Origin of the sequence: Paenibacillus sp. GCM10027626 (assembly GCF_042676285.1) — a bacterium.
In the GTDB taxonomy this organism is placed as follows: domain Bacteria; phylum Bacillota; class Bacilli; order Paenibacillales; family Paenibacillaceae; genus Paenibacillus_Z.
The window spans coordinates 1-57671 of sequence record NZ_JBHTHC010000023.1 but is presented as its reverse complement, the minus strand read 5'-3'; the positions used below and the strand labels follow the sequence as shown (position 1 = coordinate 57671).

56 protein-coding genes and 3 pseudogenes (1 of these 59 running past the window's edge) are annotated in these 57671 nt (G+C 45.6%); 23 read left to right on the top strand and 36 right to left on the bottom strand.

The annotated features are described in order from the left end of the window. From ACFQ0N_RS31015 to ACFQ0N_RS30990, 6 genes are all read right to left on the bottom strand, one after another. Nucleotides 1-728 carry the 5' portion of a GNAT family N-acetyltransferase gene (locus ACFQ0N_RS31015; RefSeq protein WP_379333807.1) on the bottom strand. Its footprint begins 139 nt before the window's first position, so the window shows 728 of its 867 coding nt (coding positions 1-728); it begins with the start codon at nucleotides 726-728; the stop codon falls past the left edge of the window. Nucleotides 729-759: 31 nt separating this feature from the next. After that, nucleotides 760-1617, bottom strand: a complete 858-nt coding sequence (locus ACFQ0N_RS31010; RefSeq protein ID WP_379333805.1) for a stalk domain-containing protein — start codon at nucleotides 1615-1617, stop codon at nucleotides 760-762. Between the two features lie 131 nt (nucleotides 1618-1748). After that, on the bottom strand, nucleotides 1749-2357 hold the full coding sequence (locus tag ACFQ0N_RS31005; RefSeq protein ID WP_379333803.1) for a response regulator: 609 nt from the start codon (nucleotides 2355-2357) through the stop codon (nucleotides 1749-1751). Between the two features lies 1 nt (nucleotide 2358). Next, on the bottom strand, nucleotides 2359-3282 hold the full coding sequence (locus ACFQ0N_RS31000; RefSeq protein WP_379333801.1) for a sensor histidine kinase: 924 nt from the start codon (nucleotides 3280-3282) through the stop codon (nucleotides 2359-2361). A 228-nt stretch (nucleotides 3283-3510) separates the two neighbouring features. Next, on the bottom strand, nucleotides 3511-4659 hold the full coding sequence (locus ACFQ0N_RS30995) for a DUF418 domain-containing protein (protein WP_379333799.1): 1149 nt from the start codon (nucleotides 4657-4659) through the stop codon (nucleotides 3511-3513). A 275-nt stretch (nucleotides 4660-4934) separates the two neighbouring features. After that, entirely contained in the window at nucleotides 4935-5738 is an 804-nt protein-coding gene (locus ACFQ0N_RS30990) for an AraC family transcriptional regulator (protein ID WP_379333797.1), read from the bottom strand. Between the two features lie 134 nt (nucleotides 5739-5872). Between ACFQ0N_RS30990 and ACFQ0N_RS30985 the strand changes: the two genes are divergently transcribed. The 4 genes from ACFQ0N_RS30985 (at nucleotide 5873) to ACFQ0N_RS30970 (ending at nucleotide 10571) form a co-directional block, all read left to right on the top strand. Beyond that, nucleotides 5873-7312 carry an MFS transporter gene (locus ACFQ0N_RS30985; protein ID WP_379333795.1) on the top strand — a complete coding sequence of 480 codons (1440 nt, stop codon included), beginning with the start codon at nucleotides 5873-5875 and terminating at the stop codon, nucleotides 7310-7312. A gap of 372 nt (nucleotides 7313-7684) precedes the next feature. Then, nucleotides 7685-8917, top strand: coding sequence for a sensor histidine kinase (locus tag ACFQ0N_RS30980; RefSeq protein WP_379333793.1), 1233 nt, complete (start codon nucleotides 7685-7687; stop codon nucleotides 8915-8917). Further along, nucleotides 8881-9606: a response regulator transcription factor gene (locus ACFQ0N_RS30975; RefSeq protein WP_379333791.1), complete on the top strand. Its 726-nt coding sequence runs from the start codon at nucleotides 8881-8883 to the stop codon at nucleotides 9604-9606. The genes ACFQ0N_RS30980 and ACFQ0N_RS30975 overlap by 37 nt, the downstream gene beginning before the upstream one ends. Next, nucleotides 9603-10571, top strand: a complete 969-nt coding sequence (locus ACFQ0N_RS30970) for a CPBP family intramembrane glutamic endopeptidase (RefSeq protein WP_379333789.1) — start codon at nucleotides 9603-9605, stop codon at nucleotides 10569-10571. Before ACFQ0N_RS30975 ends, ACFQ0N_RS30970 begins: the two co-directional genes overlap by 4 nt. 278 nt (nucleotides 10572-10849) lie before the next feature. Here the strand turns inward: ACFQ0N_RS30970 and ACFQ0N_RS30965 are convergent, their stop codons facing one another. From ACFQ0N_RS30965 to ACFQ0N_RS30920, 10 genes are all read right to left on the bottom strand, one after another. Beyond that, nucleotides 10850-12052, bottom strand: coding sequence for a pectin acetylesterase-family hydrolase (locus ACFQ0N_RS30965; protein WP_379333787.1), 1203 nt, complete (start codon nucleotides 12050-12052; stop codon nucleotides 10850-10852). 105 nt (nucleotides 12053-12157) lie between these two features. Further along, nucleotides 12158-12760 (bottom strand): class I SAM-dependent methyltransferase, encoded by a 603-nt coding sequence (locus ACFQ0N_RS30960; protein WP_379333785.1) that lies wholly within the window; start codon nucleotides 12758-12760, stop codon nucleotides 12158-12160. 396 nt (nucleotides 12761-13156) lie between these two features. Then, nucleotides 13157-13927: an ABC transporter permease gene (locus ACFQ0N_RS30955; RefSeq protein WP_379333783.1), complete on the bottom strand. Its 771-nt coding sequence runs from the start codon at nucleotides 13925-13927 to the stop codon at nucleotides 13157-13159. Next, a complete protein-coding gene (locus ACFQ0N_RS30950) occupies nucleotides 13928-14686 on the bottom strand; it encodes an ABC transporter ATP-binding protein (RefSeq protein WP_379333781.1) in 759 nt (252 codons plus the stop codon). It abuts the gene before it with no gap. 15 nt (nucleotides 14687-14701) lie between these two features. Beyond that, nucleotides 14702-15052 (bottom strand): DUF1048 domain-containing protein, encoded by a 351-nt coding sequence (locus ACFQ0N_RS30945; RefSeq protein ID WP_379333779.1) that lies wholly within the window; start codon nucleotides 15050-15052, stop codon nucleotides 14702-14704. Between the two features lie 13 nt (nucleotides 15053-15065). Beyond that, a complete protein-coding gene (locus ACFQ0N_RS30940) occupies nucleotides 15066-15413 on the bottom strand; it encodes a DUF1048 domain-containing protein (protein ID WP_379333777.1) in 348 nt (115 codons plus the stop codon). A 2-nt stretch (nucleotides 15414-15415) separates the two neighbouring features. Continuing rightward, on the bottom strand, nucleotides 15416-15718 hold the full coding sequence (locus tag ACFQ0N_RS30935) for a PadR family transcriptional regulator (protein ID WP_379333946.1): 303 nt from the start codon (nucleotides 15716-15718) through the stop codon (nucleotides 15416-15418). A 522-nt stretch (nucleotides 15719-16240) separates the two neighbouring features. Further along, a complete protein-coding gene (locus tag ACFQ0N_RS30930) occupies nucleotides 16241-17275 on the bottom strand; it encodes a hypothetical protein (protein ID WP_379333774.1) in 1035 nt (344 codons plus the stop codon). 92 nt (nucleotides 17276-17367) lie between these two features. Next, the gene (locus ACFQ0N_RS30925; protein WP_379333772.1) at nucleotides 17368-18351 is read right to left on the bottom strand and encodes a hypothetical protein; all 984 of its coding nucleotides are present in this window, start codon (nucleotides 18349-18351) and stop codon (nucleotides 17368-17370) included. 158 nt (nucleotides 18352-18509) lie between these two features. Beyond that, the gene (locus tag ACFQ0N_RS30920; protein WP_379333770.1) at nucleotides 18510-19100 is read right to left on the bottom strand and encodes a TetR/AcrR family transcriptional regulator; all 591 of its coding nucleotides are present in this window, start codon (nucleotides 19098-19100) and stop codon (nucleotides 18510-18512) included. 176 nt (nucleotides 19101-19276) lie between these two features. On the opposite strand from ACFQ0N_RS30920, the pseudogene ACFQ0N_RS30915 reads away from it, so the two are divergent. Continuing rightward, nucleotides 19277-19470, top strand: a pseudogene (locus tag ACFQ0N_RS30915) (nitroreductase family protein); the annotation flags it as partial. Nucleotides 19471-19509: 39 nt separating this feature from the next. Further along, nucleotides 19510-20682: an MFS transporter gene (locus ACFQ0N_RS30910; protein WP_379333768.1), complete on the top strand. Its 1173-nt coding sequence runs from the start codon at nucleotides 19510-19512 to the stop codon at nucleotides 20680-20682. Nucleotides 20683-21289: 607 nt separating this feature from the next. Here the strand turns inward: ACFQ0N_RS30910 and ACFQ0N_RS30905 are convergent. From ACFQ0N_RS30905 to ACFQ0N_RS30890, 4 genes are all read right to left on the bottom strand, one after another. Continuing rightward, complete coding sequence (locus ACFQ0N_RS30905) at nucleotides 21290-22405, bottom strand: aminopeptidase (protein WP_379333766.1); 1116 nt, start codon at nucleotides 22403-22405, stop codon at nucleotides 21290-21292. Between the two features lie 445 nt (nucleotides 22406-22850). After that, complete coding sequence (locus ACFQ0N_RS30900; protein ID WP_379333764.1) at nucleotides 22851-23831, bottom strand: phosphotransferase enzyme family protein; 981 nt, start codon at nucleotides 23829-23831, stop codon at nucleotides 22851-22853. Nucleotides 23832-24018: 187 nt separating this feature from the next. Next, the gene (locus tag ACFQ0N_RS30895) at nucleotides 24019-25398 is read right to left on the bottom strand and encodes a HAMP domain-containing sensor histidine kinase (protein ID WP_379333762.1); all 1380 of its coding nucleotides are present in this window, start codon (nucleotides 25396-25398) and stop codon (nucleotides 24019-24021) included. Further along, nucleotides 25382-26101, bottom strand: a complete 720-nt coding sequence (locus ACFQ0N_RS30890; protein ID WP_379333760.1) for a response regulator transcription factor — start codon at nucleotides 26099-26101, stop codon at nucleotides 25382-25384. Before ACFQ0N_RS30890 ends, ACFQ0N_RS30895 begins: the two co-directional genes overlap by 17 nt. 284 nt (nucleotides 26102-26385) lie before the next feature. On the opposite strand from ACFQ0N_RS30890, the gene ACFQ0N_RS30885 reads away from it, so the two are divergent. After that, nucleotides 26386-28329 carry a serine hydrolase domain-containing protein gene (locus ACFQ0N_RS30885; protein ID WP_379333758.1) on the top strand — a complete coding sequence of 648 codons (1944 nt, stop codon included), beginning with the start codon at nucleotides 26386-26388 and terminating at the stop codon, nucleotides 28327-28329. Between the two features lie 186 nt (nucleotides 28330-28515). Here ACFQ0N_RS30885 and ACFQ0N_RS30880 read toward each other — a convergent pair whose 3' ends face one another. After that, nucleotides 28516-29487 (bottom strand): aldo/keto reductase, encoded by a 972-nt coding sequence (locus ACFQ0N_RS30880; protein ID WP_379333756.1) that lies wholly within the window; start codon nucleotides 29485-29487, stop codon nucleotides 28516-28518. 118 nt (nucleotides 29488-29605) lie between these two features. On the opposite strand from ACFQ0N_RS30880, the gene ACFQ0N_RS30875 reads away from it, so the two are divergent. Further along, nucleotides 29606-30049, top strand: a complete 444-nt coding sequence (locus tag ACFQ0N_RS30875; RefSeq protein ID WP_379333754.1) for a MarR family winged helix-turn-helix transcriptional regulator — start codon at nucleotides 29606-29608, stop codon at nucleotides 30047-30049. A gap of 165 nt (nucleotides 30050-30214) precedes the next feature. On the opposite strand, the gene ACFQ0N_RS30870 is transcribed toward ACFQ0N_RS30875, so the two are convergent. From ACFQ0N_RS30870 to ACFQ0N_RS30855, 4 genes are all read right to left on the bottom strand, one after another. Continuing rightward, nucleotides 30215-30775, bottom strand: a complete 561-nt coding sequence (locus ACFQ0N_RS30870) for a DUF4303 domain-containing protein (RefSeq protein WP_379333752.1) — start codon at nucleotides 30773-30775, stop codon at nucleotides 30215-30217. Between the two features lie 181 nt (nucleotides 30776-30956). Continuing rightward, nucleotides 30957-31712, bottom strand: a complete 756-nt coding sequence (locus tag ACFQ0N_RS30865; RefSeq protein ID WP_379333750.1) for a hypothetical protein — start codon at nucleotides 31710-31712, stop codon at nucleotides 30957-30959. Nucleotides 31713-31908: 196 nt separating this feature from the next. Then, the gene (locus tag ACFQ0N_RS30860; protein WP_379333748.1) at nucleotides 31909-32082 is read right to left on the bottom strand and encodes a GyrI-like domain-containing protein; all 174 of its coding nucleotides are present in this window, start codon (nucleotides 32080-32082) and stop codon (nucleotides 31909-31911) included. A 62-nt stretch (nucleotides 32083-32144) separates the two neighbouring features. Beyond that, nucleotides 32145-33233 carry a substrate-binding domain-containing protein gene (locus ACFQ0N_RS30855; protein ID WP_379333746.1) on the bottom strand — a complete coding sequence of 363 codons (1089 nt, stop codon included), beginning with the start codon at nucleotides 33231-33233 and terminating at the stop codon, nucleotides 32145-32147. 388 nt (nucleotides 33234-33621) lie between these two features. Here ACFQ0N_RS30855 and ACFQ0N_RS30850 point away from each other — a divergent pair, with 388 nt between their 5' ends. The 7 genes from ACFQ0N_RS30850 (at nucleotide 33622) to ACFQ0N_RS30820 (ending at nucleotide 42677) form a co-directional block, all read left to right on the top strand. Beyond that, a complete protein-coding gene (locus tag ACFQ0N_RS30850) occupies nucleotides 33622-35325 on the top strand; it encodes a glycoside hydrolase family 183 protein (protein WP_379333744.1) in 1704 nt (567 codons plus the stop codon). Beyond that, nucleotides 35276-35545, top strand: coding sequence for a hypothetical protein (locus tag ACFQ0N_RS30845; protein ID WP_379333742.1), 270 nt, complete (start codon nucleotides 35276-35278; stop codon nucleotides 35543-35545). The genes ACFQ0N_RS30850 and ACFQ0N_RS30845 overlap by 50 nt, the downstream gene beginning before the upstream one ends. Before the next feature lie 87 nt (nucleotides 35546-35632). Further along, nucleotides 35633-36547, top strand: coding sequence for an ABC transporter permease (locus ACFQ0N_RS30840; protein WP_379333740.1), 915 nt, complete (start codon nucleotides 35633-35635; stop codon nucleotides 36545-36547). A gap of 75 nt (nucleotides 36548-36622) precedes the next feature. Continuing rightward, the gene (locus ACFQ0N_RS30835; RefSeq protein ID WP_379333944.1) at nucleotides 36623-37465 is read left to right on the top strand and encodes a carbohydrate ABC transporter permease; all 843 of its coding nucleotides are present in this window, start codon (nucleotides 36623-36625) and stop codon (nucleotides 37463-37465) included. A gap of 119 nt (nucleotides 37466-37584) precedes the next feature. Further along, nucleotides 37585-39225: an extracellular solute-binding protein gene (locus ACFQ0N_RS30830; RefSeq protein WP_379333738.1), complete on the top strand. Its 1641-nt coding sequence runs from the start codon at nucleotides 37585-37587 to the stop codon at nucleotides 39223-39225. A gap of 157 nt (nucleotides 39226-39382) precedes the next feature. Further along, complete coding sequence (locus ACFQ0N_RS30825) at nucleotides 39383-39646, top strand: hypothetical protein (RefSeq protein ID WP_379333736.1); 264 nt, start codon at nucleotides 39383-39385, stop codon at nucleotides 39644-39646. Between the two features lie 13 nt (nucleotides 39647-39659). After that, a complete protein-coding gene (locus ACFQ0N_RS30820; protein WP_379333734.1) occupies nucleotides 39660-42677 on the top strand; it encodes an alpha-mannosidase in 3018 nt (1005 codons plus the stop codon). Nucleotides 42678-42900: 223 nt separating this feature from the next. Here the strand turns inward: ACFQ0N_RS30820 and ACFQ0N_RS30815 are convergent, their stop codons facing one another. From ACFQ0N_RS30815 to ACFQ0N_RS30805, 3 genes and pseudogenes are all read right to left on the bottom strand, one after another. Then, nucleotides 42901-43071, bottom strand: a complete 171-nt coding sequence (locus ACFQ0N_RS30815) for a hypothetical protein (RefSeq protein ID WP_379333732.1) — start codon at nucleotides 43069-43071, stop codon at nucleotides 42901-42903. Between the two features lie 3 nt (nucleotides 43072-43074). After that, nucleotides 43075-43404, bottom strand: a complete 330-nt coding sequence (locus tag ACFQ0N_RS30810; protein ID WP_379333730.1) for an MFS transporter — start codon at nucleotides 43402-43404, stop codon at nucleotides 43075-43077. Between the two features lie 52 nt (nucleotides 43405-43456). Beyond that, nucleotides 43457-43663: pseudogene (locus ACFQ0N_RS30805) on the bottom strand (MFS transporter); the annotation flags it as partial. Nucleotides 43664-44062: 399 nt separating this feature from the next. On the opposite strand from ACFQ0N_RS30805, the gene ACFQ0N_RS30800 reads away from it, so the two are divergent. From ACFQ0N_RS30800 to ACFQ0N_RS30785, 4 genes are all read left to right on the top strand, one after another. Next, on the top strand, nucleotides 44063-44701 hold the full coding sequence (locus ACFQ0N_RS30800) for a hypothetical protein (RefSeq protein WP_379333728.1): 639 nt from the start codon (nucleotides 44063-44065) through the stop codon (nucleotides 44699-44701). A gap of 522 nt (nucleotides 44702-45223) precedes the next feature. Further along, nucleotides 45224-46588 (top strand): DJ-1/PfpI family protein, encoded by a 1365-nt coding sequence (locus tag ACFQ0N_RS30795; protein ID WP_379333726.1) that lies wholly within the window; start codon nucleotides 45224-45226, stop codon nucleotides 46586-46588. Between the two features lie 646 nt (nucleotides 46589-47234). Further along, on the top strand, nucleotides 47235-47402 hold the full coding sequence (locus ACFQ0N_RS30790; RefSeq protein ID WP_379333724.1) for a hypothetical protein: 168 nt from the start codon (nucleotides 47235-47237) through the stop codon (nucleotides 47400-47402). Between the two features lie 262 nt (nucleotides 47403-47664). After that, entirely contained in the window at nucleotides 47665-48129 is a 465-nt protein-coding gene (locus ACFQ0N_RS30785; RefSeq protein WP_379333722.1) for a hypothetical protein, read from the top strand. A gap of 527 nt (nucleotides 48130-48656) precedes the next feature. Here ACFQ0N_RS30785 and ACFQ0N_RS30780 read toward each other — a convergent pair. After that, a complete protein-coding gene (locus ACFQ0N_RS30780; protein ID WP_379333720.1) occupies nucleotides 48657-49064 on the bottom strand; it encodes a hypothetical protein in 408 nt (135 codons plus the stop codon). Nucleotides 49065-49183: 119 nt separating this feature from the next. On the opposite strand from ACFQ0N_RS30780, the pseudogene ACFQ0N_RS30775 reads away from it, so the two are divergent. Continuing rightward, a pseudogene (locus tag ACFQ0N_RS30775) lies at nucleotides 49184-49462 on the top strand (SDR family NAD(P)-dependent oxidoreductase); the annotation flags it as partial. A 329-nt stretch (nucleotides 49463-49791) separates the two neighbouring features. On the opposite strand, the gene ACFQ0N_RS30770 reads toward ACFQ0N_RS30775, so the two are convergent. Continuing rightward, nucleotides 49792-50235 (bottom strand): hypothetical protein, encoded by a 444-nt coding sequence (locus ACFQ0N_RS30770; protein ID WP_379333718.1) that lies wholly within the window; start codon nucleotides 50233-50235, stop codon nucleotides 49792-49794. A gap of 441 nt (nucleotides 50236-50676) precedes the next feature. Between ACFQ0N_RS30770 and ACFQ0N_RS30765 the strand changes: the two genes are divergently transcribed. Next, the gene (locus ACFQ0N_RS30765) at nucleotides 50677-51147 is read left to right on the top strand and encodes a hypothetical protein (protein WP_379333716.1); all 471 of its coding nucleotides are present in this window, start codon (nucleotides 50677-50679) and stop codon (nucleotides 51145-51147) included. A 36-nt stretch (nucleotides 51148-51183) separates the two neighbouring features. Here the strand turns inward: ACFQ0N_RS30765 and ACFQ0N_RS30760 are convergent, their stop codons facing one another. After that, nucleotides 51184-51960, bottom strand: coding sequence for a DUF4367 domain-containing protein (locus ACFQ0N_RS30760; RefSeq protein ID WP_379333714.1), 777 nt, complete (start codon nucleotides 51958-51960; stop codon nucleotides 51184-51186). After that, complete coding sequence (locus ACFQ0N_RS30755; protein ID WP_379333712.1) at nucleotides 51953-52510, bottom strand: RNA polymerase sigma factor; 558 nt, start codon at nucleotides 52508-52510, stop codon at nucleotides 51953-51955. Before ACFQ0N_RS30755 ends, ACFQ0N_RS30760 begins: the two co-directional genes overlap by 8 nt. A gap of 359 nt (nucleotides 52511-52869) precedes the next feature. Between ACFQ0N_RS30755 and ACFQ0N_RS30750 the strand changes: the two genes are divergently transcribed. Next, nucleotides 52870-53394, top strand: a complete 525-nt coding sequence (locus ACFQ0N_RS30750) for a hypothetical protein (protein ID WP_379333710.1) — start codon at nucleotides 52870-52872, stop codon at nucleotides 53392-53394. A 16-nt stretch (nucleotides 53395-53410) separates the two neighbouring features. Next, on the top strand, nucleotides 53411-54088 hold the full coding sequence (locus ACFQ0N_RS30745; protein WP_379333708.1) for a SurA N-terminal domain-containing protein: 678 nt from the start codon (nucleotides 53411-53413) through the stop codon (nucleotides 54086-54088). Between the two features lie 283 nt (nucleotides 54089-54371). Here the strand turns inward: ACFQ0N_RS30745 and ACFQ0N_RS30740 are convergent, their stop codons facing one another. The 4 genes from ACFQ0N_RS30740 to ACFQ0N_RS30725 form a co-directional block, all read right to left on the bottom strand. Beyond that, a complete protein-coding gene (locus ACFQ0N_RS30740) occupies nucleotides 54372-55529 on the bottom strand; it encodes a helix-turn-helix domain-containing protein (protein WP_379333706.1) in 1158 nt (385 codons plus the stop codon). Nucleotides 55530-55556: 27 nt separating this feature from the next. Next, entirely contained in the window at nucleotides 55557-56318 is a 762-nt protein-coding gene (locus tag ACFQ0N_RS30735) for a DUF5986 family protein (protein WP_379333704.1), read from the bottom strand. A gap of 352 nt (nucleotides 56319-56670) precedes the next feature. Next, entirely contained in the window at nucleotides 56671-57069 is a 399-nt protein-coding gene (locus ACFQ0N_RS30730; protein WP_379333942.1) for a GNAT family N-acetyltransferase, read from the bottom strand. A 224-nt stretch (nucleotides 57070-57293) separates the two neighbouring features. Further along, on the bottom strand, nucleotides 57294-57671 hold a 378-nt coding region (locus ACFQ0N_RS30725), incomplete at its 5' end, for an integrase core domain-containing protein (protein ID WP_379333702.1).

The following is a 57671-nucleotide window of genomic DNA, read 5'->3' as shown; positions in this document are numbered from 1 at the left end:
TCTTTAATGACTCGGCGCAACACTTTTCTGCCTATTCCTTTGCCTTGGTATTCTGGCAAAATGGAAAATCCATAAATCCACGCTTGCCCCTCTTCTCGGCTCACTCGAATTTTCCCTACCGTTCTTTCGTCCACGACAATCATGAGCATTTCAGTGTTATCCTCCAAGGCCTTGCTTTCCATCACTCTGGCGTCTTCTTCGTCCACTCCGAACGCCGTAACGGATAATCGTACGCGCATTTCGTAATCTTCTAATCTTGCTTGTCTTAGAAGAATACTATCCGTTTCTTCAAGAGGCTTTTCTTGCCACTCCATTTGATGCTCCGAGAATGCATACTCAGCACCTAGTTTACTCAAAAAAGCTTTTGCCGTATCGGAGCCCGCAGGCGCGTTCAACAAGATTTTCTTGTATCCGTTTTGTTTGACCTTTTCCATTCCTAGTCGGAACAATCGATGGAAATGCCCCGTTCGTCGTTCACTTGGTTTAACCATGCCGCATATTTCGACTGTAGAACCAAAAATGTACAATCCTAAAAACGCTACAAGTTCGTCATTTTCGTAATGAAAAAAATCCAGCTGATCAGATCCGCGGTTTCTGAGCATTTCCCAGTTAAGTTTCAGTTGTAAATGATCATGAGTTTCACACTCTTTTTGCAATTGTTCAATATCTTTTAATTGTTGTGTCGTTAACATTTTTCTCCTTTGGCTATAAGGCTGCCATTGCTGCAAGAGCCTAAGCTACCACCTATCCCGTGCCGTTCTAGAACGACAGCTCCAACTTCTTAAGCTTATTGTCCCAGGTCGCTTTCCCCCCGATAATAGCAGCGACCTGCTGTGCCGGAACGAACGTCATGCCGTAATAGCGCTCGACAACTGTATCCATTTCGTTGTGATTGCCATCAAAATATACATAGTCGCGTCCTACATGATAGACATATTCCTTACTTTTGTACTTCAACGTGACCTTCTGCTCTTCTTCATCATTGAACGCATACTCAATTCCAAGCCTACTCATGAACGCGTCCGTTAACGGTAGCATAACACGATTGTCTTTATTGGAATAGACCTCGTCGAACGGACCCGTAGCGGCGACATCCACACCATTAATGGAGATCGAAACGTCGTACCGCTTGAAGAAGCGCTCCAGAAGATCCTTGCCTTTAACTGACTCTCGCTCGTCATAAAGCTCCTCTTCTTCTGCACTTAGATGTAATTGGTGCGTAGTAGAGATTAAGACCATGTTGTCAGATTCAGTCCTACTAGCCTCGGGCCTCGACTTATTAGACAGCGTAATGACCTCATACATACCACCAACCTCGAAGCTAACACCACAAGAGTACCCTGGTGGTGTGTTCACCAGCATAATCGCGCCCACATCGCCCTGCTCGACCTTAAACACCTCAAAAGCTACATCATACCCGATGTCCAGTTGGCTAGTCCGAACCTCAAGTACCTTACCCACGAACACGTTCGAATCCGGCCTTGGTGCGATAAAGCCGCCTCCACTGCATGCCGATACTTCAGTAGCCTTCCCGACGAACCCTACCGTTCCAAGCAAGAACGCTATACCTACCAGAAGCAATCTTCTCATTTTTCTTATCCTTTTCTTCTTCTGCATACACGTCCTCCTTTTTTCCCTGCTTGGCGACCATCTTTAGCATGCGAGTTGCGGGATAACAATCCTGGCGTCAAAGCAAGCTGAAGGTTCCCTCACAAGCCCACCTGCCAGGCGGTCTTTCCCCACCCTGCTTATGAAATCCATCCGCGTTCCTGCGCTTTTTCAGTCGCCTGCTGCCTGGTCTCTACCCCCAGCTTTTGAATGGCGACAGACAAGTAATTCCGGACGGTCCCCTCCGTCAGAAATAATTGCTTGGCAATTTCCTTGGTCGTCAGTCCAGACTTGGACAATCGCAATACATCCGTTTCGCGTTCGGTCAGCGGATTTTCTTCCCTAAGGAAAAGAACCGCCGCCAAGTCGGTGCTAATCACTCGCTCGCCAGCCATTACTTTGCGGATGGATTGGATTAAGAAATCAATCGGTTCATCTTTTAATAAGTAGCCTTCTACCTTTAATTCCATTGCTTTTTGCAAAAAACCGGGGCGAGCGAATGTCGTTACGATTATGATTTTTGTAGAGCGTCCTTCCTGTCTAAGTCTCTCTGCAATTTCAAGTCCTGAAAGGAAAGGGATCTCGATGTCGAGCAAGCATACTTCCGGCTTATAATGTCTAATAGCTTCCCATGCAGCCTGTCCATTCTCTGCTTCCGCTACGACTTTCATATCCTCCTCCATAGATAACAACGCCGTCAACGTCCCCCGAAGCAATTTCTGATCTTCTGCGATGACTATACGTATCACCTTACTGCACCCTCCCGTTGCTTATCAGCGGTACCTTAAGCGTAATAACCGTTCCATGGCCCGGACTTGCTGTCATATACATATCTCCCTGCAGCATTGTCATTCTTTCCTTCATCGTTTGCAAGCCGTTTCCTTCTCCCTGTCTCAAGTTTCCAAGCCCGTTATCACTCACTTGAATACAGTAATACTCCGTCTCAATGTATGGTGTGATCGTACACTGGTCAGCGGCGCTATGTTTAATGATGTTGGTAATGGCTTCTCTAACGGAAAGAGCCAGCATCGTTTCGGCCACATTCGACAAGGTGAACATGTCCCCCTCGTCCTTCACGACTAATTCAATGCCAGCATTTTTTAAAATATCCTTTGAAAGCTCCACTTCCTTCTTAAGGGATATAAATTTCATGTCGGTGACGAGTTCCCTCACCTGCTTTAGCGCATAACGTGAAGTGTTCAAAATGTCATGCAGCTCGTGCTTCGCCTTCTCCGGGTTTTTCTCCATCAATCTCATCGTTAGCTCACTTTTCAATTTGATCATCGTTAAGGTCTGTCCAAGTGTGTCATGAAGATCCCTAGCAATCCGATTTCGTTCCTCCTCCTGAATATACCGCTCAAGCTGGGCATTGGCGACCGCCAGCTTTTCCTTCAAGATATTCGCCTTTCTTCTCGTATATACCACAACAGGCACTGCAAGCTGGGTAACCATAAACAGAAGTTCCAATGTTGAAAAAAACGCAAAAGGATTTCCCGTATCAATCCAACTGAATAGCACAAACATAGCTATAATTCCAGCCATCCCGGCGATCATAATCGCCATCCGATGGGCTCTGCCAAGCAAATCGGCAAATACAAACCCGTACAGAATGACCCAATTGCCTGAGTAAATGCCAAAAGCTAAAAGCAATGAGAAGCCAACGAGACTGGCCACAAGTAACCGCCAGTTCCGATACCATAGTCCAACATAATAAGATGCCAAGAACAACAAAAGAAACCCTGCCTTGATCCCCCAATGGATGGTGTCTTTTTCAAAGAACACGTTAAAAACTAAAACTATAATGACAAGGACATCGATCATAAGATATTTTTCAATATGATCTAAGGGATATATTTTTTTCTTTTCATCGTTCATACACACCTTATTTGTTCATCTCTTTCGTTACTGATTTCTTATTAAACTTGAGGTGAATCTTCGCACTGCTTCCATTGGACCATACTTGAATCGCTTCAACCATATTGACGCAAAGATAATTTGGAAATAGCATATCGCCAACCAGATGAATACAACGGTTACCGAATTCACCTTATCGCCCAATCCAAAGCCCCATCCATAAAAGATGGCTGCAGAAATGACATTTTGCATCACGTAGCAACTGAGCGACATTTTGCCTACTTGTTCAAGCTTGCTCCACAACCATAGTTTCTCATATGCTTCTATCAGCTTAGCAATCAACCCGATGTATCCGAGAGAAAGGATGGGGGCAAATAAATAGCGTATAGGCAAATCAAAATAGCCGCCGGGTATGAAAATAAGCATATTAAGCGGAAGGCCTATGCATAATCCAATATGAAGAAGCTTCTTCCGTTTCTTCTTACCATTCTCATCGGGCGCAAAGACCCCCGACCTCATCATACGTATGCCTAGCAGGAACAGAAATATGTTCATCGGGATTACAAATAGAGTCTCTAACCGCAGCGTTATAAAATTCCCGAGCCTGAAAGCTATCTGTTGAAGCCAACCGCCCTCCTTATATAGTAACACTGTCTCTTTCATATCCCCTAAAGATATATTACCACCTGTCACACCAAGATAGATGAGGAAGACCAAAATAAGAAGCATAATAGTCCCATGCAATCCGCCAATAATCTTCATTGCTCTACGGATAGCGCGGTCTCCGCCTTTGATCACAAAAGCAGTAATAATCGCCGTGATGCCGTAGCTCATGAGAATATCATATTCCATTACTAGAGAGAAGTGAATGAATCCTTCTGCCAGAAGGATAACAGACGTCCATATATAAACGCCGGGCCATGGACTGCCCCTTCTCAATGCCTGCCGGTACTTCATCTCCAGTCCAACCCCGAACATAATGGTCAACAATCCAAGCAGCTTTCCATTAACCAAAAACAGGACAAGCACTCTTACGAATTGTTGGAAGGACGCCCACCACTCACTGTTCTTAAAGGTGAATATATAATTTGAGTCCCCCATATGAGCAAAGATCCAAATATTCGTTCCAAGTGTTCCCATAATGGCAAAACCTCTTAAAATATCTAACAAGCGTAATCTGCTGCCATTCCCTTTCATAGCGTCCATCATCCCTTCCGTTCAGTTCGTATCCTTATCTTATCTCTGAACAGCAACAGGTGATATTCACAGCCGTCAGCCACTTGGTATGACAGTGTCATAAAATCCATCCGATATCCTTTAATTCCTTTGGCGTTTCATCTTTCTTCATATTTTTCCGCCTTTCGCGAATTGATTCGACTATCCTGCCCATTCGTGATAAACGAACAAGCGCCGCGGCACATAACGACCAAAATTCTTGCCTACTGCCGAAAAACTGCGGGCGCATTCATTGATTATTTCTCCTCTCGTGTCGCCAAATAACGGCCCGGTGAGTCCCCGAAAGCACGTCTGAACATCGCGATGAAACTGCTGGGCGAAGAATAGCCCAGCGCGTCGGCAATCATTGCGACAGAATCCCCCTGTGCCAGCATTTCCAGCGCATGCGTCAACCGTGCCTGTTGACGCCACTGAGCGAACGTCAAGCCGGTTTCCGCCAGAATCAGCCGCCGCAAGGTCCGAGGGGAAAGAGCGGCCCATGCAGCCCAGTCATCCAGCGTTCGGCTGTCCTCAGGACACTGCAAGATTTCGTTCGCAATGCGCAGAAGACGGGGCTCGGAAGGCATGGGCAAGTGTAAAGACTCCAACGGCGCTTGAACGATTTCATCGAGCAAAACGGCAGCGATTCGCTCCTGCTTCGGCTCCAGAAAGTCCTGATCGTACCAGGAGGCTGCCCGCCGGACCAAAGCGTACATCAGCTCGGAAATGCCGATCACGCAAGGGTGTGACGGCAAATCACGACCGATCTCAGGAAGGACAAGCACACACCATCCATTCATCGCGCCGCTCACGCTGACCTTATGACGCACGTCCGGCGGTATCCAGCCAGCACGATGCGGAGGAAGCAGCCATGAGCCATGCACGGTGCGGACATGAATAAGGCCGCTCTCCACGCAAAAGATTTGTCCGCGCTTGTGACTGTGCCAATCGTATTCGCGCGTGCCAAGCCGAAAATCGTGAGCGGAATTTTCCGTGCCCCAGAACGCGGTCAAAGAAGGACCGTCCAGCCGGTCACTATAATCAATGGTCTCATTTTTCATGTCAATCGATCCTTTCGTGGCCATTTTTCGATATATTTTGTCCGAATAGCGTTATCATGCCTCATTCTTTCCAGTGTATGATAATAAGCGAAAAACGTCTATCGAGGCGTAAATCGTTACAAGAGGTGAAGCTTATGAACTCTGCATCTTCTTCCGCCGCGACAGTCGGCTCGACACCATTGCTGCGACCTGGTGTTCCTGCATGGATTGCCTCGACTATCGCTTGTGTTTGCGCGTTTATGGTTGTCATGGACAGTTCCATCGTTAACGTCGCGTTATCGGCGATGAGTGCCGACCTTGGTCTCTCGGCCACGGGGCAACAATGGGTTGTGGACGCGTACTTGTTAATGCTCGGCGGCTTCATGCTGCTCGCTTCCAGAGCAAGCGATATCTATGGGAGAAAAGTCATTCTGCAAACCGCGCTGATGCTATTCACAGGTGCGAGCCTTGTTGGCGGCCTTGCCACAAACAGTGTTATGCTAATTGCTGCACGGGCTGTTCAGGGCTTCGGAGGATCGGTGCTGGCTACATCTACGCTAGCGGTCATCGTGGCCTCTTATCCGAAAGGTCCCAAGCAGAAACGGGCGATCTCGTTATGGGCAGCATCTTCGTCGCTCGCTTCCGCTTTCGGAGTTATTATCGGCGGTATGCTAACCAGCTTCGCCAGTTGGCGCTGGGTTATGTTCGTCAATGTGCCCATCGGTGTTGCGCTTATAATAATCGTTGCGCTCAGTCTCCAGCGCCAGCCTAAAAACGCCAAGCGGGAGAAGCTGGATATTCCCGGTGCGGCTGCGATTACACTCTCTGTCGCAGCCTTCATCTACGGGATCACGCAGACGGTCGATCGAGGTTGGGACTCACCGGTCGTTCTCTGGACGCTCGGATTATCGCTGATTCTCTTGACTGCGTTCGTCTGGGTGGAGCTCCGTGCGAAGCAGCCGCTCATTCGTCTCGAAATCTTTCGTCACCAGAACGTGCCTGTCGGTATGATCATGGTACTTGGGCTCGGCGCGACCTTGACGGCCAATATGTACTTTCTCTCGCTTGTCCTGCAAAATATCGAAGGCTACAGTCCGTTTGACACAGGTCTTGCCCTGTTGCCGATGGCCAGTATGTTGGCCGCCACCGCTATTGTTTCTCGCCGTCTTGAGGATGCGGGATTCCATAGGCTTCCTTTCTTCGGCGGTCTTCTGGCCGCGGCAGGATTCGTCTGGCTAAATTGGCTGCCGCTTCATCCGGATTACGTCACCTGGCTGCTGCTTCCCAGCTTGCTCATTGGCGCAGGGCTAGGGTTGATGCTGATGACGGCCATTCACGCTGTGCTCGCGGGTATCCCATCCAAAGATTCCGGCATCGCAGCAGGGCTGCAAAATACCGCCCGCCAGCTAGGCGGCGCGCTCGGCATAGCGGTACTCGTAACCGTGGCTCACGCAGTGGCAGGCGGGCAGCCATCTGCCGACGAAATAGTCGGTGCTTCGCAGCTGTCCGGGTACCATGCAGCTTTCCTGACAAGTGGGGGAATCAGCGCGATTTCGGCCCTTGCCTCATTGCTGCTGCGCCGTAATGCCAGCTGAAACGTCACATTTGTGCGGGCAACAAGCAAAGCGAAGCTATTGCTTCACGGAAATATCGAGTGGAGCCAAGCGGGACGCGCGGAATTGAAACGCCTCCGGTCATAAAAGAAGGACCTCATATCCGATATCAGGCGGAAGATGAGGTCCTTTTCCAATGGCAAAGAGTTCATTGTTTAGCGTAGTGACAAAAAGCATTTATCGATTTCGGGCAAAGAATTTCCTTTCTACATTTATCATATATTCGTTAATTCATGCTTGCTTTCTCAACATGTGATTTGATTCTACTTCTAACAACATTTTCTTATCAATCAAAAGTCACTACTCTGTTATGACTTTTTTATGATACCTTAAAGAAAAAGAGGGAGGAATCCTGTGTCCGCCAAGTCCCTGAGTTCTTGTGTTTGGGTCCGTAACAAGGTGGCAGCTACCGTACCGTACAGGCATTGGTTTGATTATGTGATCATCGGCACTCGAACCTTATGGTTCCTGCTGGGGGTTCATTACCTCCTAAGCCGCGCTGGCGGCGATTTAAGCGGCAGCGCGGGGTTTGCAGCCACGGGTGACCGGTGGCTCATTTTGCTGTTTTACACCTTGGCTTATGTTACGCCGATGGTCCTCTTTATGCGCCGCGGCATTCCGCGGATGTTCCCGGTTCTGGCCGAATTATTACTTAACGGAACCTTTTTCTGCTTGATGGCAGCAAGCTCGACAGTCGAATTCGAATTCGGATTTTATAATTTCCCTTCCATCATGTTGGGGTATATGAGTGTCGGCCGAATCGCCGTCGTCTCGGCTGCTTCATCCGTTATTGTCATTCCATTACTGGCCGGATGGTTTCGGGGGACCGGGATAGAAACGACAATCAGCGTGGCCATCGAATTCGGGGTTCTCTACGGCAGCGGCTTCTGCTTTCAAAAGTTGATTGCCTCCTATGGATTGATCACCAAACAAAACCAGACTTTGGAGCTTTATGCCAAACAAATCGAAGTACTGACACTGACGGAGGAACGAAACCGACTTTCACGTGAACTTCACGATACGGTCGGCCATACGTTTGCCACGACAATTACGGGGATGGATGCGGTGCATTACCTCATCGACGTCGACCAGCAAGAAGCGAAAAACTGTCTGCAGGAGCTGCTTGAAGTGACGAGAAACGGACTGGACGAGGTTCGAAGGCATATCCATCAGATTGCTCCGGAAGAGGAGGCGCGGACGCTTACAGAAGCTCTTTCGCAAATCGCCGGTGAGTTTGCGTTCCATACGGGGACCGAAATTGCAGTGCATGTCGAAGGAACGGAATATACTGTCTCAGAAAACGTTCGATTAACGATGATCCGTTGTCTGCAGGAATCCTTGACTAACGCCAACAAGCATGGAAAGGCTTCTTCGATCCGCATTGAGCTTGCCTACTCGGAGGAATGCGTCGAAATCAAAATTGCCGATGATGGGAAGGGGGAAAGCGAACTGGTCGAAGGCTTCGGGTTAAAGGCTATGTACGAACGGGCGGCAAATCTGAACGGCACCTTGGCGATAACTTCACATTCTGAAAATGGGACGGTAATTGCATGTACGATTCCGACGAAAAAAATACACCGGAAATGAAAGACATCCGAGTACTGATCGCAGATGATCAAGAGATCATTCGTAAAAGTCTGAAGATTGTCCTTGGTTCGGCAGCGGATATTGAAGTCGTTGCAACGGCGGCCGACGGGAAGGAAGCCGTTGATCAAGTGAATCGGTTGAAGCCCGATTTGGTGTTGATGGATATCCATATGCCCATCATGGACGGAGTAGAGGCAACTGCTATTATCAAAGCAAGGTGGTCTGAGGTCAGGGTCCTTGTGTTGACTACGTTTCAAGACGTACGCTACGTCGTCGGGGCTTTAAATGCAGGTGCTGAAGGGTACATCCTGAAGGCAATCCATCCCTTGGATCTCGCAGCAGCGATAAGGTTGGTGTACCGCGGAGAAACGATGATTACGCAGGAGGTGGCCAAATCGTTGTTTGCCCGCTCTCTGGGTACGGCCAATCCGAAGGAATCACCGTACGGATTAACCAAGAGGGAGCTGCAAGTGCTTAAGTATATTTCGGACGGGATCGCAAACCGAGCCATTTCCGATCGCATGGGTTTATCGGAAGGTACGGTCAAAAATTATATTTCCAATGTTTATTCCAAGCTAAATGTTCACAATCGGAAATCGGCGATGAAGAAAGCTTCCGATGAACGGCTGGTTCAAATACAAAATCAGACGACTTATACCCTTAAGGGAGGAACGAGTAAGACGCCATGACCATGAAGACTTTATTGCAACCCGAATCCCCGACATTAACCTTACGTGCTCAAACGAAGCGTGTTACTCATCCGATAGCAGCGGTGCTGCTCTCCTTCGCTTTCGTTCTTGTCAGTATCCTGCTCGCGGAAACGCTGTCCGGTTCCCTGAGCACGGCTCTTTCAGGACTTGAGCAGTCTCTTGTTCATCAGCCTGCCATCTTTTCTGCTATCGCGAAGATTCTCATCTTATGGCTTTTGAATGTGCCTATCTATCTGATGCTCTGGGGGTGGCTGAAATGGTTCGAGCGCCGTCCTTTCGGGACACTTGGTTTTTCACGCCAAGGACTCGTTTCTGGATACCTCCGGGGCCTATGTATCGGCTTCCTAATGATAAGCTTTGCGACAGGCATCGCGGTTCTCTTGAACATCGGAAGCTTCATTCCCTTAAGCGGTCCGCTGGAAGGAGTGCCGGCGCTTGGAGGAATTATGCTCGTCTTCCTCGGGTGGGCAGTTCAAGCCTCGGCAGAAGAGGTGTTGTATCGCGGTTGGCTGCTTCAGACGATCAGCATCCGTACGAACCCTTGGATCGGGGTTTTGCTTTCTTCCCTTTGTTTTGCCTGTGTTCACGGTCTGAACAACGGCTTCTCTCCTTTGGTTCTCTGTAATCTATTTCTGTTCGGGTTATTTCTTGCACTCTATCGCATCGCGGAAGGATCGCTTTGGGGAGCGTGTGCCTGGCACGTGGTATGGAACTGGGCTTTAGGCAACATCTACGGGGCGGAAGTCGGTGGCAGCGCGGCAGAGGGTGGGCATCTGTTCCATTTCCAACTCGCCGGTCCGGATTGGCTGACGGGCGGGGCATTCGGATTGGAGGGCAGCATCATCACCACAACGGTATTTTTGATCGGAATTGGGTGTGTGTTTGTAATGCTCAGACGGAGACAACGGAAGGAAAGAAGATCCGTTGAACAAGCAAACGGCTGACATGTTCTGATCGTGCTTATGAGATTGTACGTGAATCAAATTGTTATCTTCATTTCCGCGAACATGCACAGAAGGCCGTCAAAGTAATCGGCGGCCTGGTTATAGATGATTCAACTATCGTTTCCCATTAGCGTAATGGGCTAACTGGTGTTCACCAAAAATAACTAAGATAGCGGGGATGCCCCATAAGAAATAAATTAAGTCTTCATTTCAATGAAGAAGATAGCAAGTGCTGATAGTGAATTAATGTAAAGAATAGTTCTCCCCCTCTGACAGCGTCAGCCCTTTTTCTCTACAAAATGCCGCCCCACGGAGTAATATTCATCCTTGTTCACGGCATCGTCCAGCCACTTCATCAGCTTCACCCCGTCCTGTTCGGCTTTGTAGAAATGATTTAATGGAGAGAGTGTATGTGGTGTCCTGCCCGTCTTCTCGTTAAGACCGTAATCAGTGATGTAATAATAGTAGCCTGGCAATACTTCAGTTAGCTCTCTGGCAGATTGCAGCATGCGGGCCGACCAGCGATGCACATATTCGCCATCGTCCGAAACGTCACCATTCAGATCCTTTTCAAAGTCGAACAGCAGCTCATCATAAAGCGTATTGGACTGCAAAAGTACCGCATTGTCCGGGAGCAGCTTGCGGTTCGCCGCGAATACGGATGAAATCAAATCGCCGTCGACTTCATAACCAAAGGTTGCCGCAAAGTTGGCCTTCCATTCGTTATCAATAATATCCGGCCAGCGGTCGGCATTTAAGTAGGAGCCGTCCGAATATTGATAAATGCGGGCATCCGGGTAGCGTTTCGCAATCTCAGGCGCCCAGAAAGCAGCTCCGAACCCTCCGGCGCTTTCTCCCGCAATGAGGATCTTTTCCGGCGCAGCAAAATGGTTTGCAATCCATTCCAATGCTGCACGCGTATTGGCTTGACCGTTGTAACGCATTGTAAATGGCTTGCCTTTGGCGTCCATATATTCCTTGGATGCATTCCCAATATGCAGATCACCAGTAGAATAAGGGATATATACAATATTCCAATCCTTGAACGGATTGTCAGGGTTATTATTTTTCAACAGGCCGCCAAGCGTACTTACTTTAAAGAATGGAATGTTCGGAAAGTAATATTTGATCTCACCGTTCTTCATTACATTACTCAGACTGATTGGCTGCGCGGCAGTCACCGCATCCCAGGCCACACCGCCCCCAGAAAAATAAATGATCAATTTATCTTCAGCAGCTGCTCCCTTATTGGCAAGTAAATAATATTCCGAACCGTCGGCAGAAATTACTTGTGCATCCTGGTCAAACTTGATTTTATTCCAGACATAGCGCTCCGCAGCAGACCATTTATCCGGTTCAGCAGGCTTTTCAAGTACGAAGAAATAAACATAACCCGCTAAAACACCCAAAATAAGCGCAATTCCGCCTATCGCAGTCAGGAGAATCTTGTTGATTCTTTTCATTGTTTTCTTTTTTGCCACACAAAAACCGTCCTTCCAACCAAAAAATAGTCCACAAGCTTTTCAAATAAAAACAGACGGTACTCACTCCGTCTGTAACGCACTGTCCCGCGCTGTCACGGCAAGTTACTTTTGAGCATCAAGAATGAACATCGATGCATCTTGTCCCATGAATATTTTACTTCCAGTATAAAAAGTTTTGGATTGAATATTCTTATACCCAATTTTCGTCATCAGGTCGGTTAGCTCATCTTGATGAAATCCATTATGAACGATATCTGAAACGATATTTTCATTTTTATTAAAATCTACGATGAGCAAATGTCCTCCTTCATTGAGAACATCAAATAATCTTGATAAAACGAATTCATAATCATCAATATGAAGTAGAACCTGAGCCATAAAAATATAGTCGGCACGTAAATCCGATAAGCCTTCCTTTTCAAAATCAAAGCATAACGTATCTGCATTTCGAATATTGAAATCGGAAATTTTTTGTTTGATTTGATTAATCATGTTTGATGATGTATCCAGAAAAAGCATAGAATGAAAATCGTTTAACAAGTTCATGCCAACAAGACCGGTTCCGCACCCAAAGTCGATAGCATTCTTACTTTTAGCGTCAACTAAATATTCACGGATGGCATCTGATGACACCATGGCGATTTGGATTCTTTCAGGAGTGTCGTAAATATTAGCGATCATTTCAAACTTATCCGTATTTCCCATGTTCATCTCTCCAATCTGTCTGAATAATAAAGGTTGAGCACATACCGATAATTCCGATACCCGAAAGCATAAGCACCCTTGCAAAAATCTTCCCACCGTAGTCGAATCCAAAGCACCATACCCCATCGATAATATCACAATATAGGAAATGATAGGCATAATTGTCCAAGAAAAACCCCTAAACAAGCACAAAAGGCCACTGAAGTAATCGGCAGCCTAAATGAACTTGGTTAAAATTATTGTTCCCCGTTTGCGTAACGGAATCCTCGATTTGATGCCTACTTCAAAGAAAGGGAACAGGCCACCCTTGCGGGTCTGCTCCCTGGTTCTCTTTATTCCCTTTCACATAAAGGAGTAATAGAATATCACTTCGCTGCGACTTACTACCTGCAAACATTAAGTTGCTTTCCGTTTGTACGCGCGCATTGCAAATATATAAGCTACGAGCATAATTCCGATGCACCACGCAAGCGCGATCCAAATATCATTGCCCACAGGCTGACCTGACAGAAGCGCACGGATAGTTTCCACGATTGAAGTCACCGGTTGGTTATCGGCAAAAACGCGAACGACCTTCGGCATCGAATCGGTCGGCACAAAGGCCGAACTGATAAACGGCAGGAAGATAAGCGGATAGGAAAATGCGCTTGCACCTTCCACCGATTTTCCGGACAATCCGGCAATCGCTGCGACCCAAGTCAAAGCCAGCGTAAACAGCAAGAGTATACCGGTTACGGCTAGCCATGGCAGGAACCCTGCCGACGAGCGAAAGCCCATAATGAGCGCTACGAGAATGATGACGACAAGAGAAATGAAGTTGGAAACTAGTGAGGTCAGCACATGCCCCCACAGCACGGCGGAACGCGCAATCGGCATGGAGTGGAACCGTTCAATGATGCCCCGCTGCTTATCCATAAACAGGCGGTAAGCCGTATAGGATATACCACTTGCAATTGCAATCAGCAGAATACCGGGTAACAGGTAGTTCACATAATTATCCGTACCGGTTTGGATTGAGCCGCCAAACACATAGACAAACAGCAGCATCATCGCAATCGGAGTGATGCAGACCGTGATGATGGTGTCCATGCTGCGGAAAACATGACGCATGGAACGTCCAAGCATCACGCTCATGTCGCTAAAAAAGTGACTCTTTACCGTCTCCATTTACATGGCCTCCTTTTTACCGATAATTGCGAGGAAAATCTCTTCTAATGAAGGTTGTTTTTCCACATACTCCACCTTTGCGGGCGGAAACAGCTTTTTCAGTTCCTGAAGCGTGCCATTGGCAATAATCCTGCCTTCATGCAAAATGGCAATTCGATCGGCTAGTTGTTCAGCCTCATCCAAATACTGAGTGGTCAGGAATACCGTCGTTCCACCGTTGGCAAGCTCTTTCACAATCTTCCAGGCCTCAATGCGCGCCTCGGGGTCAAGCCCGGTGGTCGGCTCATCAAGGAAAATAAGCTGCGGCTTTCCGATCAGGCTCATGGCAATGTCGAGCCTACGGCGCATACCGCCCGAATAGGTGGACACCTTACGGTCGGAGGCATCGTTCAAGCCGAAGCGATTCAGTAAATCATCCGCGACATGACGCGGATTTTTAAGATGTCGCAGTTTGGCGATCATGATGAGATTTTCCCTCCCCGTTAATATCTCGTCCACGGCGGCAAATTGCCCGGTCAGGCTGATCGCATGCCGCACATGCTCGGGTCTTGACGCGACGTCAAAACCGTTTACGGTGGCGGTGCCCCCGTCCAGCTTGAGCAGCGTGGTGAGGATTCTGACAATCGTCGTCTTGCCCGCGCCGTTGGAGCCAAGCAGGGCAAAAATCTCGCCTCGCTTCACTTCAAAATCGACGCCCTTTAAGACTTCTGTGTTTTTGAAAGACTTTTGCAGCCCTTTCACTTGAATTGCTTTCTCCATCCCGTTATCCCACCTTTACTTTTTTTTATCCGTCACCTTTTTCATTGCCTTGTTAACTTCTTGGTTAACAGATTCTTGATAGATGTCAGCGTAAGTTTTTGAATCTTTAATTAGTTCGTCGCAAAAAGCCGCTACGTCACTTCCCGTCACATCAAGAACGCCTTTCCCCAAGGCCGCGCCCTCTTCAAAAAGATCAACAATCCCCGATAGCAAACCCGTACCGTCGGTTAGTTCAACAGGGCCGACCTTAAAGAAATATTTTTGAATCTCTTTATAAACAATCTGATAATCTCGTGGGAGCGCTTTGACACGCGCCATGTGCGCCCGCCATTCTTTTTTGCCTTGGATGATATCTTGTATGCTCATTTTATCCATTCTCCTATTTACCCAATTTTTTAGCGATATTATTGTTGAGTTGCTCGCGCCACTTGTCGCGATAAGATTTTGCCCCTTCTTCGCCGGCCAGCGCTGAACAGAAGCCTTTGATATCGTCACCCAAAACCTCTTGGACACTCTGACCGTCAGCCGCCGCCTCTTCGAGCAGACCAAGCACACCGTCGAGAATTGGCATTAGGTTGCGGCCGGTGAAATCTGAATACGACCAAAGATTCACATTAACTTTTTCCCATGCCGCTTGATAATCAGCCGGCAGCTTTTTGGCACGCGATTCAAAAATTTTCATTTCTTTAGTCATGTCGCTGCCGGTAATTTTTTCCCAAAAATTCATTATCATTTCTCCTTTAACTCGTATATTTTTGATGATACGAACTCCCATTTATCCCAGAACCTCCGAAGCTCCTCACGACCCGCGTCGTTGATCGCGAAAAACTTTCGCGGCGGTCCCATGTCGGAGGGCTTCTTGGTGATCTCCACCAACTTGTTTTTTTCAAGCCGGATCAGGATGGTGTACACCGTTCCCTCCACAACATCTGTGAAGCCGAGGGCGTTCAGCCGCCGCGTGATTTCGTAGCCGTAGGTTTCTTTGCGGCTTATAATTTCAAGGACACAACCCTCAAGCACCCCTTTGAGCATTTCCGTTAGGTTTTCCAGCACAATCACTCCTCGCTACTCTGTATGACAGGTATGCAGTATTACTTACTACTACTATAAAGTATCACGCAGTAGGTGGTTTTGTCAATAGCGTTTGCTCTGACGTATTCTGTTCCCGCCTCGTATGATTGAGATACATAACCGTTTTCGAACAGATAGTCCGTGAGCCAGGATCCAATCTCTTCAATGTACAGGATTTTAGGCTCAAAACCATCATCAGTCCTTGACTTTGAGAGGCTTCCATGACAGATCGTTCTTGGCGAAGTCAAACACTGATTTCAAGGTTGAGCCGGCGAATTAAAGGGCACCAACGGCAGTGATAAATTTCGCCCTACTTCTGCTACGGTTCAGCTTCTATCGGCGAGAAATGCTAAGGGAGCTGCCGCGGCGCACAGCCTTTTACTCAATCCAAGGGCTAGGATTCAAGCTTACATAAAATGCACAGAAAGCCGTCGAAGTACTCGGCGGCTTGGAAGCAGGTCTCTCACTTTCTTTTAGGCATAGTTATTTTCCAAATTGGTTCATGTAGACTTCCCGATAATTATAGGGAACAGCCTTTTCATCCACAATTCCATTTACAGTTCTGCCACCATATCCGCCTTTATCTGCACTGTACTTCTGATTATCAAAAGTCGCAGGAAATTCAAACGAATGGATGACATCAAAATCGAGCATGCCTTTTAACTCATCACATTCTTCCTTTGTTATTTTTTTAAAACTGTCTACTAAAAATGAACAGTACATATCATAAACAATATCCGCATATTCTGCGGGCGACATTTTTTCATTAAAACCATTATAACTGCACGATATACTGATATCCTTCAGTTTACTCCCCCTCATCGCTGGGTGGAACTTCTTGGTCTCTGTGTTGTATGCGGAATCATAAAAAAACTTATGACGTTTGTATATCGGCCCCATAAACAAGGTTATCGCCATACTATTTTTTTGCAAAATCCTTTTTTGCATCAACAGATTGCTTTCCAAAAAAGACCATATATATTCACTAATTCTGTAGTCCACACGTGGTCTTCTAAACATGATCTCAGGTTTGCATATTCCATCGTCTTCATCTTCGTGACTCCAAAATCGGCTGATCGTCATGGTTTTTGTGTTTTCTTCACTGTTATCACTGATTTTCGTTAGTAAAAGCTCTCTGACGTAGAGAGATACTTTTTGCAGCAGCATTCTAAAATCGTTTTCGTTAAACGCCATCAAAACACAAGTTTCAGATTCGGAATCGCTTTCAATGGCTTCTTTAAAAGCAACTTTTTCTTGTTTAAGTTTATCAAGGATGTAATTGGTCCAACCGTATCCGTCAGAAATATACGGCATTTCTTCTAATTTCCGATTAAGTTTTTCAAAACCACCCGTTGGCGAAAACTCTAATGAATAACTCAATGTTTCATTTCCCTTATATATAACGCTGGATATATGGATCACAAATGGTTTATAGTCGAGACATTCCCACGTACCCTCTTCCATAAATTCAATAATATTGTTAGGGATTTTGACTTTTTCTAAATGTAATCTATCCAAATTTCTCGTTCCTCTCGTAGTATGGATATGGTCGTTCAAAAAAATCCGTGGACAATCGGACAACCTGTTCCGATTTTAAAAAAAGCCCGCGTTTACGCGGACTTTGCAACCCAATAATACCATCCTTCTTCGTTAGGGTGTTTTACGCGTATAAAAAGTGCATTTCCACTCTTGAAAACCTGATAGTCGTTTAAAATCTCGTCATTGATACCTTCATTATATCCATTCCAGTCTATTTCCAGTTTTTCTAATCGCATACTATCGGCGTTCAGGCAACAGTATTCCTCCATATTTTCCTCATAAACCAAAACCGTATGTTCGTTTAAGTAAAATCCAGTCATAGAAAACATGGATTCTTCATCGGGAAAATTAACTTCCCCCACAACCTTCCATTCTGGAATCGAATAAGTTCTGAATACACCATCAAAATCCGCAAAAGTTCTGGTTAACACTTGCAGACCATCGTCAGAAAAACACAGTGGATAAAAGTCATCCTCAAGTTCTTCAGAAATCTCAAGTTGTCCATTGCTTTCTAGAATACAATATGTTTTTATACTACATTGTGCATCAGTAAAACATAAACAGATTTCACCTGATCTTTCAGGTATACCCAAAAATTCAACGGCATGTTCTCCATCCGGCACCATGCCCGTCATGGGGTCATTTAAGTAAACTGAAGCCCTTTTCTTTGTAGAAATATGGATTAATCTACACTCCACCTGCTCGCGATCGACATTGATTGCCAACCATACGAAACAATCCCGGGCAGTAGAAATAGCTAGAATATCTTCTTGTAACGCGAAGAGTTCTCTTCCTTCAAAATCATATATCTGTAATCCCGTTTCCCCATATACGCATATCCAATTATTTGATAAATCAATATGATACGGATAATTTGTCTCCCAGGATTTCTCTGTTTTCATTATCGATACATCCAATATCTTCACCAATGAAAGGCTTCGATTATAAAGCAAGCATCTTCCATTCGGTTCACGGATAAAATGTTGATAATCGTCGTCACATATTTGGTTGGGCAGCATATGGGTTTCCAATCTCTTAGATACTTTTATCTTCATACACGTTCCTCCAGTTTCTACTATACCAACCTGTTATATTGCCTTCCACTTCTCCCAGCATACAAGGATAGCGGGATGATTCATTGTGTTACACAACAACCGGTAATTCAAGTTAATGGTTTCATCTGAACGGGCAGGGCTGAGCAATAGAACAGGACCTATCCCAGCAGTCCTTTGGCTCCGTTCATCACTAAGGGCATAGTCTGTATAACGAATGATTCCGCACTTATTAGACGCCCCTCATTGTTCCAAACGTAAGCCGCACCATACATCCCCCAACTTAACATGATAGAAGCTGTATTTATTAAGAATTGTGTGTTTGGAGTCGATAGCATCTTGTCTTTGTCTAGAAAGGAAAGAAGTATCGTTTGAATTTTTTCCTTTATTTGAATTTCGAATACAGGTATAAGCGATGTATTTCTTCTTTTGCAAATAGTGTTTAGACCCTCGTGAAATTCGCATACCCCCAGAAAAATACTCTGAATTGTTTCTTCATTTAATACTTCGTGACCGCTTATTCTACGATTTATGATTGTCATAAATGATTCCATTAGTTTGGCCTCAAGAATTTCGAATTTATCCACAAAGTGCGCATAAAAAGTCGCTCTGTTAACAGTAGCCCGCTCTGCAATATCCCTAACGGTTATCGATTCAAAGTCTTTTTCTTGAATTAATGAAGCAAAAGCGTCTTGAAGGAGTCGCCGTGTACGTATCACACGAGGATCAGCTTCATTCTTTTTAATTGTCATGGTTAATATCTCCCCAGTAAAACGACATTATAGAAATGGTGTTGTCTATACAACGGTTTATGGTTATTGATGATTGCGTACCATTCGGTTGTTATTATAACATACAAATACAACAAATGTTGTTCAAACAACAAGTGTTGTATTGAAACACGTTTTTCCCAAAGGAGGAGAGCACCATGTCGGTCTCACAACCGTCGCAAACGAGGGAGCACCAACTATTTTTTGATATTATTCGAGAACGCCGGTCGGTTCGTAGCTATGATCCCGAGATCAAGATTTCGCTGGAGGAATTGACCGAAACATTGCGGCAAGCCCCGCGCTGGCTCCTTCAGCCGCTAACATACAGCTGTGGCGGTTTCTCGTTATCGACAAAAATATAGTTATTTTAAACACATCAGGAGAGTGAATTATGAAGAGCACATGGAAAGTTTACGTTCTAGCCTTGATTAGCTTTTTAGTTGGAACATCCAATTACATCATTTCCGGGATATTGGACCGGATCGCAGAGACGTTGGGAACAAGCGTTGCGGCAGCAGGCCAGCTTATTACGGTTTATTCCCTGGCCTATGCGGTCGGCACGCCTATTTTGATGGCGCTGACGGCCAAAATGGACCGGCGTAAGCTCCTCCTTTATTCGCTGGGCCTCTTTATTGCCGCAAATCTGCTGACATATATATTGTCCGGCTTCGGTCTCTTCATTGCCGCTAGAATCATTACGGCGTTAGGCGCCGGGGTGGTCACCGTTAACGCGCTCAGCATCGCCGCCAAAATCGCTCCGCCAGGCAAGCAGGCCAGCGCCATCGCAAACGTCACCATGGGCATTACCGCATCGCTCATCATCGGCGTCCCGCTCGGCAGAATGGTAGCCTCGGCTTTTGGCTGGAAAGCGGTATTTCTGGCCATCGCAATTGTCGGGGTCATCGCCATGCTTGTCATTGCTGCGGTTCTTCCACGTATGCAGGGCGACAAGCCTGTCCCATTAATCAACCAATTTGCTTTGTTAAAAAAACCTCCGGTTTTGGTTGCTTTAGCGATTACTTTTTTCTGGTTGGGAGGATATTCCCTCGCCTATACCTACATCTCCCCTTTTCTGCTAGAGGTGACTCATTTAAATGAATCATTGCTTAGCGCAGCTCTGTTCGTGTTCGGCATTGCCAGTTTGATTGGCTCGAAAGTCGGCGGCTACAGCGCGGATAAACGTGGCATCAAATACACGCTCGTTTTAGGGATGGTGCTTCACGTCATTTCGTTGATTTTGCTATCCTTAGTCGGACAGTCGGTTATTGCCGTATTCGCCATTTTGATCCTCTGGTCTTTTGCCGCCTGGTCATCCGCTCCAGCACAGCAATTTAACCTGGTTTCGCTTGTTCCCGAATCCTCGGGCGTCATGCTGAGCTTGAACAGTTCCATGATGCAGCTTGCCATGGCTGTCGGCGCAGGAATCGGCGGGCTGATCGTTAACCGTATTTCTTTGTCATCCATTACCTGGTTCGGGGCACTCGGCGTACTCATCGCCATCATTGCCGCGTTTGTATTGTCCAGCATGGCATCACGGTATTCGGCGGTGCAGCCAGCGGATTAAGGGTATGCTAAACATGGAATATTTGATAAAAGACTCTGCTCACTAAGTTGATCTTTCGGATCTAATCCATTCTTAACAAAAAAGCAGACAAGGAACTGAAGGAAATGTGTATTGAGGAAGATTTTACGTTAGCAGTAGTTGCTCAACTATCGGGGAACGTTAGTTTAATCTAACAGGCTGCAATTTTAACATTTATTACTTATAAAATGAACTCTCCAGACATGGAGAGTTCATACGTTTTTATCCATGTGTTTGCGGGTGGTGTCAGCTACGCTGGAGTTACCCCATTCTGGATGCCATCATAAGCGACAAACCGATTCCCGCGGCGAAGACATTTCTGCATTCTCAAGACAACAATGACCTCATTTGTGAAATACCTATTATTTACGCTCCCTTTTGCAAATTTAGCATCGCAGCCTCAACCTTTAATTCGATTTTCTGCTTTACCGCTAACATGCTTTAACTGTTCTTTCAAATAATTATCGTTTATTTTCATATTACTCCCTCCAAATTTGTTGATTTTGGGGGAGGTGACGGATTCTTATCTTTCTATAACAGTGGAAGCACATCATAAGTCCTTTCATAAAATCTGGAGCTGAAAAGCTATTTATTTTATAGTGTTGGTAGGGTTTAATCCCTCGAGTTCTTTAGTAACGAAGTAGCCATTTTCTCTTATTAAGACATCATCGAACCATATTTGCCCGCCACCATACTCTGTGCGTTGGTTATAGACGATATCCCAATGAATAGAAGACAGATTTGAACCTTCGCATTGAACAGGCGCACTGCCAATTGCCAAGTGAATACTACCCCAAATTTTTTCATCAAACAAAATATCGTTCATGGGATCCCAAATATATGGGTTTAGGCCAATACCAAATTCCCCAATAAATCTTGAACCCTCATCTATCTCTAAAATTCTCAAGAATTTTGCCTTATCATTTGCTTTTGCATCAATGATTTTTCCGTGTTCAAAGGTTAATACGATATTATCGAATGTCGTCCCTCTAAAATTGACGGGAGTATTGAATGATATCACTCCATTAATGGATTGCTTTATCGGAACGCAATAAACCTCACCGTCGGGTAGATTTTGCAGACCTGCATCTTTTCTAACGGGCATTCCTTTAATGGACATTATCAGCTCAGTTCCCTGCCCAGTAATCCTCACCTTATCTGTTTTACTTAGAAGACTAACCAACACCTCCATTTTCTCTGATAATTTTGCATAGTCAAGATTACACACGCTAAAATAGAGATCCTCAAACTTTTCTGTTGACATCTTAGCTCGTTGCGCCGCAGCAGCGTTGGGGTATCTCAGAATACACCATTTTGTTTTTGCCCACCTAGGCTCATGAACATGGTGATAATATACCTTCCAGTATTGATCTATTTTTTCTGAAGGAACGTCAGATAATTCACTGTCGTTGGCATCTGCTCTAATTAACACATATGCATCCATATCATCCATCCTGACAAAATCATATGCTGCTAATCGTTCTAATTGTTCAGATGAACCATGCAACAATTGTGTTCGAAGAATAGCCTTATCTGTAAATACAACAAATGGATAAGCCCCCACATTATATGCTTCTATTACAATTGCTTTAGCCAGTACGGTATCATGGCCCTCCACTTCGATTAACAATTTCTCTTCCTTTTGAAGATTTACAGAGTATGTAACAACATTCCTAGCAAGTTGCTCTATTCTTATGTCTTTCATGATATCCCTCCTAGATTGAGTCATTCATACTATTAGACACTTAGGTTGGTGAAAAAGCCACATTGAGGATATCAGTTAACGATTGATCCTTGTTTACTTCCTGATGCTATTCCTTAGAGAGACTCACCCGAGAGCAAACAGAAGATAAGCTCGAGTCTAATCAATCCCTGAAAATACGTTGCACCAAAATAAAATGTTTTCGCTTAAGAAATTTAAAACAAACAAAGCTGCTCAATCCAAGGGCTATGATATATGCTCATAAGGCCATCGAAATACTTGGCGGCCTGGATGTATGTCATTCAACTAATGTTCTCCTTTAGCATAATGAAAAATGGAGCAACTGCAAATGTGCAGTCATTGAACTAACGTACCTACAGCCCAACGGAGGCCACACAAATCGATCTGCCGGCAAACCTGTCATGGAGTATTTTCAGCTCTCGTTCCGTTAGTCTAAAACTATCTCACAGCCGTCGAAAGACTGCCCAGTTTCGATTAACTTTACAGCATATGCGATTGCGCTTCGCTGAAAGTCACTAAACTTAGACTCATCTCCGTCCCAACTGCTAAGCCACCAAAAGAATGAGCATATGTTTCTATAATCCATGAAGAATGGAATTTGTTTAATCCAATAATCCGATAGGTGATTATATTTAAAGTACCCTTCAAGGAATTCGTTCAAGAATTTGGTCGTGAATTCATTTTTGGATTGTCTATCATCCATTGGCGCCCCCCACCAAACGGCGTGTGTTGCCGCGATCGCAATGTCCAACGAAAACCAACCATATATGCTGTCGTCAAAATCAAAGACCGTAATCAATTCTCCGTCTATGTGGAAATTGTAGGGATGAAAATCGTTATGAATCAAACCGTATGAATCGCCTTCACGAGGGAGGTTCATAATTCTGGTTTCAAGAGACTTCAATTTCTCCAGCAGCGCATAATACTTGCCTTGTAGATGCGGGTTTTTAATTTCAGAATTTCGCCATTCATCTCTCTTTGTTTCTAAGGGGATGTATGATTTAGAGAGCATATGCATCTTACCCATGATTTCTCCCCACTGCTTAAAAATAGATGTTCCCCACAATTTAGGTTCGTTTTTATCAAAAAATCTTCCTGAAGCCATATGAAAAGCTGTTGCAATGAAACACTTCCCGTCCTCTTGGTACAAAGCAGTTAATTGGTTATCTATAGTTCTGATTGGCAATGACGCACGGACACCGTTTTGAACCAAGTAGTTTACCCAATCAACTTCTGCTTTTATTTTACCGACGTAAGCATGAGACTTTTCAGTTATTCTTAGAATATAGGCCTCATCTTTCTTTGTGAATCGAAATACCTCATTCGTTGAGTTGCTAATAAACTCAAGAGAGCTAGTTTCAAACGCAAAAGACGCAGCAGCTTTATTTAATATCTCTGGACTCGCCATCGTGAACCTCCGATTTAGATACTACCATCCCGGTAATTGAACGCTTGCGATAGCTCTTTGTTAAGCCGTTGTATGACCTCGATTTGTTCACTCTTCAAGTTGCTGATCATAGCGATAAACTCATCTGTCGCGTGCTGCCGCGCTGCTTCGTCTTTGTGTTTAGCATCATCATTTCGAAATAAATATGTCACATCAACTTGAGCCTAATTTGAAACATCGTTTTCCCCGGTTCCGTTACTAACCGCAGCTCTCCACCGTGAAGCTCCGTTGCTTTCTTGGCAATTGCCAGGCCTAAACCCGTGCCGCCGTCGCTTTTGCGGGAAGAATCGCCGCGCACGAACGATTCGAATATCGCTTCCTTCAGAGCAACCGGAATACCGACGCCGTTATCCGCAATACTCAATTGAACCGATTGTTCGTGAACTTGCAGGTCGATCGTGACTTCCGTCCCCGCCGGGTTGTAACGCAGCGCGTTCGAAAGGATATTGGAGATTGCACGATACATTAATTTGACGTCGTAGTCGACAATAACTTCGCTTGGCGAAATATTCAGCTTCAAGCGAAAGGCTTTCTTCTCGAATTGGTCGTAAAATTCAATCGCGATGCGCCGAATAAATTCGGAAAAGTCCGACCTTGCAAGCTGCAGAGGATAGTCTGGACTCTCCAATTTTGCAAGCTCGAAGATATCTTCAACCAGAGAAGTGACAAGCGCGGATTTAACGAGAATCAGCTCCAAGTATTTTTGCTGGCTCTCACGGTCATCAACCAGCCCCAATTGCAGAGCTTTGGCGTATCCTTGTATAGTGGCAATCGGCGTTTTCAAATCGTGCGACAGATCGACCAGCATTCGCCGCTTGCTTTGTTCCAGCTTCGTTTTCTCCGCTTCCGTCCGTTCCATATAATCCAGCATGTCGTTAAAATGGTCTCGAATAAGCGCCAACTCGTAACTGGCTTCGAACGACAAACGCTGTGCGAATTGCCCTTTTCTCAACTGACGGATCGCATGTACGATTTTGCCCAAAGGATTCGTAATGCGTTTGGCGGTCCAAACGCTGTATAAGTAAACGTTGATGATGAACAGGACCAATAAAAGCAATAGCCACTTGAGCATTCTGGAAATAATCGCGGGAGCCGGCTGCGTTATCGAAATCGTCTGCTCGACTGCATGCCCCGGCAAGGTGACGAGACATTGAAAAGGCCGTCCCTGCTCATCCGCAAAAGGAGCGAGCGAATAAAAATAAGGCTTGTCCCTTTGATCGTAAAACAACGCATACAGTTCTTCGGCCGAATATTCCGTTCGAGGGGCGGCAGGCGTACCTTTGACGTAAACGACCTGAAGCTGTTCATTCAATATTTCCACCCATCCGCCGGCCATTTCGATTGCCTCTGACGGGATCGCCGTATAATCCGCCCGCGCGATTTCTTTCGCCGAATATAGAATCCCCATATCCGCGGTCATTTTCTTGTCCAAATACAAGAAGAACACAGTATCACCAATACCGATCAGCAATGCGAAAAAAATATAGGATTTCATCAAGGAGAAGAAGAGCTTACGATTTTTTTTCAATGAAATCTCCCGTCTTGGCAAATTTGTACCCTAGTCCGCGAATGGTTTTGATGTACCGCGGTTGTCTCGGGTTATCCTCCATTTTGTCCCTGAGCCGTGATATATGCACCATGACGGTGTTGCCATCGTCCCAATAATCGTCAGACCACACTTGTTCGAACAACTGCTTCTTCGTAAAAATTCGGTCGGGCGAGGACATGAACATCCTGAGCAGTTTAAACTCGATCGATGTCAGCGCAATTTGTTCGCCGCGGCGATACAAGACACATGCATGCTCGTCCAACAGTAAATCGCCAAAGCTGTACTGGGCAGGCGCCGCCGCATCTTCATCGCCGAATTCATACGCTCTGCGCAGTTGAGCCTGGACCCGCGCCACAACCTCCAGCGGATTAAACGGTTTCTCGATGTAATCGTCTGCGCCGAGCCTCAGTCCGAGAATTTTGTCGCTGTCTTCGCTTTTGGAAGAAAGAATAATCACCGGCAGCCTGTACTCGGTACGCAGCAGCTTCAACAGCTGAAAACCGTCAAGCTCCGGCATCATAATATCGATGATGATGAGATCGATGGTGTTGCGCCGGATGCATTCCCAAGCCGTTTTGCCATCGTACGCTTCCATGATCGTATAGGATTCCCTTTCGAGGAATAACTTCAACAGCTCTACAATATCCGGGTCGTCGTCTGCGATTAGAATCGTCTTGTTCATAATTCCCCCTAGCGACTCTTGCTCCAGATGAGTTATGATCTTTTAAATTGATTCGATTACACTGAAATGAATTCCTTCACCCGTTCGCGCAACTTAAGTTTAATTTAAGATTCGTTTATGATGACTGAAAGTTTGATCCACTATACTATTTCGGAGCATCAAACAAAGAATAAGGAATGTGGTGTGAACCGTTGGGAAAAACGAAGAAGCTGCGGGCAGGAATAATCGGTACTTTTCTGGGAGTATGCATGGCAATGAATGGAGCGGGAGGTGTTTTTGCAGAAATGAAGACAGAACCAACGAACCAGTTGACGGATACCAAAGCGTTGGAACGGTTCGCCGATGAATTTATGGCAGAACAGCAAACTACGGATCTTGCCGTGCCGGGAGCGGCCATCGTCGTCGTAAAGGGCGACAAAGTGTTGTTGGAGAAAGGGTACGGCTACGCAGACAAGGAACGACAAATCGCAGTGGATCCGGGGAAAACCGTATTCAGAATCGGATCGGTTACGAAAACGTTCACTGCGGCAGCCGTTATGCAGCTTGTGGAAAAAGGGAAAATCGATTTGCATACGGATATTAACAAGTATTTGGAAGAAGGGATCCGCATCCGTAATCCCTTTGATCAGCCTGTTACGATGCACCACCTGCTGACCCATACGACCGGCTTTGACGTTACGATCGAAACGATGGACGATTACCATAACGATTTGACGAAATTCGTTTCATTATCGGATTATGTGAAGCAAAGAATGCCCGACGTTGTACGTAAGCCGGGTGAATCGTACATGTACGACAACTTCGCATTCGTGCTGCAGGGCTACATTATCGAGCGTGTAACGGGAGTGCCGTTCCACCAATATATGAAACAAAATTTGTTTCAGCCGCTCGACATGATGAACACCGACTTGCTGCTGACCGACGAAGTTCTTGGCCATTTGGCCAAAGCTTATATGGACGGGCAGGCATTGGATCCCTATGCCATTACCCCTACGGAATCGCCGGATGGAGGAATGAATGCGACAGCGGGCGATATCAGCAAGTTTATGATCGCCCAACTGCAAGACGGCGTTTATCAAAACAGACGCATTTGGAGTGAAGAAAGCATTCGGCAAATGCAGCATTACCATGTCGCCATTCATCCGCGGGTAGAGGACGCGACATACGGGTATGAAGGTTCGTTCGAACCCGAGCATAACAACGGGCAAAAAGTAATTACGAAAGGCGGGGACTTGATCGGCTTTAGCTCCTATATGTGGCTGATTCCCGAGCAAAAGGTCGGTGTCTTTATTACTTACAACAATTCAAGCGATTTGCGATCCGCATGGTTTAACGCATTCATGGATCGGTATTTCCCCAGTACGGACCCAAGCGCCGAACCGGTTCCGCTGAACACGCCGCAAGAGCAGCTGCGCCGATTAGAAGGCGAGTACTCGGATGCAAGAATACGTGTCGCGCTTACGACCATTACCGCAGTTGGAGATGGAGAACTTCTTGTGGAAAGTCTTATGGGCAAGCAAAAAGTGATACAGATCGGACCGCTGCTGTTTGAAGACGAGAACGGAAAGCTGCTGGCTTTCAAAGAAAACGACGACGGCAGCATCACTTATTTCAAATATATGAATCCCGTCAGCTACTCTCAAAAAATAACGACGCCCATGTACGAAGATGTCCCTGCAACAAGCGGCTATGCACCATACATCCGTCATTTGCAGCTGATCGGAGTTCTGAAAGGCAATGACGAGAAGTTCGAACCGACTCGTGCGATGACCCGCGCCGAAGCGACAGCCATGATCATACGCATACTGGGCGTCCAGCTCTCGCAAGAGCCCGTCAAATTCGAAGACACAGCCGGGAACTGGGCAGCAGCGCAAATTCAAACCGCTGTACAACTGGGGATTGTGAAAGGGAAGTCGGACTCTGCGTTCGGCCCGGAGGACCCTGTGACAAGGCAGGAAGCCGCGCTCATGATCGCACGCGGATTTAAGGAGCAAATTGCCAACTATCCCGCAGAGCTTCGTCCGGATGACATCGGGTTAAGCGGACCAACCGACGAATGGGCATTGGCAGAAGTGAAAACAATGGTTGCGCTTGGCCTGCACGGTCCCGAAGTTGCCCCGTCCGAAGCGGGAACGGTCGATTATCATTCCAGGCGGGAGCTGACACGCGAGGAAGCGGCTGCGTTGTTTTCTACAACGGTCAACAGACTCATTTTACAGATACAGTAACCAAGCCAATAGAAAGGACCACTCCAAGATACGAAGCATAAAGACTTTTCATTTATTATAATGGGAATTCCAAAAAAAAGACCAGAACATGCACTTTGCTGTTCTGGTCAAAATTATTGAGATAGATCAGCTATACTTCCCAAATTGATCGCAATTTTGATAATAATCACCCTATTTGCGTCTTAGTTATACTAATGGATGTGGTATATACAGTTCTTCTAAACTCGCGATTTCTTCAGGTGTCAATTTAACCGACAATGCCGAAACTGCATCTTCTAGATGGCTGATTTTAGTCGATCCTATAATCGGGGCAGTGACTTCTTCTTTTTGCAGCAACCATGCAAGAGCAACCTGTGCGCGTGGAATTCCTCGATTAGCGGCAACTTCCGCAACTCTTTCTGCGACTTTGCGATCAGCCTCTTCCGTTTTAATAAACAACGCCTTTGCTACCTGATCCTTCTTGGATCGTGAGGTCTGCTCATTCCAATCCCGGGTTAACCGACCAGCAGCCAAAGGAAGGTAAGGAGTGACGCCAACTCCCTCATCTTTGCAAAGGGGAAGCATTTCCCTTTCTTCTTCCCGATAGAGCAAGTTAAGTCGGTTTTCCATGGCAACGAATCGTGTCCAGCCATTGTGCTCCGCGACATGCTGAGCTTTCGCGAATTGCCATGCCAGCATGGAGGATGCTCCAATGTATCTGACCTTGCCCGCCTTAACTAAATCGTGAAGGGTCTCCATTGTCTCCTCAATTGGCGTGTTAGGATCCCAACGATGGATCTGGTACAAATCAACGTAATCTGTCCCAAGCCGTCTTAGACTATTATCAATTTCGGTCATGATGGCTTTGCGGGAAAGCCCCATTGCATTCGGGCCTTTGCGCATTGGAACAAATACCTTTGTACTAATAACGACTTCGTCACGACGAGCAAAATCTTTTATAACACGCCCGAGAACTTCTTCACTTGTTCCGTCGGAATACATATTGGCACTACTAAAAAAATTAAAGCCCAATTCGAGTGCCTTTTTAATAATCGGTCTGCTTTGCTCTTCATTCAGCGACCATGGGGTATTACCGCGTTCAGGTACTCCGAAGCCCATAGTTCCAAGGCTTAACTTTGAAACCTCTAATCCACTGCGTCCGAGTTTTACATATTCCACTCGATAACACACTCCTTAAGTATATTTGGAAGGTATCCATACCCTTAAGGTTGACGTGTCAACCTAAATGCACTTTATCATCTTGTGGTTGACGTGTCAACCGTGATATTATATTTGTATGGATATAAACGAACTGAACGAAGATGAAATGAAACTATGGAATATGTGGAAAGGCACCTTCAAACAGATCTTTGGTCGCGTTGTGAAAGAGATGTCTGAACACACCGGACTATCTGAAGGGGATTTTGGAGTCTTGGACCGGTTAGTCCAATTCGGGGATGGTAGGCTTCGGCAACAGGAACTAGCTGACTCGATGGACTGGGATAAGAGCAGATTATCCCATCATTTAACGCGGATGGAAACACGGGGTCTTATTATGAGGAGACCATTTGACGCTGATCGCGGTGTTCAAGTCATCATCACTTCTGTCGGAAAATCGGCTTTGGATGAGGCCTTACCTATTGTCTCAAAGGCAATACGCAAGCATTTTCTTGATCAATTAACCGATCAAGATAGAGAGTCGATTACGGGGCTGGCGGAAAGAACCAAAAAGCGATCGTAGCCTCCGGCAGAGACAGGTTGCCTTGATCGCTTTTTTTGGTGTTCTCCATGTTGCATTTAAAACAACTAGTTCCACGAAAAAACCGCCGCGGCGCTTAACCCCAAGGTTCCGACCATCATATAAAATAGGAACATAGTAGACGGCCGGAGTTCCCAACAGCGGCATTTACTCCGCCGCTTCCGCCAGCCATGCTTGCATAGCCGGAGATTCCGCCCGATTCAAACGCAGGGCGATTTCGGTATTGATCTCATCCGGCGGCATGACTTCGACAAGGATGCATACCGACTCTCGCGGTTGATTCAAGGCAAACACGCCTTCATCATCCAGCATTTTCATCGCCAGCTCCATGGCCTTCAGCCTTAAATCAAACTCGCGATTCCCTTCGTCATCCTCAAGATCCGTAATGGAAGGACGCCCGATAAACCGTTGTTTAACGTGATCGAAGTTCTCATCCCCGAAACAACAATAGGGCGAATCGGCATAGGACCATTTGATGAGTTCCGCAATCGTCGATCCCGGCGTGTCGCTTGCCTCTCCTTGCCTGGCCGTTTCCACCTCCAAAGCCTCCCACGACCAGGCGGAGATGCTTGGCGCATGTCCCTCTCCAGTGGTGTATAGCGTACAGTAATAATAACGTTCACCATTTTTAAAAAGACTAAGAAATGACTTTCTTGCCGCATCAGCTATCTCTGCCGCCAGCGCCTCTATCTCCTTTATATGCTTCATAACAACGGACGCCCTTTCAAATATGTGATAATGAGTAGAAGTAGCATGCTCATCCCTTAGCATTTCCATGTAAGCATCCCAACCACGTGATTAATAATTGATGGTCAGAAGAATATTACGAGATTATACTGATATTGCACGTTTGTAATACTTCCTTCAGTCATAATTTGTGATCGGCAAATTACAAATTCCCTTCGATAGCAATTTCATCCACATGCTCTAGCGTTGCTACCACCCATCGACTTACATAATCAATAAATTTAGCGCTGGATGGGTTACTAACTGCTAGTTTAGACCAATGGTTAAGGATCACTTTCCATTCCGATTTACTAATGAAATTCATGCCGGTATGATCAAAATTCTCAAAGCCTTTCACCTTAAGTGGATATACCTCCTTGATTCCTTCGTATAAAAGATGAAAATCCTCACGATATATCCATAAGCCGACACCCAAATTATCACGCCACTGCCCCTTCTCATCTTCAGCATAAGGGTACAAGCCGTAGCCAATATTCCCATCACCACGACGATGAAATTGCCGTACATCGATGAGATTATCTTTTGGGGTTATATAAAGTGTCAAAGTGGGATGCTCCATATGTTCTTTTATTTGCAAGACGATTTTCTCGAATTGCTTCTGTCTGCTATTATCCTCCAAACGATTAAAAAAGCTACATTTTAATAAGAAATGCCCACTCCATCTCTCTTGCTCCGTCCACTCAAAAAGAAACAATTCTTTAGTGCTTCGGTCTGGTCTGTCTGCATTCACCCATTCGAAAAAAGCCGTTTCCTCTTGCACGGCTGTTATAGATAAACCTGTCTCAACAAGAGAAAAGTGCACTGTGCCAAAATACTCTATCAAAAACGACTTGATCCGCAGTTTTTGTTCGTGAAGTGTCAAATAAGATGTGCAAGCAATATCAATGTCATAACGCAATAATATAACTCCCTTCTTTCAGGGTTTTTCCTAAACGTAATGGTTTGGCGTATTTTTCTTAACAACACAAAGAATATTTCCTGCTTTGCCTTTTTTGAGGTTGGTTAATTGTAGGTGTTCGTCGTTCTCGAAAATAAAACACCTCGTTAGACATCTTGAATTGCTATATGTGGTCACGCTTGTTCGAATCCTAATTTTAGGTAGTACGACGGGTGCCCGATGAGAAACACATCCGTGTTACTGCTATCCAAATCTCCCCAGTAATATGCCCTGCAATTCCATAATACATTTCGAAACTAGGGCCTTCAAACTGTTCGTATTCAGATGTCGGAAACCACTCGGAATATATTCTTTCCCATAGTTTTGGCAAATCTTAGCCTAAAAACGAACAAGCGCACGGCTCATTCTTGAACTGGAGGCAGCAGGCAAAGCTTAAGGGCATTCTTTCGGCGGTACGACCGTCTCGCGGATGACAAGATCGGTTGGCAGTATAATTTTCTTATACCCGCGCGAAGAAGCCTCACAGATTTCGAACAACAGCTTGGCCGCTTCAAAGCCGAGCACGTCGAAATGCTGCTGGACGGTACTGAGCGAGACCTTGGCGAATTTCGAGCCTTCAAAGTCGTCGAATCCCATCAGGGAGAGTTGCTCAGGAATTTGGATTCCTTCGGCCGTCAGCCGCTCCAGCGCTTCGAGGGCCCGTTTGTCATTCGCGCAGAATAACGCCGTTATATCACCAACGCGGATTTGTTCGGCCAGCTTCTGGTAATCCAACTCCTTCTTCAAGCAGAGCCATGCGTCGTCAAGCGGAAGCGAAGCGTTGGACATGGCGCTCCGATAGCCGTCATAGCGCTCGATCTCGGGGCTGAGATGGAAGTCGTATGCGGCAAATCCGATCCGGCGGTGCCCTTGTCCGATCAAATATTCTACAGCTTCGTAAGCGCCGTCGTGGTTGTTGCAAGCGACGTAGTTGACGGGATAGCCGGAGGGAAAGCGATCGAGCATGACGATCGGAATCTTCTTCCTGCGAACCTCATCTAGATAGCCTTTGGCTGCGTCGGGATCTGAAGAATAGACGAGTAAGCCTCTGATCTCGGATTGAATCAACTGCAGAACCAATTCGCGTTCCTGTTCGAAATTATTCTCCACAAACTCGATCACCAGCCTGCAATCGTTGTTGCTGAGGAAAGACTGAATCCCTTTCATGATTCGCAGATAGGAGCTGTCGTGCAATTCCAGCCCTGAAATAATAAAGGCGATCAGATTGGAAGTTGTTTTATCTGCGGCTGCATTCTGGTTGGCCACGAAACTGCCTTTACCTCTGACGCGGTAAATGACTCCTTCGTTGACGAGGTCCGTCAGCGCCTTCCGAACGGTAATTGAGCTGACGTCCAGCATTTTCACAAATTCCGATTCGCTCGGAATCCGATCATCCTGTGATATTTCTTTATTTTCGATCTGGGATAACACGTAATCTTTAATCAATTGATATTTTGGGGAAGCCGGTTGTTTTCTGACCACTACATTCACCTCAAGCAAGTCATTTCTTTAGATTATAACCGATCAGAACTAAATAGTATACAAAGTACTTGTGAGCTCATATCAAATTCATGCTAACCCGAGCAAGTTATAGATGGATCGTCCAGATTTTATAGTCGTTTGTCGCAATGTTTTACCATAAAATGATAAGAAAAGGATTGCAAAAAGATTAAACCCATATTATGATAAAACCAACTTGGTATGATAAGATTATTTACCTAACATCATAACTAATGGAAGGAGGTTACAGTTATCGATCCCAAATACAGAATACTTTGTATGCGTTTCCAATCTGTCAAGGCGTCAATATAAACATCTTGGTTCCAACATATTGAGTGATACGATCATTACTTTTTTTGGAGGGATCAAGTTGAAAAGGAAATCGTGGAAAAAGACGGGTTTATGGGCTTGTACGATACTTATGGTTGCGATACTGCCGGGAATGGCGATTGCGGCAAACGCGGAAGAAAGTGCGGGGGCAGAGTCGATGGCAGCCATGGTCGCCCTCAAAAAGCAGGAACCATTCGCGATCAAGGTCGTTGATGCCGAGACGGGCAGGGGAATTCCGAATGTAGAACTGATGACGACAAACAAGATCACTTTTTACACGGACAGCGCCGGTTATGTCGCCTTTGACGAGCCGGGCCTGATGAATCAGAAGGTCTTCTTCCATATGTCCAGCCACGGTTACGACATTCCGGCAGATTTCTTCGGCAATCGTGGCCAGGCCGTCGATGTGAAGCCCGGCGGTAGCGTTACACTAAAGATGAACCGGATCAACATCGCCCAGCGACTGTACCGCATCACCGGGCAAGGCATCTATCGGGACAGCGTCCTGCTCGGCCTGAAGCCGCCCATCAAGGAACCGCTTTTGAACGGGCAGGTCATGGGATCGGATTCCGTACAGACGATCAAATACCGGAACAAGTTGTATTGGTTCTGGGGCGACACGGACAGAGTGGCCTACCCGCTCGGGAATTTCCGCGTGACAGGCGCCACCTCGAAGCTGCCGGACAAGGGCGGTCTGGATCCGGACGTAGGCGTCAACCTGGATTATTTCACCAATAAAGACGGCTTCGTCAAGAGTCTTGTGCCGCCGCTGCCCGATGGGGCCGGTATTGCCTGGGTATTCGGTCTGATGACGGTCAAGGATGACAAGGGGAATGAACGGCTTCTGGCCCCCTACAGCACGCATAATCCCGAGCCAACGACATACGGCATTCTGATCTGGAACGATAAGAAAGAAGAATTCCAGCATCTCGTTCAATTCCCGGATAAGGATGATTGGCGCCATGCGGGTGAGGGTGGACAAGCGAGCTATTACGAGGATAACGGCAAAGGGTATTGGGTGTTCACCCAGCACAAATATCCGAATCTTCGTGTGGAGTCGAAGATGAGCGCAATTCTTGACTATACGCAGTATGAAGCATTCACGCCTCTAGCTCCGGGCACAAAGTATGACGGCGCCAATACGAAATTGGAGCGCGACGCCGAGGGGAAATTGGTATGGGGCTGGAAGAAAGATACGCCGATGATCTCCCAAGATGAGGAGAAAGAACTTATACAAATGGGTTTGATTAAACAGGAAGACGCCAAATATTATCAGCTGAAAGATGTCGATACTGGCGATGAGGTGCGTATATGGCAAAGCTCAGTCGAATGGAACGAATATCGGCAACGTTATTTGATGATTGGACAACAAGGCTTCGGGAAAACGTCATTGGTGGGGGAAATATGGGTTGCGGAAGCACCGGCTCCGAACGGACCTTGGACGACGGCAAAACATATCATAACACATGCCGATTACTCCTTCTATAATCCCGCCCAACATGAGTACTTCAGCAAAGACGGCGGCAAGATCATCTACTTCGAGGCTACGTATACGAACACATTCACGAAATCGATTCCGACGCCCCGTTACAACTACAATCAGATGATGTACAGACTGGATCTGAACGATCCGAAGCTTGGATTGCCGCTCGCGTCTGCGGTGAAGAGCCCGCAACAAGAAGGAGGATACGAACGTGATTCGAGGATTGACGTGCTCCGGATTGGGCGATATCGGAACGGATGAGCAGTTGATCAAGATGGCTGCCGATGGAGGCTTCGGAGCGGTTGATATCGATGCGACCGGGTTGGTCGGGCGTCATGGAGCGGCGGGAGCGAACGAGTTGCTTGAGTGGCATGGGGTAAAGGTTGGGGCGGTTGGTTTGCCGGTGGAATGGAGAGCAGGGGCGTCGTTTCCCAAGAGGTGCTATTGCCCGAGATGCCTTCAGATTCGCCTGAGCAACTAATCGGCCGCTCCAGAGCGGGCTTCGACCGAGTATTTGCCGCAGCAGGACTATAAGTTGCAGGCCGACACATCGAAAGAGGTGTTTGTAATGGAGACGACTACCAAGAATCTAAGGCTGAAACTTTGGAAACAGCGATATTTATATTTAATGGTGCTGCCTGGTTTTCTAACGGTATTGGTATTTAGCTACTTTCCTATGTACGGGATTATAATCGCGTTTAAAGATTACAATGCATCGAAGGGCATATTCGGAAGTTCCTGGGTCGGCTTGAAATACTTTAATTCGTTTATCCACGATCCCATGGCACTCAGGGTTCTTAAAAATACACTGCTTTTAGGTCTGTATTCCTTGCTTTGGTCTTTCCCGGCACCGATCATACTTGCCTTGTTATTTAACGAATTGCGAAGCAGGTTATTTAAAAAATTCGTTCAGACGGTTTCTTACTTTCCGCATTTTATATCCGTTGTTACCGTGGCGGGGATGATCAAGGATTTTACGTCCAGAGATGGTTTCATCAATCAAATCATTACGCATTTTGGCGGAGATCCAATCATGTTTCTCCTTGAACCGGGATATTTCAGGACGATCTTCATATCTTCGGGAATATGGCAGGGTGTTGGGTTTGGATGTATTATCTACCTTGCTGCCTTGAGCGGAATAGATCCTACCCTGTATGATGTCGCGGAAGTGGACGGCGCAAGCAGGTGGAAGAAGGCCGTGCACATTACTTGGCCGTCGATCAGGCCGACAACCGTTATTTTGCTCATCTTTTCGCTAGGCGGCATACTCGGAACGGATTTCCAGAAGATCATTCTATTGTATGCGCCTGAAACTTACAGCGTAGCGGACGTCATCGGATCCTATGCGTATCGGCAAGGGATTTTGGGTGCGAGATATGAGTATACGACGGCCATAGGCCTGTTCATGTCCGTCATCTCCTTCATTATTCTGTACACGGCGAACTGGGTAAGTCGCAAAGTTTCGGAAACGAGTTTGTTCTAGGGGGTGATAGAACTGAGTATAAGAAGAAAAGCAAGTTTGGGCTCCACCCTTTTCGATGCGTTTAATATCTTCATTATGATTCTGATCCTAGTCGCCGTGTTGTATCCCATCTTGAACATTATCGCGACTTCCTTGAGTGGTTCCCATTACATTTCTTCAGGAAGTGTGACAATCTGGCCAAAAGGGTTCACTGTAAAAGCATATGCCAGCGTATTTAATGACCCTTATATATTAAAGGGTTATGTGAATTCGATCATTTATGCCGTCGGTTCTACCAGCCTGATGCTAATCTTTACATCGTTAATGGCGTACCCGCTGACCGTTCAGGGATTCATTGGCAAAAAGTTTTTTACGATCTTTTTGATGATTACGATGTTTTTCAGCGGAGGATTAATCCCGACCTATCTGCTGATGAGAAGTCTGCATCTGATCGATACCGTTTGGGTCATGATTATCCCGGGTGTGGTTGGCGCGTACAATGTTTTTCTATTCAGAACATTTTTCCTGAACATTCCCGCGGAGTTAAAAGAGTCTGCAGTCATGGATGGAGCCAATGATATCGTCGTCCTGTTCAGAATTATATTGCCATTGTCGAAGGCGCTTCTTGCAACATTCGCTTTATTCGGCATAGTCGGCAGCTGGAACAGCTGGTTTGATGCGTTAATATATCTTAATGATCAGAACAAGTATCCATTGCAAATGGTGCTTCGAAACTATTTGTTTACCCTGGATACGACCGCGATTCAAGGAAGAGTGGGGGCCGGCAACGTGGCCATTAATTCACCGGGAAATGCGCTTGATCCCAAGGCCATTAGAATGAGTGTCATCATCATTACGATGTTCCCGATTATGGCGATATATCCATTTTTCCAAAAGCATTTCACCAAGGGGGTATTCGTTGGAGCGATTAAGGGTTAACAAGGCGTTCGAGGATATGGTGCAGAGGAGTGATTTATCGCGAAAAGGGGGTAGAGGGGCTATTCAGTTCATTCTTTCTGCATCATTTTCAGCAATATATAGAGGTTGGAGGCGTTTGCATGAATAGAAAAGCAACAATGCATATTCTAATTGTGGTGTTGATGCTTGCCCTGGTTGCTTCCGGTTGTACAACATCCAATAAAACACCGGAAGGGTCTAAGGAGTCCAAGGGCGCTGAAGGCGAGACGTTGTCTTTCTCCGTAACGCTGCCATCGAACGGAGTAGACGATATGAACAGTATGGTGGGAAAAGAATGGCTGAAGCAAATGGAAGCCAAAATGGGTAAAAAGCTGGATATCCAATTCAATTACATTCCTGGTTCCGAATATGACGACAAAGTGAAGCTATTGATTACTAGCAACGAATTGCCCGATATCTTCATGACGCCACTATTCTATGATACGACGAATATGGCGGAACAAGGCCAGATCCTGGAGTTAAGTCAATACAAGGATCTTATGCCGAATTATATGAAATATCTTAACTCGGTCAAAGACGGGATGACACGCGTAACAAACGCTGACGGCAAAATGTATTTTTTTAAAGAAACTTCTAATCCCCGGTTTCCTGCCGACCGCGGCATGTTAGTTCAAAATACGTCCTCATACCGGTACGACTTGTTCAAGGACAACAACATAGAGATTCCGAAAACGCTCGACGAATTTTACGATGCAGCGAAGAAGCTGAAGCAGCTATATCCGAACAAGTATCCCGTCAATACGAGATGGAACGACTTGCGGTCCCTTTTCTCGGCGAATCATATCAAGGACGATATCTTCTGGGACGGAAGCAAGTACGTTTACGGAGTGCTTGAAGACGGTTACAAAGACGCCCTGCAATACGCCAATAAGCTTTATTCGGAGAAGCTGCTTGATCCCGAATATACGATCGATACGGATGACACGCTGCTGAGGAAAGCGACAAACGGCGATAACTTCATGTGGATGGCCGACTGGTTTACGCTCCCGGGGACCAATACCCGCAATTCCACTGACGGCAAGATTTTCGCCATTTCGCTGTATCCGAGCAATCCGAAATACGGGACGGCGTGGCAGGAGGTCGCGAATGTTAACACCCCGGACATCGGTTGGGCTGCACTCTGCATAAGTTCGAAAGCGAAAAATCCGGAGGAACTCATCAAGTTCATCGACCTGCAGTATACGGACGAGATGGACAGACTGATCACTTGGGGCATTGAGGGAACCACCTACAAGATCGGCGAAGACGGCAAACCGACGTTCGTGGATTCGATTAAAAACGCAACGGATCCATGGGAAGAAGGAGACAACTACGGGATGCGGGCAAGCAGAAAGCACAGGCCCGGTTTGCAAATATCGTCTGATCCCACGGCATTCGTAGACTTTGCTCCGAACGACTATACGGTTTTCAACGGTAAGTATGAAGTCGTTCCCGTCGAAAAATCGCCGTTTCTCCTAAGCTTGCCTATGCCTCACAACGAATACATTGCGTCTTGGTTCGATGGACCGGCAATTCAATTTACACAGGACGAAAGCCAGCAAATATCGGAGGTTATAAATGCTCTCAAAACTTTTGTGAAAGAAGAGCAGGCGAAATTCGTTGCCGGCAAGAATAGCTTTAATGACTGGGATAAGTTTATCGCCGAGGTGAAGAAAATAGGCGACATCGATAAGGTTTTAAAGATTTACAACGATGCCGCAAAAAGAGTCCTGTCCAAATAAAAGGAAGATGATGATGCGAACCCTCCGTCGTGCTTGATGGCGGTGGGTTCGCAGTGTCATCCGAAAACGTCGCGGAGCCGTTAGTGCCGGTTTCCATGCCGATCATAAAGCCGATCAGGCAGTATCGCTGCTGCACGTAACGGATCAGGCTGTCGAAATGACTGCTTTGCAGCGGGATGGAGCGGATTGTCTCGTACGGCTATATAATTCATCTCCAGAGTTAAAATCATTCTCATTGGTAGTCGATGGGGAGCTTGAACAAGTGTCAGCCGTTGAATTGGACGGATGGCTGATCGGTGAGTTGAAGGTGACCGCAGGCAAACCGGAGCATAGGAGCATCATTGCGTTGACGCTGCAGCCATTCGGTCCGGCCACTGTCCGGCTGCATGATTTGTCCGGCCATAACGAATGCAATAGGTGATGGAGGTAATCATTTGAATTCCAGAAAAGAGTGGCTCTACCGGATTGAGAAGCTGCTGAAAACGAAGCCGGATTATATTTACACGATGCTGCAATCCGTTGATTTCGAGGTTTATACGATAAACGAGCATTTGACTTGCGATGAGGCTGCCCTCCGTCCGTTCCATCCCATCCGTTCCAGGGAGCTGTGGGGAGAGGACTGGCAATATGCCTGGTTCCGGGCGTCCGTGACCGTTCCCGAAGAAGCTGCAGGCAAACGGGTCGGCATCATGGCTGATTTCGGGTCCGAGGCTACGTTGTTTGTTAACGGAAGCGTCAGCGGCGCGTTCGACCTGCAGCATGATTACGGGCTCCTGAGCCGAAACGCGTCAGCGGGTGAAACCTATCAATTTCTCGCGGAAGCGTACGCCGGGCATTCCGGCCGGCGGCCGCAGTTCGGAGGCGCTCATATATGTGTATTAGAAGAAGAAATCTATCAGTTCTTTATTGATTTGGAATGTTTGTACCAAGTAAGGAATCATATCGACAGCGATTCTTTGCGTGCAGCTGAAATCGACCAATGTCTAAAAAAGGTAGCGGCCGAGATCGACTTCGGGCTACAAGGGGCTGACCGCAACGCAAGTGTGGTACGGTGCCGGCAATTCATGAAGCCGCTTCTCGACTGCGAGAACGGCTCCACTTCTCCGTTGCTTTATCTGATGGGTCAATCGCATTTGGATATCGCGTGGCTATGGCCGATTGAGGAGACGAAGCGAAAATTTGCGAGAACGATGTCCAACCAGCTGGCGCTCATGGATGAATATGCGGATTATCGCTATGTGCAAAGTCAGCCATATTTGTTCCAGCTCGCAAAAGAGTTATACCCCGAGTTATATGAACGGATCAAGCGGGCAGTCATGCAAGGCCGCATTATTCCCGAAGGCGGGATGTGGGTGGAACCCGATACGAATATACCGAGCGGAGAGAGCTTGATTCGTCAAGCGATGCATGGCAAACGATTTTTTAAAGAAGAGTTCGACACCGACAATCAAATGCTGTGGCTTCCAGATGTTTTCGGTTATTCCGGCAACTTGCCGCAAATTATGCGAGGTTGTGGACTCAACTACTTTGCTTCGGTCAAGATGTTTCAGACGTATGAAAACATAGCCGACCCGTTTCCTTACAATACGTTCATGTGGGAAGGTATCGACGGTACGCAGGTATTGACCCATCTGCTCGATTACGGCGATTATCCGGTTAAAATCAATCCCTCCTTCCTGATTAAACAGTGGAATGAACGCGTTCAGAAAGACGGCATTGCCACTCGGTTAGTACAATTCGGTCATGGCGACGGCGGAGGCGGGGCGAATCGCGACGATCTGGAGTTTTTAATACGGCTGGACAATCTTGAAGGCGTTCCGAGGACGAAACATGGCTCGCCCATCGACTATTTCGAGGATCAAGAAAGAAGAGGTCTGCCGGAAGCAAAGTATGTCGGAGAACTGTATTATCCCGCCCATCGGGGAACGTATACAACGCAAGCATCGCTTAAACGCTTGAATCGCAAAGCGGAAATTGGATTTCATGAGGCGGAGCTGTGGAGAACGATCACAATTTTGCTGCAGTACCGGGAATACCCTTATGCACGAATGGATCAATTGTGGAAAAGACTGCTGCAGAATCAATTTCATGATATTTTGCCGGGGACGTCGATTCGTCGCGTACACGAAGAAGCGAGAACCGACCTGCGTCAAATTAATGAATCGATTGAAAAGATCGTCTCTGAGACGCAATCAGCGTTGGCGGATGGTGATGCATCGGCCACGACCTTCTTTAATTCGCTTGCATGGGATCGTACGGAAGTGGTAGCCCTGCCTGAAGGTACTGAGGTTGGGAGTTATGCGAACCTGCAGCACTACGAGGACAAAATTTATGCGGAAGTTGACGTTCCCTCGATGGGCTGGGCATCCCGCTCATTCAGCCGTGAAGAGTCAACACCCCGCGGAGAGAACCCGTTATCCGTCACCGAGACGCATCTTGAGAACGAATATGTGGCGATCGAGCTGAATGCTTGCGGCGAAATCGCGAGCATCGTGGATAAAGAAACCGGGACCGAATGGGCCGCTGCTCCTTGCAACGTGATGAGTATGTACCGCGACAATCCGTCCGCGTTCGACGCATGGGAAATCGACCGCCGATACCGGGATTCGAAGGTAAGCTTGAAGGCGGAAGCGAATGTAAGCGTAACGGCTCGTGGTCCTCTATTTGCCAATATCCGCGTAGAAAGGACCTTAAATCAGTCAGTCATCATTCAAAATATTCGTCTCCGCAAGGGAAGCCGGCGTGTCGAATTCCATACGACGGTGAACTGGAATGAGAAAAACAAGCTGCTCAAAGTCGATTTCCATGTCGACGTTCATACATCGGAGTCGCTTCAGGAAATCCAGTTCGGCTATGTAAAGCGGCCCAATCAATCATCACGTCCGCACGATGCCGACCAGTTCGAGGTCTGCCAACATAAATGGGCGGTGCTCGCCGAATCGAACCGCGGGTTTGCGCTAATCAACGACTGCAAATATGGCCTGAGCGTCAACGATAACCTTATGAGCCTGACACTGCTGCGCTCGCCAACCTATCCCGATGAAACTTCGGACCAAGGCTTGCACGAATTCACGTACGGGTTCCTTGTCTGGAACGGTTCCTTCTTCGACAGTCCGGTCGTGCGGGATGCTTATGAAATGAATTATCCCGTTCAGGTCCAAACCAAGGGCAGCCGGATTCCGAGATTCTCCCTCTTGCAGGCGAGCGAGCCCAATATTATAGTAGAGACGGTTAAACTCGCCGAAGACCAATCGGGACATATGATTGTTCGACTGTACGAGTGCAAAGGGACTTTAACGAGATGTCGCTTGGTAATAAACTTGCCGCTCGAAACCGCGCATGAAACGGACATGCTGGAAAATCCAAAGTATGCGTTAAATCAGGAAGACGGGAAGCTCTCGCTTTCCTTCCGCCCGTTTGAAGTCAAAACGCTGCGATTGAAATTCAAGTAAGAGGCCGCTTCATTCTACAAGGATGAATTTGACTTGAAGTTTGTCGGTATTGACGTCAGTTGGCAAGAACTGGAAGCGTGTTTCATGAAGTCGGACGGCGATACAATGGAGTCACTCAAAGTCGAAAATAATCTGTATGGTGCTTCTCACTTGCGAGTATCGTTGCTGTGGCGGACAAGCTGTCTTCTCCCAAATTCCATATTGAGCTCGAGGCCACCTCGGTCTACAACTGGCATCCCGTCATGATCGTATCCCGATCTTTCTCGATGCGGAACACTTCACCGTAGACGTTGGCGCATTTCGTCATGTAGCCGAGAAGGTCGCGGCCAAGGCCGAACATATTGCCGAAAAAGGGCAGTCCCTTGGGCCCTGGGGGAAGCGATAATCCTGTCATGGGTCATATCCTTCCTTTCGATCCGAGTGATCTGGATTTCGATGATCGGATGATAGGTACAGTGTACAGTACAACGAAGCCGCCGGCGACGATCATGGCCGTCTGTATGCCAGTCCATCCGGCGGTTATTCCACCGAAGAGCGGCCCGACAAACATTCCGGTCGGATACGCAATATTGTACAACGCGTAGACCAGTCCGTAACCATCGACATGGTTGCGATCCGCGGTATCCGCCAGTTCCGGAAGCGTCGGAGCAAGGATGAATCCCATGCCGACACCAAGAAGTACGAACACGATGGCGACTCCAAGTGGGTGGCCTGCGAATGTTGTCATTCAGGATGGTCAATCGCAGTAGTCCGTCCAGCAGAGCCAGACCTGCGGCTACAAGAAAAGGTAACCGGAATCCCCCCCATTCGTACAGCCAGCCTCCGACGACCGCCCCGAGAAGCGTCCCGAGTGCTTGCCCGGACAACGCGATCCCCATGACTTTCCCTCGTTGCTGCGCGGGATAAACATCCGCGAGCAACGCCAGACCAGCGGTCCAGGAGGCAGCCGCGGCGATGCCCTGAAGCACACGAGCGAAGAGCAGCATCCAGAACCGTTCGCAAAGGCGAACAGCAACGTTGCACCTGCAAGTCCGAGCAAACCGAAAAGCAGCGGTGTTCGGCGTCCGACCCGATCGGACCATACACCGATGAAAGGGTAGGCAATCAACAAAGCCAACGCATAGCTGCCGAAGAGAGGTCAAAACGTACGTCATCCACAAGTTCAGGCATTCATTCCTTCAGAAATACTGCCGCCAACGACCCCCAATCGTAACCGTTGCCTTTAAATCCCTCGTCGCTTCGTATGAAAAACTTCATCTTTATAACCGCCAACATTCCCTTTGGATGCATGCCCCTTTGGTCAGCTGTTCCGTTTGTTTTTAAATAAGGTAGTATGATAGCATTTCGGAATAAGGATCAAAAAAATGAAATAAGGTGTGATGCGGATGACTGATTTTAAAATGATTAAAAACCTGTTTCATATTACAGAACGAAACGGGTTTAGTCATGACGAGATACAAATCATTAAAACTATTTTTGGCGAATTGCCTCAGGTGTTTATAGATTATTATTTGGAACTCGGTAAAGACGAGCGACTGAATCATACGCAAGATAGTTTGATCAAGCCCGAGCAATTCGACTATTTCAAACATAGCGAATATTTAATTTTTTATTGCGAAAACCAGCGTGTCTGTGTTTGGGGAATCCATAAGAACGATTTATCAAGGACTAATCCCCCTGTCTATATGAGTTACGATGAAAAGGTATGGCATAAGGAATTTGAAACATTGACCGATTTTTTTCATGCGATGGCCTTTTTGCAAACCGTATTCGCTCTTGAATACGGCTGCGAATCGTTCTATTCCATAGAACAAACTGACTTGGATTTTATTCGTGAGAACTTTAAAAACAAAGGTTTCTCCTTTCGGCATTGGATCGGTATCGAATTTTATGGGAATTACGATGACAGCATCATAACGGTAATGAAAAATGACGATAGTTTTAATTTGATTTATGCTTCAAGCGACAAAGAACATTTTGATGAAATAGATCAGGTTCTTTCGAAACTGGGAGTAGTAATTTGAAATTTTTTATACTCACTGGTAAAGCAGGGTATCCGTCTTTTCCATGAATACCTGCAAACTTGGGCAACAGTTGCAGGGCTTTTCAACGATTGTTGATGTATAGTAATTCATGAAAGGCAGGCGAGTATGTGCCTATTCTGCGCTTTACCACTATTTGTGATACGGTTCAGCTTAACGGGTCTATCGGCGAAAAATACGAAGGGAGCTGGCGCGGCGCATAATTGCCTACCTTTATACTCGTTGCAAGAGCTATGATTAAGCCTGATGTTTTTTGATTTTTAGCGGTTTCGCCAGGATGAGAAGAGTTAGCTCTTCAGGAGTCTCATCTCCGAGCAGCGCGTTTGTCACCATTTTGTTAAAATTATAGCCCTATCGAGTCATGCTCAAAAAAGAATACAGACTAGGGTCCAGTGGCCGCTCAAACTTTAGGCGGGCCCTCTACTGAACCACAGACAGAGGATATGTTCATCTTGTTTTGTTAAACTTTTCGGGTAAGCAAACTAGCCGGAAGGAGCGCAGCAAGTGAAAACTTTATTTCGCATCATTATCTATCTCATCGTTTTTGTCGTCGTCGTAGGGGGGACAGGCGCCATCGGGTACGTCAATACAATGAATGCCGGAATGTCGGTTTACGATAAAGCCGCCCCTTCATTGACGGATGTGAAGGTACCGAAATATGACGCGAACAAACCAACAGTGGCCGTGCTGCTGGCGAACGAAGTGACGGAAGTGTTCGATTTTCTCGTCCCGTATGAGATGTTTGCGATGACTGAAGCCTACAATATATACGGCGTTGCCCCCGATCGCGAAATTAAATCACTAACTGGCGGACTCGATGTCGTCCCGCATTATTCATTTGACGAGATGGATGCGATGCTCGGCAAAAGCCCGGACATTATCGTCATTCCGTTTATGCCGATTTTGGACGAGAAAAAATATGCGCCCGTCCGTGAATGGATTCGGAAGCACTCGGGCGCCAAGACGACATTGATCTCCATTTGCAACGGGGCTGAAAACCTGGCGGATACCGGCTTGCTGAACGGCAAATCGGCTGCGACGCATTGGGGAGACATCAACCGGCTCATTAAAAAATATCCGGAAATCCAGTGGGTGAAAGATCGGCGCTACGTCCCGCAAGGCAATATCGTATCTTCTGCCGGTCTGACATCGGGGATAGATGCTGTGCTATACGTCATCTCCCAGCAGTTGGGCGAGGCGGCGGCGAAGAAAGTGGCGGGAGAGATGAACTATCCCTCATACGATTATGTGACAAACCCGCAAATGAAACCGTTCGTTGCCGGGCTGAGCGATATAACGTACGTACTGAACAACGCTTTTCAATGGAACAAAGTAAAGGCGGGCGTGCTGCTATATAACGGCGCCGATGAACTGGATTTGTCCGCCGCATTCGATACGTACGCCGCTTCCGGTACGACGACGACGTTGACCGTCTCCGGCGCGAACGAACCGATCGTAACGAAGCACGGCCTGAACCTAGTCGCACGTTATCGGATAAAAGACGTGCCGAAGCTGTCGAAAATGATTGTTGTCGGTGCCGATGCCGAGTCTACAGCCGCCGAAGACATCAACCAATGGAAGAGCAGCGGCAACAGCGCGAAACTGCTGTTCCTGCACCGTGACGCGGCGGATCGGTTTGCAATGGATCCCGCATTTGAGGATTTGGCCGGGCAGGAGGATATCCAGACGGCGAAATTTGCCGCCAAGCGGCTCGAATATCGCGCCACCGACCACTTGAAGCTGGAGGGCAGCCCCTTCTCTTTTGAAGCGTTTGGTGTACCGGTTTTGCTCGGCGTCCTGTCCTTGCTCATCGCTTTTTTCATCGATCGGCGCTTCATCCGTAGGAAAAGGGATCATCAGCAGATATAAGCGCTTCGGGGTAACCTTGCTACAAGATGCTGCCTTTCTAATACGGTTCTCCGAGCTGTCTTTAACGGCATCTTTTAAAGCCATCCTTTGCGGGATGGCCCTTTCTTTGATCTGAAGGTTCTGAGAACTTCCTCATACAGTATGCAGCGGAATATAAGAGCGAAGTGAACATGAACCGATGAAACAACAGGAGAGCGGAACGTTTGATGCCATGGTTCAGCTTAACGGGGCTATCGGCGAAAAATCCGCCGCGGTGCAAAAGGCTTTGGATGCGTTGATACGAATGGACTGATTACTTGAATACGATATTGTCACTTATTTAAGTACGATATACGGTGCCTGTCGTACAGTGGCAGACAAACCTGCTTATTTAGGACCAAAATCAAAAATCATTAACGGACGAGCGAAAGCGAAATCCTCCGAGCGTGAGCGAGGAGTGAATGCTTCCCACATGCTCAACACATGCTTCACTAAATCACCTAAGCGCCCCGTATGGCCCAATCTAGACGTCTAATCGTCTATAAATTGGCCGACGTCAGGGGCGCTTTCCTTTCCTAGAACTACTTCTATCCCACGAATTTTAAATATCTTATAGTACAACAAAGCCTAACGGAGAAAATTTAATTTTTTGAGGTGCTTTCTTTTTATGTCGGAAAAAAGTTATTATAATGAAAAAGCAGGCGTTGTTCTTCAATCCTTTACGGAAGAGGATTTTGCTCTTCTTAAAACACATTCAGAAACAACGAGAGTTCAAATATGGGCTGAAGAGCAAAAACTAACAAACCTAGAATTTCTTTTGGAATGTAGTGTTTAGAAGAAGTGGATTTTATTTCGGGTGTAGCGTTTGACTGATATTTCTAATGTCGCTTTACTCCACCAGAGGTTGACGATTTAGAACTTATTGCGCAAAAACAGGGCACGAAACAAATGAGCGGCGCTTTTGGCAGCAAACGTAAAAGATGAGGCGTTTTAGAAAACGTTGGAAAAATAATTGACATACGGCTAATAAGCTGTTTTTGCAAAGTGCATGCGTAAGAGGACGATAAGGTGAAAATAAATAAGAAAAGGATGATAGTATGTTTATTTTGCAGGGTGTATCATTTCCTCTTCGTACTGACGAAAGGGGTTCGGCATTCTATGTCCATGGCAGTGACGATGGTGACACGATAGATATATCTGTGGATGCCCACTTCCAAGAAAACACCTTTGAAGGAGATGATAATGTTGAACCATATGTTTCAATCAACCCAATACAAACAAACAAAAATTCATTATCCGATCTCATCGGTATGAGCTTTGAGGTGAAAACCATTGAAGAAGCCGATGAACGGGAGGATACTCTTTACATTTGGGAGCACGAGCCCTTTGAGAATTATCTATTGAACATAGTAGACATTAAAGACGATAAAGTGCACATTCAATGCAAAGGAACGGCAGTTACAGATGGATATGCGGAACCATATAAAACGGTTGAATTTACGATGGATTGCTGGTTACCAATTATTACCGGCGTGGATGATTGGAAAAAGTATGGCCTTTGAACGAGAAACCGATTATTCGCCTTAAAGGAACGGTATTTATATTGTTAGAGGTTTAAATGGAACAATATATAATTTTTGATTTGGAAGCTTCGGAATTTTGTATGTGTCTATGGCCTGCTCGATCTCATAGGATAAAACGCTACCGGTATAACGAGTCTTATTCGATGAGCATGTTTTTTGATGACCTAAGCCGTTCCTGAATGCGCGCATACAATGTTGCCCGTTTACTTGTATCGCGTACCGCATCGAGTTTTCTCATGACTGTTAGTCAGCGAAACTCGATGTTTTTGTTCGCACTCCATGCTTGAAGAGTGGCATAGTATTTAAAGTCAGACTTTGTAGGGTCTCTTTTCTAAACCATCAAAGGCGACATAGGTTCCTGCCCGATTTGCCATGAGTTAATCCTCCCAGTATAAAGTTATGTGTTGGATGTTTCACCAGCATGTGCCCACAGTTGATGCAAATGAAACGACCCGTAAGATGGCGCTCGATCTTCATGCGCACTACTTGCGGGTCGTTCGCAGTTCCTATTCCTCCTCTTCATGTTCGCAAACGACTTCAGTGAACTGATTTAACGGAAACAGAGTAGGAACCCTCCGGCCTGGCATCTTGATAAACTCAACAAAATTTCTTCCAACACGGATTAGTCTCCCGTGAAGCTCACCGATGTCTTCTGCGGTGGCCGTCAAACCAAATGGCTTTGTCCTTTTAACAAGCTCGTTAAGGACAATAAAGAAGGAGGTTTGGGTATTCACTACCGTTGATCCCACTGTAAAAGAGGACGAGGTCACATTGGAGAGCTTTCCTGTTGTTCTTGTCAGCTGCGGAAAGCCAGGTTGGAACACCGTTACCGTCCGACCTACAATTGGTTGCAGGCGCTGAGCCAACGTGATGTTCTGAGGGGCAGGACAGCCATGAATGTTTTTATTGCTCAAAGAAACACCCCCTGTAAAGTATTGTTGACTCTATATTATTCTGTTCCCGTGGCGAGGTTTGGGCACACCGTGGAAATTGGCGAGGCAACCAGCTTTACGCTGGCTACACGGGGAGCAACCGCGATATTCCGATGGACGATTTGGAGGCGGCAACGGAGGAAGTATGGGACGAATTATTCGATGTGACTGTGAAGGGCATGTTTTACTGCGCTCGGGCTGTTGCCCCCTACATGAAGAAAAAAAGTCAAGGAGCGATCGTCAATCTTAGCAGTATCGCCGGACAGACCGGATTAGGCTCTTAGCTATCCTACGCTGTATTCAAAACAGCTGTTCACGGTCTAATGAAATCGCCCGCAAAAGCATTGGCAGCCGACAATCGGGTTACCTGTATCGTGCCATGAGCCGAAACGAATGCCCTATGTACCTTTCTAGCGTTTCCTTAGCCCGAAACCAACACACATATCTTCAAACCCATACGCTGTAAGGAATTCCGCATTAAACTTGCCCTTATTTATGGTACGGTTCAGCTTAACGGGGCAATGCGAAAAATCTGCCGCGGCGCATAATTGCCAATCTTTTATACTCGTTCCAGGGCTATGATTTAAGCTTTCATGACAAGCACAATAGGCCACCGAAGTAATCGGCGGCCTGGATGTTGGTGATTAGGCTATCGTTTCCCACCAGCTTAATGGCTAATCACAATATCACCTGTCAGCCAGTTTTACCTTTACAGTTTTTCAATCGCTGATTTGATTTGTTCATTAAGGTGTGGCTTTTCTTTTGATTTAGCCCAATAAATAGTGAGTATATTTCCTTTCTCATATAAAAAAGGATACGTTGTGAATTTGGCATTTTTCATTTCCTTATTAAATTCTGTGACACCGGATTTACGAGAAGCTTCTGAATTGAAAATATAAAAATAAACAAATTCAGGATCAGAATGATCTACAGTTGCTACATCTTCAACCGAATTCATTTCTGGAATAACATTATTCAATGTTGGTATTGTACCTGTCAACCCGTATGGTACTAGTTTTAAATTCTGTGATTCAAAAGCGTTAATAGCATCTTGAACACTATATTTGTTTCCCTTGACATTATTATCTTTAGAGCAACTTACTAATGCGATCATACATATCAAGATGATAATTCCTAACTTAAATTTCATCATAATTTCGCCTCCTTCAGGGTTCCCCTCATATTACCATAATTCGATCTATCCTGCCCGTTACTTAAATAAACGAAAAGGAGCTGCCGCGTAAGAGCTCATCCACTCTCGTTTCCCTTCAGGTTTGGATTGGGAACTAACCGATCCGAATGTGATTGCCAAATATATGGGCTTTGGTTATGATGGAGATGGCAGAGCAGATCCTTGGAGTATTCGGTACGCCATTTTTTCAGCCGCTAGTTATTTGAACAGCCGTCGGCGCGGCTAGTGGAAGCTGAAAACTTTCTATGAAGCGTTACGACCCAAGCGAATAAAAGCTGTAGGGTCAGTTCCCTCAGCCAACTGGAACACTGGGGTTAATTTTTTATATTATGCGTTAGATTTTCATAACATGCCCCGTTTATTTCTTTTTGAGGATATAAATTATCAAAGGGGGTTCATTCCTTGAAACAGTTCACATTTATTCCAATTTGCATGTTTATCGTCGCTGTGCTGCTACTTGTTCCAGGCACGACATTTGCTCAAAATGTCGCCGCGAAAACATCACCGCCGCCGTCGGATATTTCCTTGTTCACGGTCTTCGATCCTGATTTCAGCTACTTAAACCAAGGTCATGCTTACATAACCGACAAAGGTAATCAGAAGGTCACTATTTCTGGTGACAGCTCATCTTTGAAACGAGTTGACACAATCGGTGTAAAATTGACCTTACAACGTTGGACTGGAAATGATTGGGTAGATGTTGTGACTGGGCAGGCTGCTTACGAGACGGATTCCACTTTCGCTTATGCCTCGCATAGTGAAATATCGGTCGCATCCGGCTATTATTACCGTACGAAGGCTTATCATTGGATCGAGAAAGGTTCCCTAACGGAATCAGGAACACGTTATTCTTCCTCGATGCTCATAAATTAATTAAATAAACGAACGGGAGTACTCCCGTTCGTTTATTTATTGCAGGTTATTTGCAATCTTCATTATTTCTTCTTTTGGGATTTGGCCGGATATGGCGATTTTGATTCGGTCGGTTGTCAGCCATTCAAGTGTGACAAACCCATCAGGTAGATCGACTAAAATCGCGTATTGATTGCCAATTTTGATTTCCTTAATGATCCCTGCTTCTTCATGAATATCTGTTTTGATCCTTGCTGTCTGCTCGTCTATTAGTTGCTCAGAGAGTTGAATTACGCTATCGTCGTCGGCTACATATTCCAAGTGTACAGTATTATAAATTTTTCCTGCCTCTTGAAAAATGCGGACACGATCCAGTTCAAAAGAGGTTGGCATATAGGTGGGAATAAGAGGAGCGAAGGATAGCTTCCCCTTTGCCATCTCTAGTGTGGTTATTTCTGACAGACTTGTATTCAATTCATTACCATCATCATCCGGCGGGATGGTTTTAGCGCTCCCCCTCATTGAATTTGAATTCTCCTCCGGCGAGTCAAAGAAATATTGAATAACCTGATTTTTTACATTAGACAGGAAAGAGGATACTTGTGCATAGGTGGACGGAATGTTTTCACTAAAAACAAGGTTAAGTAGAAGGGAGATAGCTGCAATGCATCCACCTATTTTTAAACGAGTCAGCCATTTCCTGCGTCTTCGATTCTTTTGCAATCTCTGACGAACCGAATCCCAATTGGAAGGCTCGGGTACTTTAATGTCATGGTATAGGGTTTCAACTATTTTTTTCATTTCTTCGTGTTCGCATTTTTCGATCTCATTCATCATGATCATTCCATTTTCTTGAAAAGTGTTGGAGCAGCTTTTTCCTAGCTCTGGCTAAACGCTGGGTCACGATCTGCTCGGAGAGGTGAAGCTCTTTGCAAATTTCTTTGTAAGACTTGTCTTCCAAGTAGTACATTATTAATAGCGTTCGATGTTCCGGTTTTAGTTCTTGGATCGCCAGATGCAGCATTTCATTCCGAATCTGGTTTTCGACTTTATCGGCAACCGACATTTGGTTATCTATAATAGTAACGCTTTCAGCATCGACTTCCTGACGATTGTTTTTATATTTTCTTAACCAATCCAGTGCCGTATTCCGCGCGATTTGTCTAACCCAGGATGAGAAGTTGGAAGCATGGGCAGTTTTCGACCCTTGTGTTATCACCTTTACAAATGATTCCTGTATGATGTCTTCTGTGGCTGTATGCTCCCGCGTTATAAAAAATATGTACTTATACACATATTTGTGATAGGAACGATAGAGATCCTCCTGAACTTCGGCATCCAGTTCATCAATGTTTACTCGTAATAGGAAAAGCCATTGTTCCATTCTATACCCCCATTTATGTCGTGATGGAAAGAGGAGTTTGCTGTTCTATTTGGTTTCTAATTGGTATATCCCTCCCATCTATGTTAACATATTCCTTTTAAATTATACAACAAAATGAGATACGAGCGGTATCAAATTGAGAACGACCTGTGGCTTCTTTGTGTCTCTCTTCAAATTATTTTTGATGATTTGCGTCAGATTTTGTTAGTTCGTAACGTTATAATAAGTAGGACAGCATGATTTAACTAGAAGGATGTCGTTGCAGCTCAGGAAAATCCGGGATATGAAGAATAGTAGTTGAGGGGAGGGATAACTTGCTGTACAGGATTTGAATATACTAAAAAGGAGGATTCTGCACTATGTTTTTCAAAAAACTTACCAAGAAAATGGCGATTGTTTTATCCCTGTCTTTATCGGTGTTTTCAATTCCCATTTTGGCAAGCGCTGAAGCACATGAGACGGATAAGCTGATTATTCAGTGGGGGCATGACGGAGGAATAAGTTTCTCCATATGGGCAAAGGTTTCTTCTAGATTAGGATACGATATAAGTTTTTTAGGAGATGGTCAGACTTTATACACATATAATTACTCCGAGGCAAACATCAGTTTGAATAATACCGCTTCCTATGGATTGGCTAAGTGTGGTGACACGGTCGGGATCAGAAAGCAAACCAATTGGGGATCAACTGCCGTACCTTTGCCTACTCGAGGCACATACGTTGTTCCTGTAGGTACGACAATTATCGGGTATGAGACGAATGCCACATTTGGTTCCATGATTTCAGGTTCCGTGAATGTCGATAATTATGGATTCGTGCAACCAACTCCATCTATGTGTGTTGGCGGCGACAGCATTACGGACAAATTTACGGTACAACATTAAATAGGAGGTATTGGCATTGAAATCGAAAAAACCACTTGGTTTTCTGTTGAGCCTGTTTCTTGTGGCCGTAGTTAGCGTTTCTGCGATTTATGCAGATGCGCCATTCTCCAAAAAAGAGATAGCAGCCGGTTTTGATAAAATTCAAGCGAATCTGGAACACGCGAAAAACCTTAAAACAAATGTTGTGGCCGAAGGAAATGGCGTTCAAATTTCCATGGAAGATTTTATTTTTTACAAGGGTTCATTGGAACTTTCCAATAGTCTGCAAACCGATAAATCCGCAGCGGCGGCGACTAAACTCTCCGATCAACAAATTGTTGAAAACTTGATTAGCACAGCTCTTACTGCCAAACGTGCAACGGAGCTGGGACTTACCGTATCGGATGAAGAGATCGATATGGTTATTGCAAAGGAAAGAGAAGCATTGCAAATGAAAAACGATCCGGATAACGATATGGTTCGAGAATTGATGACTAATCGAATCCGAATTACAGGCTTGACAGAGGATGAGTTCTATAGCAGTGATTACGTAAGAAACAAATATGCGGAAAGTATTCTCATTGGAAAGTTATACGACAAGCTTCATGATGAAAAAACGATTAATGACATGCAAGACTTCCTACAGTACAAGCAAAACCTGTTTAAAGCTGGCAAGACTTCGGTTTCCATTAATAACCAGGAACTTGGTGACTAATTTTGACCGCCCTCTGCACATTAGCAGAGGGCGGTCGGTTTTGTTACATCTGATAAACGACATATGAAACAATGAATACAACCAAAAGGATGATGATAAGTGTGTAGAAAAAGTAGCCGAACCAACGCAGGGGCTTCGGCATTTTTTTGAGATCGACGGGTTTATAACGTAAATTTGAAACCTACTCCGGAAGCATCGGACAAGTCTGTCTCGCAGTCCCCTAACATAACAGTTATATTGATTAAAACGATACCACCCCGAAAAGCAGTGTGACGTTATTAATTTAAGTTCTTACATCTTTATGACGCAGACTTAAAACGACTACATTTTGCTTAACTTCACTAAGAGTGCCTCGGTCTAACCCAAGCAGTATTTCTACCTCATCTTTATTCATACTCACATTATTTTTAGAAAGTTGCTGCATAAACTGATCCCCAGAAAGAACCCCGTTACTTTGTATGACATCTACAGCTTTTCTCAGAACGGTGGGTTTGGATACTTGAATAACATCATCTAATGGTTCTTTAGTACGCCAGCCCTTCTTCGATATTTGCCTCATTAAGTACTGGTACTGATTATAGTTGATTGCCTTTAACTGATAAGCCCTCACTATCATTGCAGATATTGATACTTTCCATTTCTTTTTTAACTCTATATAAAAATCTAAATTATTTGGTAAGATCAGATCCTTCAAAAAAGCTTCTTTTGGCAGTAAAAATGAAGCTGCAAACTGATGCGCTTCATTTTCCATTTGACGAAACTCTTCACGAGATACAAGTTCCAGATCAGCATTCCAATCATGCAACATTATGTGCCCCAACTCATGGGCTGCATCAAATTGTCTTCTTGTTGCCGAACTCTTGTCACTTCCAAGAACAATAAAAAAATATTCTTCTCCATCAACTTCTTGTCGTTGACTAAAAGCGTCGATGTTCGCATTATCTGTGCCAAATGAGGTTACAATGAATCCATTCTTTTCAAGAATGTAAACCATATTAGGTATTGGGTCAGTACCCAACTTCCAATAATCGCGCGTAGCTTGAGCAATCTTTTCAATGTCATTTATCCCTTCCCGTATTGGGGGGATATTTATTTTTGGAAATTGCACAAATTGATTTAAAGTGTGATATATCTTTGCTAAGATTTTTGTTCTCTCTTCTTGTGAAAGACGATCTTTTTTGTTGGTAGATAAAAGTGCTCTAAAGTAAGTAGTACCTACTTTGATACTCTTATTGTCCTTTTCATAAAAATAATCCCTTGGAAACCCAAGGGCGCTAATTAATTTTAGTAGTGTTTCCAAACTAGGATTCGCTTTCCCATTTTCGTATTGTGAAATTGACTGCTTGCTAACTTGTACCTCATCAGCCAATTCGGCAATTGTCTTACCTCTGTAAATTCTTGCTGCCTTTAACCTGTCCCCGTTAAAAACTCTTAAAACCATTCTTATTCCTCCTAGCGAGAAAGAATTTTAACCTTCCTTCCCCGTCTCATCATCTCTAAGTTGTACAAGGTCATCTTGCTGATGAGAAACGACCCCTTCTCGAAGACCAACAAAAATTTCTTCCTCATGTTCAGAAGTAGTTCCTTGCAATTCAAATGCTGCGCTAAAATCGGCTGTAATAAACTCGTTCCAGTTTTCTTCGTAGGCTATTTCCAATTCAGCATTAGGCATAATGGCATTAACCGATGCTATCTCACCTTTATCGGTAGAAAAGGTAACAAGAACAAATCGCGTAACTTCACCCTCAAGCAGATGTAACATAAGCTTCAATTCATATTCAACCTGTTTATTCCAGTCAACATTTTCAGTCTCAAAAAGATAAATTTGTTTGGCTGGGTTAAGATCTACATCAGCTTCCAAGTCGTTATTTATTGAAGAAAGGGCATCTATGTAGTGCACTGTTTCTTTATAAAGTCGTTCACTCAATTGACGAAATCTTTTCTCTTGCATAGCTGCATATAAATACTGTGTTTCTTTATCATAAATCAAGACAAGTTCCCACAAAGGACCTCTCTTAACTTTTACACATTGGAACTGATCTGACGGAAGCATCCGAATTATATTAGTGTTGATGAAATCCCATTTCAAAAAGTGGACGCTATTGAATGTCTCGACCTTTCTTTCCATTCTAAATTCCATTATGTCCTTTTTATTTGCATTCCTAATCGCATCAATAATTATAGTTTTATAATTATCAGCCATTGGTATATATAAGGTATTCTTGCCCATGTGATCACCACGCTTTTGGTTTTATAAATCAATTTTACCAAAAACGTTGTATTTGTCAATCTAAATTCAGTTTTAACCTAAAAACCATAATTCAAGTGTCGCTTGATGAGATTTATTTCTATAATTAATTCAAATGGTTCCTTTACCTCACTTGTGATACGGTTCTCCTTCAACACCATACCCACAACCCAATTTTTCGCCGTCACTTATGGTACGGTTCTCCGCGCTGTCTGTAACGGCAAGTTTTCTTTGAAAACAGAACAGGGCGCTCTTATGAGCGCCCCGCCTATTTCAGAAACTCAACCAATGAGACTGACTTACCAATTATCCAAATTATAGCAATACCCCTTTATTAATACTCTTGAAAACGAGTAAAGCCAAGACGCTCATACAGGCGAACAGCAGAATGCATTTCGTCCTTTGTGTGCAATCCTATTGCCCTCTCGCCATTAATTTGAGCGCGTCGTATACATTCCTGTACAAGCAAAGCTCCTACTCCATGACCACGTGTCGACGGATGTACGGCAAGCAATCGTAATTCAGCCCAACCAGGATTACGAACTACCCTTTCACTTGCACTAGATGTCGAATGATATAATAGAACACTACCCACGATATTTCCACCAGACTCAGCGACAATTCGCTCGACAGATTCTTTTGTTTCAAGCGTTGTCACTAATCTCCGATTATACTCTTCGCGCATTGAATCACTCATTGTTCGGGCATATTCCTCATATGCCTCTTCAACTATTGCTCTTATTATGTCTTACTCAGTATGGTGCTAAAAGATGTCAAGACAGTTTTTTTAGATTTTTAAGGTGTGAAATCATTCACAATGTTTGTTGACTTTGCCCCGAAGGGCAGGCAGTTAATCTTTCAGAGTTGGGAATTCTGATAGATACTACCAGTGAAGTAGATGCCCACAGGTGGAGGACGTAGCCCAAGCGAAGGCGCGGGAGCTATGTTTTTCTTTGATCATTTACATGTGGGTAACAGGATAACGTCCCGGTTGTACACAGTCGCCGGCGTATGGTTTTGCAGAGACTGATGCGGCAAATAGTGATTGTGCAAATGGATGTATCGTTCCACATCCTGTCTCATCTCTCGAGGACTGTTGTAGTCGTTGATATAGACCTCGTTGTATTTCAGGCTGCGCCAGAAGCGCTCAATGACGATGTTGTCCTTGGCACGGCCTTTGCCATCCATGCTAATCCGAACCTCGTTCTCTTTCAACAGATCGATATACTTTGGACTCGTAAAATGGCTACCTTGGTCACTGTTGATGATTCCCGGTTTACGCCGCCCCAGCGCCCGTTTCGTGGTCTTGAGTACGAACTCGATTTCAAGGCTCTG

Excerpts from the sequence above, each read along its gene's own strand:
- ACFQ0N_RS30890 (WP_379333760.1), bottom strand. The coding sequence starts at position 26,101 with ATGAACAAGACGATTCTAATCGCAGACGACGACCCGGATATTGTAGAG.
- ACFQ0N_RS30785 (WP_379333722.1), top strand. The coding sequence starts at position 47,665 with ATGTTTATTTTGCAGGGTGTATCATTTCCTCTTCGTACTGACGAAAGG.
- ACFQ0N_RS30925 (WP_379333772.1), bottom strand. The coding sequence starts at position 18,351 with ATGAAGATAAAAGTATCTAAGAGATTGGAAACCCATATGCTGCCCAAC.
- ACFQ0N_RS30935 (WP_379333946.1), bottom strand. The coding sequence starts at position 15,718 with ATGCTCAAAGGGGTGCTTGAGGGTTGTGTCCTTGAAATTATAAGCCGC.
- ACFQ0N_RS30950 (WP_379333781.1), bottom strand. The coding sequence starts at position 14,686 with ATGGAGAAAGCAATTCAAGTGAAAGGGCTGCAAAAGTCTTTCAAAAAC.
- ACFQ0N_RS30885 (WP_379333758.1), top strand. The coding sequence starts at position 26,386 with ATGAAGACAGAACCAACGAACCAGTTGACGGATACCAAAGCGTTGGAA.
- ACFQ0N_RS30770 (WP_379333718.1), bottom strand. The coding sequence starts at position 50,235 with ATGATGAAATTTAAGTTAGGAATTATCATCTTGATATGTATGATCGCA.
- ACFQ0N_RS30750 (WP_379333710.1), top strand. The coding sequence starts at position 52,870 with ATGTTTTTCAAAAAACTTACCAAGAAAATGGCGATTGTTTTATCCCTG.
- ACFQ0N_RS30995 (WP_379333799.1), bottom strand. The coding sequence starts at position 4,659 with ATGAAAGGGAATGGCAGCAGATTACGCTTGTTAGATATTTTAAGAGGT.
- ACFQ0N_RS30960 (WP_379333785.1), bottom strand. The coding sequence starts at position 12,760 with ATGGGAAATACGGATAAGTTTGAAATGATCGCTAATATTTACGACACT.
- ACFQ0N_RS30940 (WP_379333777.1), bottom strand. The coding sequence starts at position 15,413 with ATGAATTTTTGGGAAAAAATTACCGGCAGCGACATGACTAAAGAAATG.
- ACFQ0N_RS30760 (WP_379333714.1), bottom strand. The coding sequence starts at position 51,960 with ATGAATGAGATCGAAAAATGCGAACACGAAGAAATGAAAAAAATAGTT.
- ACFQ0N_RS30945 (WP_379333779.1), bottom strand. The coding sequence starts at position 15,052 with ATGAGCATACAAGATATCATCCAAGGCAAAAAAGAATGGCGGGCGCAC.
- ACFQ0N_RS30910 (WP_379333768.1), top strand. The coding sequence starts at position 19,510 with ATGAAGAGCACATGGAAAGTTTACGTTCTAGCCTTGATTAGCTTTTTA.
- ACFQ0N_RS30985 (WP_379333795.1), top strand. The coding sequence starts at position 5,873 with ATGAACTCTGCATCTTCTTCCGCCGCGACAGTCGGCTCGACACCATTG.
- ACFQ0N_RS30830 (WP_379333738.1), top strand. The coding sequence starts at position 37,585 with ATGAATAGAAAAGCAACAATGCATATTCTAATTGTGGTGTTGATGCTT.
- ACFQ0N_RS30790 (WP_379333724.1), top strand. The coding sequence starts at position 47,235 with ATGTCGGAAAAAAGTTATTATAATGAAAAAGCAGGCGTTGTTCTTCAA.
- ACFQ0N_RS30835 (WP_379333944.1), top strand. The coding sequence starts at position 36,623 with ATGATTCTGATCCTAGTCGCCGTGTTGTATCCCATCTTGAACATTATC.
- ACFQ0N_RS30800 (WP_379333728.1), top strand. The coding sequence starts at position 44,063 with ATGACTGATTTTAAAATGATTAAAAACCTGTTTCATATTACAGAACGA.
- ACFQ0N_RS30740 (WP_379333706.1), bottom strand. The coding sequence starts at position 55,529 with ATGGTTTTAAGAGTTTTTAACGGGGACAGGTTAAAGGCAGCAAGAATT.
- ACFQ0N_RS30870 (WP_379333752.1), bottom strand. The coding sequence starts at position 30,775 with ATGAAGCATATAAAGGAGATAGAGGCGCTGGCGGCAGAGATAGCTGAT.
- ACFQ0N_RS30975 (WP_379333791.1), top strand. The coding sequence starts at position 8,881 with ATGTACGATTCCGACGAAAAAAATACACCGGAAATGAAAGACATCCGA.
- ACFQ0N_RS30815 (WP_379333732.1), bottom strand. The coding sequence starts at position 43,071 with ATGACAGGATTATCGCTTCCCCCAGGGCCCAAGGGACTGCCCTTTTTC.
- ACFQ0N_RS30825 (WP_379333736.1), top strand. The coding sequence starts at position 39,383 with ATGACTGCTTTGCAGCGGGATGGAGCGGATTGTCTCGTACGGCTATAT.
- ACFQ0N_RS30970 (WP_379333789.1), top strand. The coding sequence starts at position 9,603 with ATGACCATGAAGACTTTATTGCAACCCGAATCCCCGACATTAACCTTA.
- ACFQ0N_RS30875 (WP_379333754.1), top strand. The coding sequence starts at position 29,606 with ATGGATATAAACGAACTGAACGAAGATGAAATGAAACTATGGAATATG.
- ACFQ0N_RS30920 (WP_379333770.1), bottom strand. The coding sequence starts at position 19,100 with ATGACAATTAAAAAGAATGAAGCTGATCCTCGTGTGATACGTACACGG.
- ACFQ0N_RS30990 (WP_379333797.1), bottom strand. The coding sequence starts at position 5,738 with ATGAAAAATGAGACCATTGATTATAGTGACCGGCTGGACGGTCCTTCT.
- ACFQ0N_RS30755 (WP_379333712.1), bottom strand. The coding sequence starts at position 52,510 with ATGGAACAATGGCTTTTCCTATTACGAGTAAACATTGATGAACTGGAT.
- ACFQ0N_RS30735 (WP_379333704.1), bottom strand. The coding sequence starts at position 56,318 with ATGGGCAAGAATACCTTATATATACCAATGGCTGATAATTATAAAACT.
- ACFQ0N_RS30840 (WP_379333740.1), top strand. The coding sequence starts at position 35,633 with ATGGAGACGACTACCAAGAATCTAAGGCTGAAACTTTGGAAACAGCGA.
- ACFQ0N_RS30810 (WP_379333730.1), bottom strand. The coding sequence starts at position 43,404 with ATGACAACATTCGCAGGCCACCCACTTGGAGTCGCCATCGTGTTCGTA.
- ACFQ0N_RS30900 (WP_379333764.1), bottom strand. The coding sequence starts at position 23,831 with ATGGCGAGTCCAGAGATATTAAATAAAGCTGCTGCGTCTTTTGCGTTT.
- ACFQ0N_RS30905 (WP_379333766.1), bottom strand. The coding sequence starts at position 22,405 with ATGAAAGACATAAGAATAGAGCAACTTGCTAGGAATGTTGTTACATAC.
- ACFQ0N_RS31010 (WP_379333805.1), bottom strand. The coding sequence starts at position 1,617 with ATGCAGAAGAAGAAAAGGATAAGAAAAATGAGAAGATTGCTTCTGGTA.
- ACFQ0N_RS30955 (WP_379333783.1), bottom strand. The coding sequence starts at position 13,927 with ATGGAGACGGTAAAGAGTCACTTTTTTAGCGACATGAGCGTGATGCTT.